The organism is uncultured Methanobrevibacter sp., assembly GCF_934746965.1.
In the GTDB taxonomy this organism is placed as follows: Archaea; Methanobacteriota; Methanobacteria; order Methanobacteriales; family Methanobacteriaceae; genus Methanocatella.
On sequence record NZ_CAKVFS010000005.1, the window covers coordinates 1 to 57,671 of the forward strand.

Below are 57,671 nucleotides of genomic sequence, written 5' to 3' on the forward strand. Positions count from 1 at the left end.
TGTGTCCCATCTTTAATCTCACAAATATCACATAATTGTTTACTTTTCCAATGTTCATCAAACCCTGGAAACCGTAATTTTTCATTCTAATCAAAATAGGTTTTTAACAAGTTTAAAAAAAATACTTTTTTATATTATTGTAGAGATACTATACTGTAATAAAAAAATTTTTTAAAATTTATGGAGGATTTGTATGTCAGATACTGTTAGAACATGGCGTCATATACAACAAAGATATAATCTTATAGGTTCCAAATGTAACACTTGTGGAGAATTATTCTTCCCATCTCGTGTAGTTTGTCCTAATTGTAGGAGGAAAGGAGATCTTGAACCTTTCCAATTCAGTGGTAAAGGAAAAATATTCACTTACTCTGTAATTAGATCTGCTCCAGATGACTTTAAAAAAGTAGCACCTTATGCTGTTGCTGTAATTGAATTAGAAGAAGGAGCAAAATTAACTGCACAACTTGTTGACTGTGATGTTGACGATCTTGAAATTGGAGATCCTGTTGAAATGGTCTTCAGGAAAATTAGAGAAGATGGTGATGATGGAGTAATCTCTTATGGTTTCAAATTTAGAGTTACAAAATAAAATTGCAATTCTATTAGTGAGCCATGGAAGTAGCTTGCCTTTTGCAGAAGCTACTTTCACAGAGATTAAAAATAAATTTAATAAGGCCACTGGATTTGCTACAGAAGTAGGTTATATGAAAGTAGCTGAACCTTCTATTGCTGGAGCTGTTGAAAATTTAAAAAGAGAAGTTCCAGAACTTGAAAAAATAATAGCTATTCCTGTATTTTTGGCACCTGGAATTCATACTAACATTGATATTCCAACTCTTTTAGGATTAAATCCATTGGAAATTGACCCTAGATGTCCTGATGGAAATTATCCAGAGGATCATTATTTGTCTATTGCTGATGATGTTGATTTTGATGGTGAAATTGAATTATTACCTGCAATTGGAGCTGATGATGATCTTTTAAAAGTTATTAATAAAAGAATTGATGAAGCTTTAGCTGAATCTGAATTAAATGATGATGCTAAAACAGGGATTTTATTAGTTTCTCATGGAAGTAGGTTGAAATATAATAAAGAGTTTATAAGTGAAGTTTATAGGAAATTTGATGAAACTACTTTGTATCCATCTAATTTCGGGTTTATGGAGCTTGTAGAACCTAATATCCCAACTTCTATTAATAAGCTTGTTAATGAAAATGAAATTGACAGATTAGTTGTTGTACCAGTATTTATAGCTCCTGGAGTTCATACAACTTCTGATATTCCAACTATTTTGGGTTTAAAAGACCCAGATTCTCATTCTCATTCACATACTCATGAACATGGTCATGAACATCATCATCACCATGATTTGGAAGTAGTTGATTTTGAAGGTGAAATTTTATATCCTGAACCTATTGGTTCTGATGATATTTTAATAAATATATTAATAAAAAATATGGAAAAGGTTTTATGAATTCCATATTTTTCTTAATTTAATTTTTTAAGTGATTATAATGACTAGTGATTTATCTAAAACTGGAATTTTACTTTTAAGTCATGGTAGTAGATTAGACCAAGGTGAAAAAGTAATTAAAGCATATACTGATATGTATAAGGAAGAATTCCCTGAAGCTATTGTTGAATATGGTTTCATGGAAATGAGAGAACCTAATATTCCTCAAACTATTAATAAATTAACTGAAGGTAATGATTTAGAAAAGATTATTGTTGTTCCTGTATTTGTTGCTCATGGACTTCATACAAAAAGGGATATTCCTAAATTGTTAGGAATTGAAAGTGATTTTGATGAATCAAAAGTATCTGGAGGTCATAGTCATGACCATGACCACGGACATCATCATCACCATCACCACCATGATCATGATGAAGAAACATTTGATTTTGATGGTGAAATAATCTTAGCTGACCCGTTAGGTATTGATACTCGTTTATATGAAATTATAAAAGAAAGAGTATCTCAAAACTTATAATTTATTAAATCATCACCATTTTTTTGGTGATGAACTCTTTTTTTCATATTAAACATTTATATATCATAAAATGTATAATTTATATTACATTATTGAAAAAATAATGATATGTTTCGTGATATTATGAAGTTTAATAAAATATTTTTATTTACTTTAATATTATTAGCAGCATTATCTGTTTCAGCAGTAAGTGCTGAATCATTTGACGGTAATAATACTGTTACAGTAAATGATGTTAATAATGTTATTGTATCTGAACAAATATCTGCAGATAATACTGCAGATGTAATAGGTGCATCTGAACCTTCTGTTTCTGATGTTAATGAAAATGAAAATACTGGAGATAACGGAACTACTCCTGATACTAATGGTTCTACTGAGAATAATTCAACATCAAATGATACTAATTCCAGTATAATCTCTGAAGATCTTTCTTTATTTTTTAGAAATGGTACTAAATTCAGTGCTATTTTCTTAGATGAAGATGGAAATCCATTAGCTAATACAAATATTACATTTATTATTAATGGAGTAAATTATACTAGGGCTACTGATGCTAAAGGTGTTGCTTCCATAGCAATTAATCTTGCTGCTGGAGAATATTCTGTAAAATCTATAAACCCAGCTACCAATGAATCTGTTATAAACAATTTAACTGTTATTTCAACTATTAGTGCGGGTAATATAATTAAATTATACAAAAACGGTACTCAGTACTATGCTACTTTTGTAGATGGTCAAGGTAATGTTTTAGTTAATAAAACTGTTAAATTTAATATTAATGGTGTTTTCTACCAACGTGACACTGACGAAAATGGTACTGCTAGATTAAATATTAATTTATATCCTGGTGAATATATTTTAACTGCTTACAATCCAATTAACAATGAAGCAATAGCTAGTAATATCACTGTAATATCTACTATTAATGGATCAGATATTAAAAAATATTATAGAAATGGTACTCAATATACTGCTACCCTTGTAGATAGTAATGGAAATATTTTAGCTAATAAAACTGTTAGATTAAATATTAATGGTGTTTTCTACAACCGTACTACTAATGAAAATGGTACTGTTACATTAAATATTAATTTAATGCCAGGTAATTACACTATTACAGTTTACAACCCAACAAATGGTGAAGAAAACTCTAATAATGTTCTTGTTTTATCTAAACTTGTTGCAAAGGATGTTAAAATGGACTACCAATCTGGTGGAAAATACTCTGTAACTGTTTTAGATGATCAAGGTAATACATTAGCTAATAAAACAGTTAAATTAAATATTCATGGTGTTTTCTACGAACGTGTTACTAATGAAAATGGTACTGCTTACTTAAATATTAATTTAATTCCGGGTGTATATACCTGTACTGCTTATTATGGAGATTCAGTTACTTCAAGTCAAGTTACAGTAAATAAATTAACTCCATCTATTAATGTTTTAACTCCTACTGTTAAAAAAGGAGATTATTATAAAGTTAAAGTCACAGAGAAAAAATCCGGAAACCCTATTGTAAATCATTTAATTATATTTGTTTACAATGGAACTGCATATGGTGCATTCTCTGATGCTGATGGTGTAGCTAAAATTAAAATAGGGTTACCTGTTGGAACATACAGATTAGTAACTGGTATTCAACAAGATCCATGGTATACTACCCTTTCAGTTTGGAATATTGTTAATGTTACTGCTTAAGTGGAAATTTTTTCCATATTTTTCTTTTTTTAACTAGTTTTAGAATTTAATGCATTGTTTTTTATTATACTTAAATAAGGATTGGATAATATATTTTTTCTTAATTTCATTAAATTTATTTTTCATTATATAATTAAATGCATATTTAATTTTTATAAAATCAAATAGAAAAAAATATATTCTAATTTTTATATAATCTATTATCATGTGATAAACATATTATAATTTTTTGATAGATTATATATTTTATCATGTATTTAATTAAAAAAATGTTGAATTGATTTACATGAATTTTAAGTATACCTTTATATTATTTATTTTAGTTTTAGTTAGTTCTGTATCTTTTGTATCAGCTACAGATTCATCAATTTCTGAAATAGATAATATTAATTTTGAAAGTAATCAGAATTTATATGAAAATTTGGAAGTATCAAACACTAATGAAATAGAAACTAGTGCTGATTTAAAAAATGTTGATTCTAGTTTTATAGAAGATACAAGTAATCCTCCTGAAAAAGAAGAGTATAATATCCACATTAAAAATATTACTATTGGTAATGAAACTAATGATACAAATATTTTTAAAACAGTAATTAAGGGAGATGACATATCTATAACAAATTCAAATCTTCCAATTACTATTAAAACACACACTACAACTGTTTATCAAACACAACAACTTAACTTGTACCTTTTAACTTCTAATGGTGGAAGAGTTATATTAAATAATCAACCAATAACTATCACTTTAAACGGTGTTTCATACACCAGATATTTTGATGAAAATGGGATTGCTTCTATAAATATAAATTTGGTAGCACGTTCAACACCTTATTCAGTTAACTGTTATTTTTCAGGTTATGGTAACTTTTTATCATCTTCATCATCATTTAATATGAAGGTTATACAGAAAAGTGTTAATTTATATTACTTAACAAATGTGGTAAATAAAGGAGTTAGTGGTGAAGGATTTAGAGCAAAGTTAATTGATCAATTTAATGTTCCAGTTATGAATAAAGCAGTTAAGATTAAAATAAATGGTGTTACTTATTCAAGAGATTCTAATAATTATGGTATTGCAAATTTAAATATTAATCTTAATCCTGGAACATACAGTGTTGATTATTGGTATGATAACGAAGAAAAAGGGTATAGTTCTTTAGCTAAGCAAACAGTGAGTTTAACTGTAAAAAGTGATGGTAATAGTTTAATTAAAACAACAATTTCACGTTTAAATTATACACTTCAAGAATCTAGTAAAATTGCAGTTAAATTATCTGATGCAAATGGAAATCCGATTTCAAATAAAAATATAAACATATGGTTAGGTATTAATAAGATAATATCTAGCACTACAAATAGTAAAGGTATAGCTTATTTTGACATGTTTAGTACTAATTTTGGTGATGCTACATTTACTTTTGTTTTTGAAGGGGATTCTGTTTATAGATCTACAGGAGTTGTTAATACATATGTATGTATTGAAAAAACTACATCTAATAAATATTCTTCTTCAGATTCAAATGGTGGATCAAATATCCCATTATCTTATTACAAAACAAGTTATAATACATATGATAATTATACTAGTTCATATATTCAAAAATTAGCTAGTACATTAACTGCATCATGTAGTGATGATTTAGAAAAAACAATTGCAATCCATCATTATGTGTATGTGATAAATTATGAAAATTATGGTAATCATAAATATGGTGGAAAGGAAAGTTTACTTAGATATGCTGGAAATTGTCTTGATAAAACTTCTGCTTTTGTAACATTATTAAGGGCTGTTAACATTCCGGTTCGTTATGTTTTAGGTGATAATTATCCTTCATCTACTGTTGGTCATGCATGGGCGCAGGTTTGTTTTGATAATACGTGGGTTGTTTCAGAAGTAACTAATACTCTTTCATTTGGGGATTGGCAACATGGTGCAACCTATTCAAATAAACAATATGGAGTAATTGTTTCTTAAAGCATATTTTTTAATTTTTTGAGTCTGTAAAATTTTACAGACTCTTTTTTTAAAAAACTTATTTAACCTATAAAACTTATATTATTATCATGACTTTAAAGGTCTCAGATATTGGGGAAAAGGAGTTAATTAATTATATTTTATCTAATTGTGAAACTATAACTCCTGATGACACAGCTATTACTTCAGTGGCTGATACTAATTTAATTTCTACTTGTGACATGCTTATTGAGTCAAAACATTTTCCTGAAAACATGTCTTATTTTCAAATGGGTTTTAAGGCTGTCACTGTCAATGTTAGTGATCTTGCTGCTATGGGTGCTAGTCCTTTGGGTTTTTTGCTGTCAATAGCTCTTCCAAAGGATTTTGAAGTTGAAAATTTTAAACAAATTTTTGATGGTGTTTTGGAAGCCTGTGAATATTATAATATTCATTTAATTGGTGGGGATACTAATGAAGCTGGTGAAATTATAATTTCTGGAACTGCATTAGGTCTTTGTAGTAATCCTTTGATGAAGAATACTTCTAGAAAAGGGGATTTAATTGTTTTAACAGGTGATGTTGGATTAGCTGCTTTAGGTTTTAATTTAGGAAATGATGATAATATTTACACTAAAAAAGCTTTAGAACCATTAGCTAAGATTAATGAGGGGCTTAATATTAAATGTGCTGGTGGAACTTCTGCTACAGATATTACTGATGGATTAGCTAGTGAACTTTATGAGATGAAAAGAAAAGATATTGGTTTTATGATTTATGAAGATAAGTTTAATGTTTCTGAAGAGTATAAGTCATTAGCTGATAAATTAAATCTTAATTATCTGGATTTACTTTTGCATGTTGGGGAGGATTTTGAATTAGTTTTTACAATAGCTGGGGAAAATTTAAGTAAGTTGGATTTTGATTATAAGGTTATTGGTGAGGTTACAGATTCTAAAAAGGTTGAAATTACTTTAAGTGATTCATCTGTTGTTGAAGTTAGTTCTAGAGGATATGATCATTATGTTAGTTAGCAATAATCTTTTTAAGAAAAGTTCCAAGTCAAGGAAAGTAAGGTGTGAGATTTGTTCTAATTATTGTAAGATAGCTGATGGTGGTTATGGTATTTGTAAACAGCATAAGAATGTAAATGGGGAGTTGTTTGATGAGAGTTTTGGTGTTGTTTCTTCTTTAAGTGCTGATCCTATTGAAAAAAAGCCGTTGTATCATTTTTTACCTGGTACATTAACATATTCTGTAGGTGGTTTTGGATGTAATATGGTCTGTTTACATTGTCAAAACTACATGATTTCACAAGAATTTGATAAAATTTCTAATAGAATTAATATATCTCCAGAAGTGATTGTGGAAAAGGCTATTGATCAAGGATGTAAGTCACTTTCATGGACCTATAATGAACCTACTATACATTTACCTTTTAACAGGAAAACTTCTTTATTGGCTAAAAGAAAAAATCTTAAAATTATCTATGTAAGTAATGGATATATGTCTAATCAATCATTAACTGAAATTTTAAATTTTGTTGATGCGTTCAATATAGACTTGAAATCCATGTCTCAAAAATTCTATAAAAAAATATGTAAAGCAGATTTAAATGTTGTTTTAGAGAATTTAAAAAGAATATATGATTCTGGAAAACATTTGGAAATTACAAACCTGCTTATAAACGATTACAATGATTCATTAGATGAAATTAATAAATTAACTAATTATATAGTTGATAATTTAGGTTGTGAAGTACCTTTACATTTTTCAAGAGCATTTCCATATTATAAATTAAATAATATTTCCCCAACTATGGAAAACAGATTATTTGAAGCTAAAAAAATAGCTCATGAAAATGGTTTAGAACATGTTTATATTGGAAATATGGATTGTGATAAAAATACATACTGTCCACAGTGTGGTGAAGTAATTTTAAAAAGAAACAATTATTCTGTGGAACTTTTAAATAAAAATAATAAATGTGAAAAATGTGGGAAAGAATTAAATATTAAATTTTAAGTGTTGGTTTCATGTATTTTATTCACCAAAACTTACTCTTTCGAATTTTTCAAGTGTTTTTAAAGATTTAGTAGCATCTAAACCTATTTTTGTTGTTGTACCATCACTTTGAGCTACTGGATCAAGAGATGAACCACGTACATTAGGGATAATCATTAAATCTCTATCTCCTTTTACACGTGTAGCTATTGCATATTCAATATCTTGCGGGTCAAAAACATCAACATCAGTATCTACAACCACTGCATGTTTAAGTGATGGATGTGCAGATAATGCTGCCATAATTGCATTTTTTCCATCTCCTTCAGTTTGTTTGTTAATGGAAATAGCTGCATGTAACCAGCAACAACCTCCTTCTGTTAAAACAACATTTTCAACAGTTGGAACTGCATTTTTAACAGATTTGAAAATTCTAGGTTCTTGAGGAAGACCTTGTAATAATTTATGTTCAAATCCTGCAGGTAAAATTCCATGATAATATGGATTATCCTTTTTAATATGCATTTTACTTAAATTAATTATTGGCTGGTCACGGATAATATCATAAGTGTCAGTTAAATCTACAAATGGGCCTTCGGCTGTAGTTTCACTTACTGATATTTTACCTTCTAAAATAATATCTGCCTGAGGAACTTCTAAATCACCACATTTAATAAGAGTTAATTCCCCATTTTTAAATGCATTAGCTACATCCATTTCATTATAATCAATTGGGATTGAAGTTGTACTTGCAAGTAAAATTGCAGGGTCCATTCCAATAGCTATTGCAATTTCCAAATCTTTTCCTAGTTTTTGAGCTTTTTGGAAGTATGTATAAAGATTTCTTGGAACTATTCTGACAGCTAGTCTTTTATCATCTAAAACCATCATTCTGTGAATTGATGCATTTTGAATACCTGTTTCTGGGTCACGGGCAAATACAACACCTGCAGTAATATATTTGCCTCCGTCACGTTTGTAATGAGTTAAAATAGGTATTTTATCTAAATTAGCTTCACTAGTATTATAATCGGAAAAGTCTGTGAATTTATCCACTTTAATAGGATTATCACTAGCTTCTATGATTTTTTGAGTAATTTCACTTACTTCACAGTTAATTGATTTAGCTATTTTTTCTCTTGTATTGCAGATTCCTGAGATAATAGGTAAATCATATCCTTTCACATTTTTAATAATAACTGTATCTTTAGGGTATTTTCTTAGCTCTTTAGCTACTTCAAATTCACTGGAAAGTTCAGCTGTTATTTCGATAATGTTATCATTTTTAATATCCATATTAATCCCTATATGTTAATTTTTTTATTTTTTAATTTTTCTAAAAGTTCTAAAAGATGAGGGTTGTTAATAGAAAGTATTTCTCCACTTAAAACTGCAGCATTACGACCATTATTAACTCCAACAGTTGCTACTGGTACTCCTGGAGGCATATTTACAGTTGAAAGTAAATAGTTGTTTCCAAGTTCATTTTCACATGGAACTCCAATAACAGGTTTTTCAGTAAGTCCTACAAGTCCTCCACTTACCTGGGAAGAGTTGGAATTAATTCCAATAAATATTTTAGCATTTTTCATCGTGTTTACATATGCTCTAAATTTCTTACCAGATCGAATTGGACAAATAACCTGCATATCATGAGATATTTTAAGTCTGTCTAATGTTACACTTACTTTTTTACCAGTAATTAAATCAGTATGTCTTCCAACAATAATAACTACTTCAGCATCTCTATTAATACAGTTTCCTTTAAATTCTTCTGTAGTTTCATTTAATTCAAGGTTTTTAATCCTTAAAAAGTCATTGGTAATATGTGGGGTGTCTATTTTCTGAACAATTTCTTCATTACTTCTAATAACTTTTTGTTTGTATTCTTCTTTTAATTTTAATACTTTTTCGCGTATCTCTTCATCGTAAAGCCCTAATATTTGTGCAGCTAAAATAGCTCCATTATCTCCTCTGTCAATTCCAACAGTTGCTACTGGAGAAGGATAAGGCATTTGCACAGAAGAATATAGTGCATCTAAACCACTAACTTTAACATCTACTGGAACTCCAATAACTGGTTTATGTGTATAAGCAGCTATTGCTCCTGGAAGGTGAGCAGCTAATCCTGCAATTCCGATAAATACTTTTATACCTGCGTTTGTTCCTTGTACAACAAGTTCTCTTACAAGATCAGGTGTTCTATGTGCTGAAGCTATTTTCAAACTGTATGGTATTTCAAGTTTTTCCAAAATGTTCATACTTTTTTCAGCGATAGCTATATCCGATCCACTTCCAAGAATTATCATTACTTTTGGTGTCATTTTAAAATACCTTCTAAAAAATCATTAATAATAAATATCTGTTTCATTATATATTAAAAGTTATTTAATTTCAACTTCATAAGCTTTAAATTTATCAAATTCTATCGGGAGCTTTTTAAGATTAAATGTATCATGATTTAAAGTTATTTCTCCATCATAATTCTTGTAACTCATAAAGTATACTTTACTGCCTTGTGATAGTTCACTTTGTATTCCAGGATCTGCTAAAACATCACTAATCTGTGCTGCTGTATTATTAAACTCTTTATCTTGAGTAATTGTTAATAAGAAATTATGATCGTTAGGTAAATAGTAAGAATTCATCTGGAAATAAGGTACAAAACCATCATAAATAATAATGTTTCCTTCACCAAAAGTATTATGCAACATGTTCATATTGTTTGTATCATTATTCTGGTCGTTAATTTGATTTTGAGTAAAATCAACACAACTTATAGCACCTACAATTAGAATAACTACAAGAATTGGGATAAATAGCTTTTTATTATCGAAATTTTTACTAAGTAGAATACTTATTCCTAACCATAAGCAACCTAATGAAGGAATCATATACCTTGGATGGAAAATCGGTCTGATAAGTAGAGATAAAATTATTCCGATAAGTGGTACACAAATAATTATTAAAATGCCGTAAATTCCATACTTGTCTTCAAACTCTTTTTTATTTTTAATTATTAGTAAAGCACATCCAATTAATAGTATTGCTCCTAAAATTGAAAATGATGCTATTTCATTACCATTAATAACTTGATTAGCTGGTGAAAATATAAATGAAATATATCCAATAATCCTATTAATTGTAATTGGTGCAATCCAATAACTACCACTTACAGTACTTACCTGTTGTTTTAAAATAAATAACCATGGCAGATAACTTAAAACAGCAATAGCTGCAGAAATAATCCATTTTTTCAATTCTGATCTGTTATTTTTAATTAGATATAATAATAAAAGTCCATATATAACAAAAGAAGCTACTGCACTAAAGTAATGGGTGTAAGCAGAAGCAATTGTTAATATTGTTAATATTGCCCAGTTTTTTAAATTGGAATTATTGTTCATAATTTCATAAACATAGATGAAACTGGCTGTTATAAAGAATAATCCCCAACTGTACATTCTTAATTCAACTGCAAAATTCATTAACTGAGGCATACTGACTATACAAAATGCAAATATTCCTGCAGTCAAATATCCGAAATTTTTCCTAATTTTTGTAGCACTTAATCCAAGTATTAAATAAAATGGAAGTAATGAAGTGAATTTACCTATAATTATAGGATTAATTCCGAATAACACCCCTATTTTATAAAATGCCTTATAAATTAAATAGTATAATGGCGGGTGAACATCAAGAATAACAATATTTGAAAATTCATTAAATGGAAGTTTAATTAAGCCTAATGAGTGGATTTCATCATTCCACATTCCTAATTTTGTAAATCCAATATATGATACATAAAGTAAAGTAATTATACTAATAGCAAACAGTAATGTCCCTATTTTATTTTCATTATTTTTTAGATTAATCATATAATCATCCTTTAAATTTTTTTACCATAAAACATAACTCTACGTGCAGAAAAGTTCCAAAACATCACTAAAATAGAAGCTATAATTTTAGACCAAATATAACTTATATGTCCATAGTCTACAAAGATAAATAATAATATTTCAGTGAATATAAGTCCAATAAAACTGATCAATATAAATAAATTAAAATCTAGAACTTTATTGTCTCTATCTGCCTGATTAAATACCCATGAGGTTGACATATAATAATTACCTAAAACTGATATAAAAAAAGCAATAGCTGCAGAAACCAGGTAATTTTGCCCTAAAAAGTTAATTAATGATAAATAAATAATAAAATCTATTAAAAATGATGCAGTTCCTACAAACAAATATCTAAACATCTGTAAGAAAATATTGTCTGTAGTTTCTTTAAATAGCTTATTAATTAATTTATCCATATTATAATCTTAATTTTAATTATTTAATAAGTTTTAGTTTTTCCAAAAAATGTGTTAAGAATTTTCTGGGGGGTCTGTTTTTTTTAAAAAGGGTTGTTCATCTTTATTTAAACTTTTTATATTTCACCGTACACTTAATAAATTAATAAAAGGTAACTGCAGTTAAAATTAAAGTGGCTGCTAAAAATCCGATAGCAAAAACAATTATTAATTTATCTATTTTGTCATCTTGATTAGCATGATTATTAATACCAAATGTAAATGGTGCTAAAGCAATTAATGGAATAAAATATCTTGCTTGAGTCCCTTGAATTTCATACAAACCTCCCACACCGGTCCAAGTTAGGAGTTGTATTATGTAAGTTCCACAAAAGATAACTGCCATTACAAAGAATCCTGAAAATCTGTATCTAAAAGAAATTTCATTATTATGGGGATATAAAAAGATAATAGCTCCTAAAAATAATGGATAGATAGTTGATATAAACTTTGAAGAATATTCAAATGGGGAAATCCATAAAAAGAAAAATGAGGCAAGCAATATTCCAAATAATTCGGTATTCTAAATAACATTACCATGGAATCAGGGATATGATTAAATATAAAATTTAGCTGACCAGATAATGAAACATTATGTTCTATGAAATATGATAATCTATAGGAATATGTTAAAGCAGGTGTTGCATAAAATTTGGACCATAACAGCCCAATAAGAATAATAATCATAAATACTAAATATTTGTAATAAAATTTATCTTTAAATTTATTTTTTGGTATAAACAACACTAAAAAAGCAAAACCAATAAATGATAATTTACAAAGTCCCAAAATTATAATTAAAAGCATGAAAATTAATAATTTTTTATTATCGATTTCTTTATCTTTAGATTTAATTAAAAACAGGAAGTATGCAATAACTAACAAAGCTAAAGAATTAATAATGGAATCTATACTCATAGATGCTCCATGCATAACTGCGAGGGGCAAGCACGCCATGAAAATAAAAGGTATTTTTAACATGGGTGTTTTTTTAACAGCATATGAAACTATAGATGCGTATAATAATAAATTAAAGAATCTTCCAAGCCATAACATCCAGATTGCATTCAAATCCAAACATTTAGCTAAAAATACTCCAATTCCCTGAGCTAAATATCCAAAAAATGGGTTTTGAGCAAAAGCAGAATGATATTCTACAACAGTATAATTAATATATGTGTTTAAGAAATTAGTAGAAAATACTGTTTGACCATAATTCTCCGAAAGATTAACAATACTGGAAATTGTTTTAAAGTTACCTCCATTGCTTTTATTAATAAAAGAAAAGTCTTCATAATTTAATGAAAAGGGGACAGGTATTAATATTCCTTGAGAAGTTAAATCTGATCTAATTAAATGCTCTTGTTCATCAGGGATTATACATATAGGTGATAAAAATGTAAAAATTAAGCCAAAACATAAAATAATAACAAAAACTACTTTATATAATTCATTATCATGTAAGCAATAATATAAAAAACAAAAAACACCTAAATAAACACTAAAATAAAAATAAGTAACTCTGTAAATGGATAAGCATAATTCTCAATAGTCATTATTGATAGAAATGAAACTAGAGTAAATATAAAATATAAAGCCAAATATTTTTTATTAATTCTGCACAACTCAAAATATTTTGAATTTTTAAGGTTTGTATTCATATAATTTATAATATGTAATTTAATTGTATATAAAATTAATTAAATATAGACTCTGTTGAAATCCTATTTTTCTATTTTGATTGATTGGAAAATATTGTAGATTGTTGTTTTGAGTCTTGTTTCTTTGTTTTGTAGTCTTGCTTTTACTTTTGTTGTTTCCATTTAATTTTCTTTTTATAATGCTGAATATGCTTTCTACGTTGTTTCTTAGTGAGTATATTTCTTTGTTGAATGTTTTTTGGCTTAAGCGCATGTACCCTCCATAAAATTAATTATGGGTTTGTTTTTTAGTTGCATATATAATAATAAACCTGTATTCTTATTTAAGACTATCTAAACATTCATTTTTTAAATCAAAAAGTTACAAACATATTAAAATAATATTTTTTGATATTATCAAGTTAATCTAATTTGACTATCTATTGTGCTTCTTTTATTAAATTAACAGCATTTTCTTTAAAATCATAATATATTTCAAAATCTTCTTTTAAAATCAATGTAAAGTAAGTAAACACCATCAAAATTATTAAAAGCATTCTATTTAAAAATAGTTCGAATATCATGAAATAAGCAAAATAAGTATAATAACAATTATATACAATAAATAAAAATACTATCAGTTAAATTTTTTACACTCTCCTGAGCAGATTTTTTAATATTTAAAGATAGGTGGGCTCCCTTTTAAAAATAAATGATAGATGATTTAAATTATTTTCTCTAAAAGAAAATAATTAAATCAAAATTTATTAACTATTTTTTCTTTTAAAATATTTACATACTACTTTAAAATCATGTTTTTGTAGAAGGTACACTAAAGTAGAAATAGCTAATACTTCAAAAAATGCGAAGAATCCTTGACAAGATACAGTATAAAATTTCATAATATTATATGCATCATAAGGTATCCATTCACTAAACCATGAAATAGCAAATATTTGACCTATAAATGTAACTAAAGTTAAAAATTGAAATCCTAGTAACATATTAAGAGTAGCATCTTTAAATTTTTCTTTAAATTGGTAAATAGTAGTGCAAATAAATATTAATCCAGATATTGGGACCAAGATATAGGATATAATTTGATAGGTAATTATATCTAAATTAGCAATTGCCTTAGGAATTTTTTCTTTAAAGTTCATTGTATTGACATTGGATTCATTAACAATAACTAAATTATCATTTAAAATCAATTCAGCATTTTCACTAATAGAATCATCAATAACATTTGTAGAACCTTGTTTAGGAGATAGATCAATTATTGTATAATTATAGAATAGGCAATTACATAAACCTGCGGTTACATAAGGTGTCAATCTTATAATTTCATCAATATTTTTACCAGGTAAAGAACTTGTTATAAAAATTTTTTCAGATTTATTTAATTTTCCATCTTCAAATGATTTATCTAATTCATCATTGACTTTAAAAAAAAATCGTTAGCTTGACTTTCATTATTAAATAAACTCACATTGGATAATGAATCTCTCAATGCCCAAGTAATAAGATCGCCCTCAATAGGATTTTTATTTAAATCACCATTTGCCCAAGTTGAATGTTTTAAATCATTTAACAATTCTGGATGGGCGTGTAATGTTGGAGAAGCATTCCATGCTTTTTCAAGTGTTGAAACAGGTATCCACACATTAGTTGTTTTATTTGCATCATCGATTTTCAATAAATTATGATAAAATTCACCTAATTCTCCACCCGTCCTAGTATTTATTTCGTCAATTCCAAAATAATGATTATTAATCTCTTTATAACTCATTGTTCCAATTCCAAAAATAAGAATAGGGATTAAACATAAAACAATAATTTTGGTTAATCCACTCAAATTATTTCTATTAATTTTTGTATGTTTAAACTCATTAAATACTTTAAAAATTAACACAATAAATATTGGGATTAAAAACATTGGAACATCCATTATTCCATCTTCTTTAATATAAAATGTAAATGTGAATAGTAAACCAAGTAATATTCCCCAAAATAAAATTTTCTTGTTATTTTGTATTTTAGAAATTACTTCTCCTATGAATATAAATAAACAACCTAAAAACATTATTGTAAATGGAGAAATAATTGCATTTCTATATACTCTCAGTGCACAATCAGAATCAAAACCTATTGGTAAAAATGATATAAATAAAAAGATTAATAATATAACTGCTTTATTTTTAGTTATAAATTTATAAACTCCTAATGAAATTACCAAAGCGGCAATAATCCAACATAATGACAGCCAAAACCTATAAGAAAATCCGGATAAATTTACAAAAAATAAAAATACAGGGTAGGATATTCCTTTTACTAATGTTGTTATATCCCAATTATGGAAATGAAAAGGTAAGTTTGCATATTTTATTAATAATAAATCGTCATGAACACCGATTGAAAAAAACCAAATTGGAAGATTGACTCCAATGTATATTCGCAACAGTGAAAACAAACAAATTAATGATAAACTTATTTTGCTATTGAATTTATGAATACTTTTTAAACAGTTTTTAAACATAATCTATAATATAGGTTCTAACATATTTATACTATGTTATTATAAAATTTCCCTGTTTTTTTAAGTTTTTATTTTTTGTATTTCAATTCAAATAAGTATTAATTCATAAATAAGTCTAATTTTTATCAATATTGGGAGTTTATTTAATAATTGATCTTACAGTTTTAAATTAATAAATAAAAAAATTCAAAACTACAAAATTTTTTGAAAGAGCTTTATTATTATAAACCATAAATAATTAATAACATAATTTACAAACATCTTTATAATGAAAACTGTAGTATTGATTCCTTGTTATAATGAAGAACTTACAATTGAAAAAGTTATCTTGGATTTTAAAAAAGTTTTACCTGATGCAGATATTTACGTTTATGATAATAACTCTACTGATAATTCATATGAAATAGCTAAAAAAACAGGAGCTATTGTAAAAAAAGAATATAGACAAGGTAAAGGTAATGTTGTAAGGGCTATGTTTAGGGATATTGATGCTGATTGTTATATTTTAGTTGATGGTGATGATACTTATCCTGCAGAATCTGCATTGGAAATTGAAGAACTAATTTTATCTAAAAAGGCAGACATGGTAATTGGAGACAGATTGTCCAGTACTTATTTTACAGAAAATAAAAGAAGATTCCATAATTCTGGAAATAAATTAGTTAGAAAACTTATTAATTCTATTTTTAACAGTAATATTTCTGATATTATGACAGGTATGAGGGGATTTAGCTATGAATTTGTTAAATCATTCCCTGTTTCATCTAAAGAATTTGAAATTGAAACTGAAATGACTATTTTTGCTTTAAATCATAATTTTCTAATTAAAGAATTACCTATAGATTATAGAGATAGAATGGAAGGTAGTGAATCTAAATTAAATACTTTCAGTGATGGATATAAAGTTATTAGTTTGCTTTTCGGACTTTTTAGAGATATAAAACCATTATTTTTCTTTTCTTTAGTAACTTTAATCCTTTTAATAATTGCTGGCGCATATTTCTTCCAGATTTTAATTGATTTTTACAAAACAGGTTTTGTAGAAAAAGTCCCTACACTTATTACAGTAGGAGTAGTAGCTATTGTTGCAACTATTATATTTTTCACTGGAGTTATTTTACATGTTGTTAGAAAACAGCATGATGAAAACTTTGAACATCACTTAACCTTAATAGCTCAAAATAAAAAGAAATAAATGGGGGTGTCTTAAAACTCTCAATTTTTTTCTTTTTTATTTTAAATCAAACTTTCATTAAACTTATTTATCTTGTCTAATTTTAATAGATTATTGTTTATTTTTTTTAAAATAATTATATTAAAAAATTTTTATTGAAAATAGGTTAAAATTAAAAAAATCATTATTAGGATGTGCCTAAAATTTAAATTACCTCATGTTTTACTTTTGATTTTGATAGGTTTATCAATTAATTCAATAAGTTCTTCTGGAGTTATTACGTTCCTTTCCCATTTAATCACCAATAATTAATTAGTAATTACTTTTTAAATATCTTTTCAAATGATGTTTTTATTATATATTATTCAAAAATATCACCATATTATATCTACTTTTTGATGATTAGAAATTTATATTAATGATAATATCAATAAATAACTTTACATATTAATATTGTATTAAAAACATATTAATTATATAGTATGAATTATATGATTTCGTATTATAAACATAGTAACATGGAAAAAGAAATAATTGAACATGTTGCATACATTAAATCTTCAAAGAATAGGTATAAAGTTTTAAAATCATTAAATAAAGGAATGAAAATCCCATCAGAGATAGCTAGTGAAACAGATATTCGTTTAAATCATATTAGTGCATTATTAAAGGATTTAAAAGAACATAATTTTGTTTTATGTCTTAATGAGGAAGATTCAAAAGGTAGAATGTATGTTTTGACCGACACTGGAAAAACAGTTCTTAATATCTTACAATAAGGTCGATATAATGAGATTTATAGGAAATAAAACAGCACTTTTAGATAATATTAAAAGCTTCATTAATGATACTATTCCATATTATGAAGACATGATTTTCTGTGATATTTTTTCTGGAACTTCATCTGTAGCAAGATATTTCAAAAAAGATTATCAAATAATCTCCAATGATTTATTATATTTTTCATATGTGCTACAAAAAGCAACTATTGATAATAATATTTTTCCTACTTTTGATAAACTTAGAAAAGAATTAAACTTAAATAATTATCATGATTTAATTAATTATTTAGAAAATAGTCCTTTAGATGCACTTCAAAGTAAGTATAATATTAAAGATGAAGAATTGTTTATATATAACAATTATACTCCCTCTTCAGATGATTGTGATAGGATGTATTTTAAACCTGAAACAGGAAAAAGGATTGATTTAATAAGAATACTATTAAATAAGTGGTTAGATGACAATATAATTTCTGAAAATGAATATTTTTATTTATTAGCACTATTAATCGAAGCAGTTCCATATTATTCTAATATTGCAGGAGTTTATGGGGCTTATTTAAAAAAATGGGATAAAAGAACTTATAATCCATTTAAATTACGAGATTTAGATGTTTTGGATAATAAAAAAGAAAATGTGTCTTATAATTTAAATGCGCATGATTTAATCAGAGAAATTAAAGGAGATATTTTATATCTTGATCCACCTTATAATACAAGACAATATCCTCCGAATTATCATGTTTTAGAAACAATCGCTAAATATGATTATCCTGAAATTAAGGGAGTTTCTGGAATGAGAGATTATAAAGATCAAATTTCCATGTTTTGCCGTAAAAGAAATGTATATGGTGCTTTAGAGGACATAATTAAAAATGCCAATTTTCAGTATATTATAATGAGTTACAGTACTGATGGAATTTTAACTATATGTGAAATTGAAGAGATATTTAAAAAGCATGGAATTTCTGAAACTTATAAATTAGCTAAACCTATTGAATATCGTAAGTTTAAAAGTCAGAAAAAACAATCAAAAAAAGAGTTACATGAACTTCTATTTTTCGTTGAAAAAAAGGTAAAAAATCCTAGAATAAATGATAAAAAATTATTTAGAAATAAAAGACCTATTCAAACAACCTTTGGGGGGTTCTAATGAAAACAGTTCAATCATCATTTGATTTAAATAACAATTCATTGAAAAAACCAAAATATAAATTAACTCCTATTGGAGGGGGAAAATATAAACAAAAAGACTTTTTAAAATGCCCATTTAATTATATTGGTGGAAAGCATAAAATATTACCTCAATTATTCACGGCTTTCCCAAAGAACAATAATATTTTTGTAGACATGTTTGGGGGAGGATTTAATGTTGGTATTAACAGTAGCGCATCAAAAATCATTTATAATGATCAATTAACTCCATTAGTTGATTTATTTAAATATCTTCAAGATAATTCTTGTAATGATATTATTAATTATATTGAGACCACAATTGAAGAGAATAATCTAAAAAAACATGAAAAAGAAGGATTCTTGAAATTTAGAAATCAGTATAATCAAAGTGATGAAAAATTTCCATTAGATTTGTATATTTTAATATCTTTTTCATTTAATTATCAATTTAGATTTAACAATAGTGGGGAATATAATAATCCTCATGGAACTAACCGTAGTTCATTTACAAAGAATATGAAAGAACGATTAATACAGTATATTAATATTATCCATGAAAAAGATATAATATTTTTAAATAAAGATTTTACACAGTTAGATTATTCTATTTTAACTGAAGATAGCTTTGTTTATTGTGACCCTCCTTATTTGATAACTACAGGTTCATATAATGATGGAAATAGAGGATTTAAAAACTGGACAATAAAAGAAGAAAAAAATCTACTGAACTTATTATCAAAGCTGGATAAAAGAGGAATTGATTTTGCATTGTCTAATGTGACAATTCATGATGGGAAACAAAATGATTTATTACTTGATTGGATTGAAACAAATGAGTTTACTGCTTTGGATATTAATTCAGATTATAGTAATTCCAATTATCATAAAAAAAATAAAAATAAAGAAAAAAATACAGAAGTGTTAGTAATTAATTACTCTTTCAAATGATTTTTTTTAATTGTGGATGGGTTTTTTCGTTTAGCAAATAAGTCCCATATTCTTAAATTACTCACAATAATATTCTATATTTTGCTTAAAATCTCTGATTTGGTAGTTCTTCTGCAAGTATGTATAAATTTACTATATTTTTCAAATGTTTATATGTAGTTATTAATTAGAAACTACAATTCTTTTGATTAAATTTGTTAACCATGTCGGTGTTTTTTCATTTAATATGAAAGTTCCATTTTTATTCAAATGGAATAATACTTGTGGGTGAACTCCAGTTAAATCATATATATCCTCACCATATGTACTTACCCACCTAGTAATTGAATAATCTGGATAATACTTTTTAATAAATTCATTTTCAATAGATTCAAAGTGTTTAATCTCTTCTAAACCTTTATTAAGTGTTGAAGATTGTTTTCCTTCAATTAATAATATCTCTTTATTCACATCATTCTTTAAAATTAAATCAGGAAGATACAAGTTAACACCATGTTTATCTTTTTTAGGTAATGTAAGAGCTTGTCCATTAGAAGTATAAAAATATCCTCTCTCACAACCTGCATGATTTTCATATATGGCTTCAGTCCTCGGAGAATCACTTATTCCAATTAAATGGAGAAGAATAGTACCATTCTTTTCTGAATTTTTTTCATAATGCCAATATTGATTTAAAGTAGGTTTTTTATTACTTATATCCACACCTTCAAGTTTAAGATTTAAAATAGAAGCAATATTGAAAAATTTATTGGATTTTGAATTATTTACATATTCTTGTTTGACTCCATGATGAGTAATGATAATGTCTTTATCCCAACCTAATTTTCTTAATGTTTTACTAATTGCAGTTAATGCACCTATATTTGGGTCATGCCCAATATTTCCTTCATTTGCTGGTTTTGACAACCGACCAGATATTTTAATTGAATCTTTTTCTTTAGTTATAATAATTGGAATATTACCTTGGGGTGGTCGACGCATACTATTTTTATATTCAATTAATTCATCAATAGTTTTAAATTTATCAAAATATTCTAATGATTTCCCAATAATTTTAACATTTTGAGTTAATAACATGTTTGTTCCAAATATACTAGTATTTGATGGTCTTTTATCATCATCTGGATTTGTAATATTGTATAACATGATTTTTGGGGTATTAGGATAAAAATAATCTGCGTAAACAAATTTACTCATTCTTTGGTAAACACCAGTGTTTCTAGATTCTTTATCACTAGTCTTTGTTTCTTCAATGAGTAATTTTAAATTATTTCCATCATTTTCATTATTGATACTACATTCTTTTGGAGCAGAACTTTGTTCAAAAACTAAAAAATCTACAAAACTAGAATTGCCTGAAGCAATTTTTAAAATTATGTTGTCTATACCACTTATTTTCGCATTTTCAATTATATATTCACTATTAAATATTTCATTAGAATTTATATCTGGAATTATTTTTAATCTATTATTTACTTTTAATTGTTTATTATATTCATTTGAATAGATTTCCAAAATCTTTTTTACAACATTAGGTTTGGCTCTTTCTTCAGTAAGTATGTACAAGTTATCCATATTATTGATTTTAATTACAATAATCAAAAAAAGAATAGTACATTTTTAATATTTTTTTAATATGTTATTATATGTTTAATTTAAAATTATTATATAAATATCAAACGATATATAAACTTAATATGAATAAGTTGATACTAAAAAAATCAATATGTAATTAATGATGAATTATATAAAGAGCTCATGATTATGCAATCAAATCTAAGTTTTACCCAAGTAATATGTAGGATTTCCATAATGTGGATTGAATAATAAAATAGAGGATGTTTGAAGGAAAGTTGGGTGAAAAAGCAATTAAAATATTTTTTGAAGATAAAATGTCATCTATGAAGAAGATTCAACAAATTTTGATGAACGTGACTATTTTGATTTCCTTTTAAAAATAATGGTTGTTCTTTAAAAATTGATGTTAAAACAAAAACAGAAGATTTCTATATTAAAACTTTAGAAATGGTAGAACAAGCAGGAGTAATCCAAAAGACATTTTTATTTCAGTCAGATTATTCCGTGAAACCAAAAACCTGTAATGCCAATTAAAAGCACATAAACATATGAGTTATCTATATGATGAATTAAAGACTAAATAACTATAATAACATAAAGTGATAGATATGTCTGAAATAACAAAATGTTTAAACGAATGGAATGCGACTATTGAAGCATTAGGTCAAGGAAAGCAAACAATATTGATTAGAAAATAGGATACAACTTTAAAAGATTTTTTATTTTTCCCAACAACCAGTTATGCCACTAAAAATGGTATTTTAGATTATTTCAAGATGATTGTAAAAGTTTTGTGAAAGATAATTTATTGCCTATTGGTGAAAATAGAACTTATGAAGTAAAATATTATGCAACTGTTGAGGGAGTTATTGATAAATCTTCAACAAGGATTGGAGCATTTAATAAGTTTCATATTTGGACTCGGGACCATGTGAAAAATTATCTTGGAGGAAAAAAAGCTAAAATATGGATTTTAAGAGTTTATAAACTTGATAAACCTCAAATATGTAAACGTTCTAATGGAATGATATTTGCGAATGTAGATAAACATGTTAACCTTAAAGGTAAACCAGTTATAGCTGATAAAGAGTTTAACAAGTTAAAAGAAGAAATTTTAAATATTAAATAGTTATATTACTATAATATAACTTTATTCTATATTTAAATGAAACTTTAAGGTAAGAATTCATGGAAAATTTGGAAAAAATTATGTTACAATGAACACGTTTTCGCAAGAATCAAGAGTTAATATTTTTAAATAGATGATTACAAATTTAAAGTAATTATCAATGAAGAGTTAATGGATTCATTTGAAAAACTTGGAGAAATTCAAGATAAAATTTTAGAAAACTGTGATGGTAAACGTTTATTAATTAAGGATACTTTAATAATCTTGAAAAAGAAAAAATTAAAAATTAATCGCTGGACAGATTCAAAAATGTTAATATTTAACAGCAGTTGTTAACATTAACATTCCAGAAATAAACCCGACAGCTATAGTTAACACTAAAAAGCTTAAAGTTTCTTTTTCTATTTTTTTATTACCTATTCCAAACACAAATGGTAGGAAAATTAAAAGTGGCATGAAATAACGACTGAACACTCCACGTGTTACATTATCTCCTCCAACTGGAGACCAGGTTAAATATTGAACAGCCATTACACCACCATAAATTAAGGCACAAATTAAAAATCCTTTAACACGTGTTTTTAATTCCATTTTTTCACAATTAGGGTAAAATACACTAAATAAGCATATGAAGACGAAATAAAGTCCTGCAAGTAAACTTGATGAGTAATCACGAACACTATTTGAGAAATAAAAGAATCTGTCAATAATAGTTGGTAGTGCAGTAGTGTAAGTTTCACCAAATCTTTGAAGGGCAATTAAAGGATTAGCTAGTAAATAATCAATCTGACCACTGGCACTTACATTATTTTGAGCAAAGAATTCTCCCCTCCAGGAATTAGCTAATTGTGTTGTTGCATAACTGCTCCAAGCTAAACCAATACCTAAAGCAACTAAAATACAAAGTTTAGATATGATATTCTGTTTTTTATCACTAAAATGATTATTTGGAACTAGGAAAAGAAGTAAACTTAACGCTAGATAAGGTGATTTAAGTAATCCACAAAGTATTACCGCTACATAAAATATTCCTAAATCTTTCCAGCTGATTTTTGGTGTTTTATAGAAATATAAAAAGTAACTAAAAGCCAGGATAGCTAATGCACTAAATAATCCGTCACAACTTGTTGATGCTGATTGATAAATAGCTAATGGTAGCATTGACACTATAAGTAATGGAAACTTCAATACTGGTGCTTTTTTAATAGCTAATGTAATTATTCCAGCATATAATAATAAATTAAAGAATCTTCCAAGCCATAACATCCAGATTGCATTTAAATCCAAACATTTAGCTAAAAATACTCCAATTCCCTGAGCTAAATATGCATAAAATGGATTTTGAGCAAATGCAGAGTTAAAATATGAGGGAGTATAATCTATCTTTTCATCATCTACTTTTGTATTAAATACATTTGAACCAGCATTATCAAAAAAAGTAGTTACACTATTGATTGTTTCATAACCATAGCTGGTAGTATTTGGAATAGGCACATAACTGGTAGACAATTCTCCAGTAGATATTATTTCTGATCTGACGAAATGTTCTGCTTCATCAGATACATCATCGATTGGTGTTAAAAATAAACTTATTATACCAAACATTATTATTAATACTAATGCAACTTTATGTAAATTCGCATTGTTTTTTGTATAATATATAATTGAATATATTCCCGCTGCTAATAATATACAAAACATAATTATTTCAAATTTCGGATTTGGAAAATCAGCTCTGTATAAAAAATACACACTAAATAAACTTAGTATTAGAGCATATATTATTAGATAATATCTTTTATTTTCAAATTTAAACATTTTTAAAACCTTTTATATTAACATTGATAAATTTATTCTATTTCTAGCTAAATCAACATCTAAAACTTTAACATCAACAATATCCCCAACACTTACAATATCCAATGGATGTTTGACAAACTTGTCGGCTAATTGTGAAATATGAACTAATCCATCCTGATGAACTCCAATATCTACAAAAGCACCGAAATCAACAATATTTCTCACAGTTCCTTGTAAAACCATACCTTCTTCTAAATCTTCTATTGTTAAAACATTTTTTCTTAAAATAGGTTTAGGCATATCTTCACGAGGGTCACGTCCTGGTTTTTTAAGTTCTTTAACAATATCCTGTAAAGTTATAACACCTACATCTAATTGTTCAGATAATTCTTCATAATTTAAATTGTCTAATTTTAAGTTATTTGAACCAATATCTTCTAAACTATAACCTAATTTATCCAGTAATTTAATTGTAGCATCATAGGACTCAGGATGTATAGTAGTATTATCTAAAGGATGTTCGGGATTATCAATTTTTACAAAACCTGCACATTGTTCAAAAGTCTTTTTACCAAGTTTTTTAACATTTAAAAGTTCTTTACGATTATCAAATTCACCGTTTTCTTCTCTATAACTAATAATATTTTTAGCAGTTGATTTAGTAATTCCAGAAACATAATTAAGTAAACTAGGTGATGCAGTATTTAAATCAACACCAACCTCATTTACAACACGCTCAACAACACCACTTAAAGATTCATTAAGCTGTTTTTGATTCATATCATGTTGATACTGACCAACACCAATAGATTTAGGATCAATTTTAACAAGTTCTGCTAAAGGATCTTGTAATCTTCTAGCTATTGAAACAGCACTACGTTCACCTTCATTAAAATCAGGAAATTCCTCGTCAGCTAATTTACTTGCAGAATAAACAGAAGCACCAGCTTCATTAACAATAATATACTCGACAGAAGTATTTCTAATAATATCTGCAACTATCTCTTCAGATTCTCTGGAAGCAGTTCCATTTCCAATAGCAATCACATCAATATCATACTTCTTAATTAAATCAAGTACAATTTTCTTAGATTCTTTAACTTTATTTTGAGGTTCTGTAGGATAAATTAAAGCAGTTTCAAGAACTTTTCCTGTTGGATCTATAATAGCTAATTTACACCCAGTTCTAAAAGCAGGATCCCAACCTAAAATAGTTTTTCCACTTAAAGGACTTTCCATAAGAAGCTGACTTAAATTTTTAGCAAAAACTTCAATAGATTTCTCTTCAGCTTTTTTAGTTAAATAACTTCTAATTTCTCTTTCAATAGCTGGTGAAATTAAACGTTTATAAGAATCTTTAATAGCTTGGGTAATGGCTGGCGTAGTATTAGGATTATATTTAATCATTTCAGGAACTTTAGAGCAGTTTTTAAGAGTATGTCTTTTAAGATACTGAATAATATCCTCTTCTTCAATATCCACTTTTCCTTTAATAATACCTTCATTTTCCGCTCTATTAATAGCTAATATTCTATGTGGAGGAATTTTAGATAGTTTTTCAGAATAATTAAAATAAATTTCATATTCTGAAGATTCCTCTTTATTTTTAGCTTTAGTTTTAATAGTTCCATTATAAAATGTATTCTGTCTGATTTTTTTTCTGAAACTGGAATTATCAGAAATAACTTCAGCTATAATATCTTGAGCACCTGCAATAGCTTCCTCTGGTGTTTCAACTTCATTTGTAACATAATTTTTAGCTATTTCAATAACAGGCTCATTAATCTCTTGAGCTAAAATAATATCAGCTAGTCCTTCTAAACCTTTTTCTTTAGCTATTGTAGCACGTGTTCTTTTTTTACTTTTATAAGGTCTGTATAAATCATCAAGTTCAACTAAAGTTTTGGCATTAAGAATCTGATTTTTTAAAGTATCATCTAACTTTCCTAAACTATCAATACGTTCGATGATTTTTAATTTTTTATCTTCTAAGTTCCTAAGATATTTTAATCTTTCATCAAATTTTCTTAAAATTTCATCATTTAATGAACCAGTAACATCTTTTCTATATCTTGCAATAAACGGAATAGTGTTACCTTCATCAATTAATTTGATTACTTTGTTTACCTGCCAAGGTTCTATATTTAATTCTTTTTCAAGTGTTTTAGCTATCATTGAAATTACAATCCTATATATTAAAAGAAATTATCTTTTTTTTAATTAATATAATTTCATCTTTTATAGCTAAATTTGAACTTATTTTAAAACTTTATTATATACTGAAAAGATAATATGATTTGATTTAAACTTTATTATATACTGAAAAGTTGTTGGTGTGATAATGGTTAAGCGAGGATTATATATTGATAAAATTAGACCTTTAATTGATAAGGATATAATTAAAGTTATAACTGGCATTAGACGGTGTGGAAAATCCTATTTTTTAAATTTAATCATTGAAGAACTTAAAAATAACGGAATTAAAGATGAAAATATAATTTTAATAAATTTGGAGTCTATGAAATATAATTCTTTAAAAACAAAAGAGGAATTGGATGATGTTGTCTTAAATTTAACTAAAAATATTTCTGGTAGGTTTTATCTTCTTTTTGATGAAATACAAAATATTGAAAGATGGGAAAAGGCTATAATGGGTTATAAAGTTGATTTTGACTGTGATATTTATATTGCTGGATCTAATTCAAAATTATTATCTAGTGAACTTGCAACATTTTTAGCTGGCAGATATATGGAAATAAAAATGTATCCTTTTTCTTTTAATGAATTTTTAAGTTATAAAATTGATGATAATGAAAGAGAATTGTTTCAGGAATATTTTAAATATGGTGGAATGCCACTTACTTTAGAATTAAATTCTCAACAAAAAATAGATTATTTAAATGATATTTATAATTCTATTGTTTTAAAGGATATTGTTGAAAAATATAAATTAAGAGATGTTAATTTATTAAATAGACTAATTCTGTACATGTTGGATAATATTGGAAATCCTTTTTCAGTTACTAGTATTTCTAAGTATTTAAAACATTTTAATATAAAATTTTCAAATAATACTTTATATAATTATTTACAATATTTGGAAAATGCATTGATAATTTCTAAATTGCCACGGGAGGATATTCAAGGTAAAAAATTATTTAAACTGTCTGAAAAGTATTATGTTACAGATCATGGTTTTGTGGCAGCATTGCTTGGTGAAAGACAGAGTAATCCAAATCAAATTCTGGAAAATATTGTTTATATTGAATTTTTAAGACATGGTTATGAGGTTACTGTTGGTAAAATTAAAAGTCATGAAATTGATTTTATTTGCAGAAAAAACAATCGGAAAGTTTATGTTCAGGTTTGTTTCCAATTAAATTCACAAGAAACTCAAGAAATAGAATTTAGGCCTCTTAAGTTAATTGATGATAATTTTGAAAAGATTGTTATAAGTATGGATGATTTTGATTTTTCACATGATGGAATTAAACATTTAAATATGATTAAGTTTTTAAAAGAATTTATCTAGAAAGGTGATGTTATGACAGATTTTGAGGAAGTTTTAAATACAAGACGTAGTATTCGTGAATATGATTTTAAAGATGTTGAAGATGAAAAAATAGAAAAAATTCTTAAAGCAGCTATGCAGGCTCCAGGCAGTAGGCTTAAAGCTGAACCTTGGGAGTTTATCGTTGTTAAAAATAAGGAAACTCTTAAGAAAATTGGAGAAATAAAACCTAGGGTAAGTGATGCTCCTGTAGCTATTGTTCTTGTAGCTAATATCAAAAGAGCATTTTATAAAACTATGTGGCAACAGGATTTAAGTGCAGCAGCTGAAAACATGTTACTTGAAGTATGTAATTTAGGTTTAGGTGGCCTTTGGAATGGTGTTGCACCTGAAGAAGAACGTATGGATAAAATAGGTAAATTAGTAGGTATTGATGATGAAAATCTGAAAGTATTTTGCATAATTACATTAGGTTATCCAAAAGATGGTTTAAAAAATGAGTTTATGGATAAATTTGATGAATCAAGAATTCATTATGAAGAATACTAACATTTATACTATTTAATTAACATAAGTATATAATGTATTAAATTATTATAGGTGAATTTATTGTCTTGGTTTATTGTGCTTCTTGTATTTTTATTAGCTGCATTTAAAACAGAAAAACCTAAAAAGTATATGAAGGTTTCTGTTATTATTCCTGCATTTAATGAAGAAGAAACCGTAGCTAATGTTATTAAAGTTATTAGGGAAGTACGTTATGTTGATGAAATTATTGTAGTTAATGATGGTTCAACAGATAATACTGAAGCAGAAGCTAAAAGTGCCGGGGCAATTGTAATTAACCATGAAGTAAATAAAGGTAAAGGGGAAGCTCTTACTACTGGTTATAAGAAATCAGACAGTGATATTATTGCATTTATTGATGCAGATATTCATAATTTAACTTCTAAAAAGGTAGATGCTATGATTAGACCTATTTTGGAAGGTAAAACTGATATTACTAAAACTAAATTTGCAAGAGAAAGTGGCAGGGTAACAGAATTAACTGCTAAACCTCTTTTAAACTTTTTTTTCCCGGAAATTTCATTTGAACAACCTTTAAGTGGTCAGTTTGCTGCTAAAAGGTCAGCTTTAAAAAAGATAGATTTTGAAAAAGATTATGGTGTTGACGTTGGTATTGTTATAGATGCTGATGTTTTAGGTATTTCTGTAGAAGAAGTGGATATTGGAGAAATTGAACATGACATGTCTCCATTATCTGATTTAAATTTAATGGCTAATGAAGTTGTAAGAACAATTATTGATCGTGCTAACAAATATGGTAGAGTTGTCATGATTGATGATATCGGTTACTTTATTCGTATGGCTATTGTAGGACTTTCTTTAATTATTTTAGGATTATTTGCAATATTCTTTGTTAAACAAGTTCCATTGGCACTTGGAGTTATTGTTTCTATTGTGGGAATCATAATAGCTATTTGTTATATTATTAAAGTAATTATAAAATCCATTGTTATTTATAGGAAAGCTCCAACTGGTAATTTAATAAAATCATTTGTTAAAGTTCATTTTCCTTTAATTATCTCTGTTATTATTTTAATTTTAATGATTTCTACATTTATTGGAGCAGCTACTTTTGAAGACGGTACTATTTCAATTGAACCTAGTTCTAGAAATCTAATTATTTTTGCAGATAATAGTAATGATACAATCTCTGTAAGAGGTCCATATACTGTAGACTCTGCAATTGAAAATGAAAGTAATATAATTCGCATGCCTGCAGATGCATTACAAACATTAGGAATGCAATATAATGATACTCTTATTGTGAATGGTGTACCTTATTTAATAAATGATACAAGAACTGGTGAAGGAGGTATATTAAGACTTCCAATCGATGCTAAAAATGCACTTAATTTAGAAGATGGAGACAGTTTACAGGATAGTCGTTTAAGTCAGGTCTTTGAAGGAACAGTAATTAACCATAATTCCAACAAAGAGAATGTTAATCTAATGGAATCATATATAATTTCTTCAAAACCTGGAAATTGTTATTCTTATGGTATTTATATAGATAATGAATCAATTGATAATTCAACAGCAATATTTGAAGATAATAACACTTATAGTGTAGCTATTAATCAGGAGAAAATTGGAACTATTGAATATCAAAATGCATCATTTACAAATAATACTCAGACATTTTATCATAATGGTCATGTAATTGAAATTAAATTTGATAAAACAAGTTCTAGTTCAGTAAAACATGTAACTAATATTGACCAAGGATTTTTCATTAATTTAAATTTTATAAAAGTAAAAAAAGAAGTTTATGATTTATCATAAACTTTTACAGCTTCTTCAACATCATTATAAAGTCCAAGAGCTGCTAGAGCACCAACTTTTCCTTGATCTCCACTAACTGCTATTAAATCAATACCTAATTCTTTTGCAGTTGCTTCAGCAGTTTCAATATCCATCATTCCAGATTTAGTAGCTATTGAATATTGCCTTAATTTTTCAGGAATTTCTAATCCTTCTAAAACTGCAATAGCTGTTTTGTCAGATAATGTATCTCTTTTAAGAATTTCAATTGTTCTTTTAACTAATTCTTCTTTTTTATCTTCAGGTACTGCAAAAGTTAATGCAATTGAAACACAGTTTTGTGTTTTATGTGGGTTATGAGGATATAATTGAACAATAATATGGTCTAAATATTCAAAACCTTCATTTTTAAGCTCAACACCTAAATTATGAGCCATAGTCCAAGTAGCTCCAGCATCTTTTACATCAGTATCATCAACACCAATAACTACTTTTTTAAGCTTAGGAGTAACTACTGTAGCTTTTCCTACTTTAGAACCTCCTCCTTGTTCAATGAGTTCAATGTATTTAACACCTTCACCCATTCCTCTACACATTCCAGCACCTACACCAGCTCCAGCAAGACCTGCATGAGTTACTTTGACTTCATCACCATCAACAACAATCTCATCAATTCCTGCTGCATTAAAACTAGCTTTTAAATCAAGTGGGGCACAACCTACATGACAGGAATAAACATGTTTGTTCCCATCTCTGTATGCAGAATCAATTAATTCACTATTATTTTCATATTGGTGAAGTAACCAGTGAGATCCTGAAATACAAGGATGATATTCTACTATTTCGACTTTATCACCATCTACCATAGTTAATACTTTTTGGTAAGGTGCAACCCAAGGGTCATTAAATTTTTCTTTTAACTGATTAGGTTTTAGAATTTCCATGTAATCATCTAAATTTCTTTTAATCTATCACACATTTTAATAGCTGCTTCAACTGCTCTTTTACCATAATCTACACGTTTGTGTGCATCTAATCTAGTCATACCAGGTCCACTAATTCCTAATGCTACTGGTTTTTCGTATTCTAAAGATAAGTCAGCTATTTTACGAGATGCATGTTGTGCTACAATTTGATCGTGGTCTGTAGCTCCTTCAATTACTGCTCCAAGAGTAATTACAGCATCAATTTCATCTTTTTCAAGTAATTTTTTAATAGCTAATGCCATATCAAATACTCCCGGAACGGTTACAACTTGTGTAATTTCACAGTCTCTAGATTTAGCTTCTTCTTTGGCTAAACCTAACATCATTTGAGTAATGTCGTAGTTAAACTCAGCTACTACTGCACCTATGTTGTATTTTGCCATTCTTAAATCCTCCTACTATAAAACCATCAACATAAAACTTGCAACCCCACTTAATACCATAATTAAGATGATAAAAAGTGCTGCTGCTCTTTTTTTATCTACATTCATATTCTTTTCCTCATTAATATAATATATTAATTTAAGATTTTCATTATTATTTAAATTTTCTTTTAATTTTTCTTAATTTTTCTGTTGCTTTCCAACTATTTGAATTTAATATTTCGGAATTTAAATTTTCCAATTCATTAATCTTTAAATTTAATTCATTGATTTTAGAAAGGTATTCTTCATCTTTTCTAAATTCTTCTTGAGTTACACTTATTAATTCGCATATTTTCTGAGTTAATTGGCTTATTCTTTGATGGTAATAAGTTTCCATGTCAATGCTATTATTTAAAACATCTTCAGTGTTTATCTGGTCTTTGATAATTTTTTCAATAGCTTTTCTACCGGAATTAATGTTATTTAATTTAGATTTATATGAAATATCTAGATTATCCATGATACTGTTTTCTTCGCAGACTCCCCAGATTGGAGTTTTACTTCCCTGATAATCAGATAATTTTGAAGGTAAATATGGATTAATTTTAAAGTTTCCTTTTATACTGTCTTCTACAAGTAAAATATCAAATTTTGTTGTAAGATTTAAAAATTCTAAAAAGTTTACAGGACCATTTAAAATACTTTGTTCATATAATTCTGGACTTAATAACTGTTCAAATAATGTTATTGACGGTGTGAAAATATGTAATTTGACTTTACTTTTTAATTCATCATTTAAACTGTCAAATGCATTGGTAAAGTCTTCAAAACTTCTATGGTCATAAATAACTCCAAAATAAGCAAAATTTATATAACTATTATCAATATTATAGTTACTTTCTTTTGTGTAATAATATTTTAAGTCGAGTGTTTTATGTGGCTCTATCTTAGCTTTTTTATTAACTAAATCTTGGATATCATAAGGATTGCTATCAATCATTACTTCTTTTTGATTTTCATTTGTAAATATAATCTCATCACAAAGTAAAATAGTTAAATATTCACAAATACAGTTTATATCATCATTTATAGAAAGATTAATATTTAATTCCCGGTTTATTTTCTGGATATACTCCTTATCATTAATAGCACTACTTAATTGTGTTTTTCCAAACTCATAAATCAAAGGATCTGAAAATTCAGCTCTCCAATAAGTATTAGGATGGGTTAATTTGTATTCAATTGCTAAAAAATGTGAATGAACAAAATTAGCTCTACTATATATTTTATCATAGACTTCTAATGTGTTTAGAGACTCTAAAGATTTATTTACAAAACTTTTAATATTTTCCCAACTTGTAGAAAATTCAGAGTCAATTACAATTTTATTTATTAAAAATTGATTAACAACATTTTCAAGTGTATAATCTTTATTTAGTTCATCTAAACTTCCACAAATAACATCTACATTTTTAGCTTCAGTTAATATTCTTTTAGCTACAGAATTACTTGTAGTAGTATTTGTTGGACTGAATGCATATGAAATAATCAATTCTCTTTTCTGATTGTCTAATTTAGATAAATCTTCATTTAAATACTTAAATGGGAAAAAATCAAAATTATAACTTGCAATATCTTTTAAAACTTTAACATAATCTTTTTTGTGTTTTTTTAGATACTGGTTTATTTTAACAACCTGACCACCAGTTAAACTTTTAATAAAACTCTTCATTACTGGTGTTTTAGCTTTTCTTAATCCTTTATTAATATCATTAATCACTTTTAAACGATCAGTTATATTAAAATCATAAGATAAAGGTTTTCTAGATATTGAATTATCTCTCCATAACCTATAATAAATAGCTTCTTCCTTTTTATCTACAATGTAGAATTCAAAATCATAATCAACATAAAATTGAGCATAATAGGAGATATCCACACCATTGTTAAGTTCCACATTAAAAGAAGAATTTTTAACATTTCTTGTTGGAATTAATTTATCTGTTGTAATAGTTAAAATTCCTTGCATTTCATCGCAGTAAGGATTTGTATTAATCCCAGAGCTTTCAAGAAGTGGTTTTGATAAGTAAGACTCTTGAATTTCACCACTATCCTGATTAACATCTAAAAATGTTCCAATAACAATTCTATTAGGTTTGGCATATTGATATAATTTTTCAAAGTAGTTATAACTAATATAATCATCATCATCTATAAAAATAGTATATTCTCTGTTTGCGATTTCAATCCCTAAATTACGGGCATTACAAACACCTACATCACTATAGGTTAAAATAATATTAATTTGAGGATTTTCCTCCTGATATTTCTTGATAATATCTGGTGTAGAATCTAACTCTCCATTAACAATAAAAATAGCTTCAAAAAGACTTGAATCAATAGTTTGGTTAATTAAAGAATCTAATAATTTAGAAATATAAGCTTCTCCTTTATATGTAGGAATAATTGCACTTATACCTTTTTCTAAATTAGATTCTTCAATCATATAATTCCTCTATAAAGCATTTTTAATAGCTTCAGATACGTCCATAGTAGTTGCATTTCCGCCTAAATCACCAGTTAAGGTTTTACCTTCAGTTAATACTTTTAAGATAGCTGAATCAAATTTATCTGCAGCTTCGTTTTCACCAAGGTATCTAAGCATCATAATAGCTGAAAGCATCATAGCTATTGGATTTGCTTTTTGCTGACCTGCAATATCTGGTGCTGAACCATGGACTGGTTCAAATAATGCACCATCAGAACCGATATTTGCAGATGGGATTAAACCAAGTCCTCCAACAAGACCTGCACCTTCATCAGATAAAATATCTCCAAATAAATTAGTAGTTACAACAACTTGGAATTCTTGAGGTTGTGTTACAAGATACATTGCTGTTGCATCAACATAGAAGTCTTCAGTGTCAATATCAGGGTAATCTTCAGCAACTTCATAAAATATTTCTTTAAATAATCCGTCAGTTTTTTTAAGAACATTTGCTTTATGAACTGCTGTAACTTTGGTTCTGTTATTATCTTTTGCATATTGGAATGCATAGTCAATAATACGTTTTTCAGCTTCTCTTGTGATAATACGTTTAGCTATTGCACCTTCTTCTGTTTCTTCTTCTTGATTTGCAATGTATAATCCTTCTGTGTTTTCTCTTACAATCATGAAGTCAACATCTTCAAATAATGCATTTATATTAGGATAAGATTTAACAGGTCTTAAATTAGCAAACATTTTCATTTCTTGACGAATTTTCACAATAACGTCAGCTGCAGTTTCACCAGCAGCTCCAAATAAACATGCATCTGCATCTCTTACTATATCAATAGTTTCTTGAGGAAGAGGTGTTCCATGTTCTTCATTACATTCGTCACCAGCTATTCCATATACATAGTCAAAATCAACATCTAATGCATCTAAAACATTAATTGTTGCTTCCATAACTTCTTTACCTATTCCATCACCAGGAATAACTGCTATTTGGTATTTATTCTCTTTGTTTGAGGTACTCAATTAAACCACCTTTTTCTAATATTTCTAACATAAATGGAGGTAATTTTTTAAAGGTAATTGTTTCTCCATTTTCGGAGGTAATAATTCCTTTATCCATATCTACTTCTATTTCTTCTCCATTTTCTACAAGTTTACTTATTCCTGGAGCTTCAAGAAGAGGAACTCCTACATTTGTAGCATTTCTGTAAAAAATTCTTGCAAATGATTCAGCTATTACTGCAGCTACACCAACACCTTTTAAAGCTATTGGGGCATGTTCTCTGGAAGATCCGCATCCAAAGTTTTTACCAGCTACAATAAAATCTCCTTTTTTACATTTTTCGTTGAAATCAGCATCTAATCCTTCCATACAGTGTTGTGATAATCTTTCTTCATCTGTATAAATTAAATATCTTCCTGGAAGGATAATATCAGTATCAATATCGTCTCCGAATTTCCAAACATTTCCTTTCATATTATCACTCCGGTGCAACAATTTTTCCTTCAATAGCTGAAGCAGCAGCTACTGCAGCAGATGATAAGTAAACTTTTCCATCTGGACTTCCTTGTCTACCTTTGAAGTTTCTGTTAGATGTAGAAAGACTTACTTCTCCAGGTCCAATGATTCCAGTATGTCCTCCAAGACATGGACCACAACATGGAGCAGATACTAAAGCTCCTGCATCAACAAATATTTTAAGTAATCCTTCATCAAGTGCTTTAGAGTATACTTCTTTAGATGCTGGAATAACTAACATTCTAGTTCCTTTAGCTATTTGTTTTCCTTTTAATATTTTAGCAGCATCTCTTAAGTCACTAAGTCTACCATTAGTACATGATCCGAGGAATACTTGGTCAATTTCTTGATCTACTTCACTTACAGGTTTAACATTGTCTACATGGTGAGGACAAGCTACTTGTGGTTCTAAATCACTTACATCAATATCAATAATATTAAGAGATGGAGCATCTAAATCAGTTTTAAATACTTTATATGGTTTGTTAGAACGACTTTCCACATAATCAATAGTTTTTTGATCAGGTTCTACTAAACCAGTTTTTCCACCCATTTCAATAGCCATATTTGTTAAAACCATCCTGTCAGAAATACTCATATTTGAAACAGTTTCACCAGCAAATTCACAAGCTTTATATGTTGAACCATCAACACCTACTTGACCGATAATATTTAAAATAACATCTTTTGCATAAACATTATCTTTTAATTCCCCAGTAATTTCAAATCTATTTGTTTCAGGCACTTTAAACCATAAATTACCTTCAGCAAATACCATAGCCATATCAGTAGAACCAATACCTGTTGAAAAAGCACCTAATGCTCCATGAGTACAAGTATGTGAATCTGCACCTACAATAACTTCTCCAGGAACAACATGTCCTAATTCTGGAAGAATTTGATGGCAAACTCCTGCGTTTACATCATAAAAGTTCTTAATTCCTTGTTCTTTAACAAATTTTCTCATTATAATATGATTGTTAGCTGAGTCGATTGAATCAGCTGGAACTTGATGATCGAATGGTATTACAATTTTTGACGGGTCCCAGACTTTAGTAGCACCAATTTTCTCAAAAGATTGTACTGAAAGAGGTCCGGTTAAATCATGAGTCATTGCAACATCAATATTAGCGATAACAATATCTCCAGCCTCAACTTCGTCTTTACCAGCTGCTCTAGCTAATATTTTTTCAGACATTGTTTTTGGCATATTTTTAAACCTCACATATTAATGATAATTATATATAATTTGCAGTATATAAAATGTTTATGATTTTTACAGATTGTCAAGACTTTGATGATATAAAATCTTTTTTTGATGATGGAGCATAATTTAATTTTTATTTTTTCCCAGTAATATTATTTAAAAAATTATTTTAAGGATATTTAGTTAATATTAATTAATACATGGTGATATCTGATATTTTATTTTATAATTAAATTATATTATTTGGTTTTATGATGATTAAATATCTTTTATTTCAGTATTCCTTAATTTTTATATATTTTTATTACAAAATAATTAAGTATCTGAGGAGAGGAAAATCATGGAAAATATTGTAGGAAAAAATTTAAAGAAATTAAGGAGAGAAAATGGATATGCTCCAGAACAAGTTTCTGACTATTTAGGAATTTCTCAAAATAACCTTTCTAAAATTGAAAATGGTGAAATAAATTTTAACATGACTTTACTTGATAAATTATGTTTATTATGCAATTGTTCTCCAGAATATTTATTAGGAAAAACGGATTTTTATGAAAAATCAAATGTGACATTTTACAGTGATGAAAAAATGGATTTAAATGTAGTTGCAAAAATGAATGAAATTACAGGATTTTTAAAATTGCTAAGAAATCTGGAGAGTAATGATTAAGTGGAATGATGTTGCATCTTGATGATCTCAAAATCAATTAGGACATATTTTAATTTAAAAGATATTATTACTTAGTTAATAAGTTGATAGTTTTTTAAAATTATATAATTGGCGTAAGTAGTTAAATCCTTTCTTAAAATGTATTTTAAGGTGATTATCTGTTTTATTGGATTAAATATAAATTACCCGTTTAGATAAATTTGACTCACTTAATTAAAACTTTAAATATTAGGTATAATATAATACTGTTCATGAGTAATTCATTCTTTGGACGATTTAAAAAAAATGATAATCAGGTTATTGAAGAACAACCTCCTGTTTGGGAGGATAGAATTTTTTGGGTAGAAACTTTACAAAAGATTGCGTTTCCAGTATTGAATAATCTTAAAAAAGGATCCCTTAAGAAAAACATGGTTGTTGAATCATTTAGCTCAGAAAGTAATAAATTTGCTCATCTCGAAGCTTTTACTAATGTTTTCAATGGAATTGCATCATGGTTAGAATTGGGGCCTGATGAATCTGAGGAAGGAAGGATTCGTGAAAAATATATTATATTAACTTTAAAAGCTATTAGTAATGCAATAAATCCAAATAGTAATGATTATATTCTTTTTACAGAACCTAAACAATCTTTAATGAGTATGGCGTTATTTGCTCAAGGTTTACTTAGATCCAAAACCCAAATCTGGAATAACTTGCCGATGGATGTCCAAGCTAGAGTTATTTATGAACTTAAAAACACAAGAATAGTTGCACCATTTGAAAATCACTGGTTATTATTTACTTCTATAATTGAAGCAGCTCTTTTAGAATTCACTGGAGAATGTGATAAAGAACGTTTAACTTATGGTGTTCGTAAATTTAGAGATGAATGGTATCTTGGTGATGCTATATATGCAGATGGTCCTGAATTCGATGTAAATTACTGCAATAGTATTTTCATTCATCCGATGCTTAATGATATTTTAAAAGTAATGAGAAAATATGGAATTGAAGAAGGAGAATTATTAGATATTCAATTAATGAGATCCAGTAGATATGCATCTCAATTAGAAAGAGTTATTTCTCCAGAGGGTTCTTATCCTCTTTTAGGAAAATCAATGTCTTATCGTTGTGGTATTTTCCATTTATTGGCTCAAGCATCATTATTTAAAATATTGCCTAAAAATATAGAAGCATCACAAGTTAGATCTGCTTTAACTAAAATATTAAGAACTCAATTTGGAGATTATCAGAACTTTGATGATAAAGGCTGGTTAACTATTGGATTAAATGGTCATCAAATGGAGATTGCTGAAAAAGAAATTAATACTGGTAGTCTTTATGCATGCTGTGCAATATTTTTACCTTTAGGTTTATCTTTTAATGATTCATTTTGGGTAGGTCCTTTTGAAGAATGGTCTACTTTAAAAGCTTGGAATGGCAATCATATAGAATCTGATCAATCAATAGACTTCTAAATTATTCCTTTTTTATCTTATTTTTTTCTTATAAAACTATTTATAAAATCAATAACATTATTATTACATGATGAAACTCTTTTCTAAAAATAATCCACCTTCAAATAAAAGTGACAGACAAATTTGGGTTAATACTCTTTCTAAAATAGCTAATCCTGTATTAACAAACATGGCTAATGAAACATTAAAAAAAAACATGCCTGTAGAGTATGTTAAAAAAGAAAGAGCGAAATTTGCTCATTTAGAGGCAGTGGGTCGTTTAATATGTGGTATTTCATCATGGTTGGAATTAGGTTCAGATAACACTGAAGAAGGAAAACTAAGAGGAAAATACATAGATTTAGCAACTAAAGGTTTGGTTAATATATGTAATCCTGAATCAAGAGACTATTTAATTTTCAATGAACCGTACCAGCCATTAGTTGACGCAGCACATTTAGCTGAAGGATTATTCAGATCTAAAACTCAAATTTGGAATAGAATAGAGTCTGATGGTCAACATATGATTTTAGATGCTTTAAAAAAGACTCGAAGTATTGAGCCATGGATTAATAATTGGATTTTATTTCCATCAATGATTGAGGCATTTATTTTAGATATTACTGGTGAATGTGATTTTGATAGGCTTACAAGAGGAATTTACACTTATCGTGACCAGTGGTACTGTGGAGATGGTCAATATGGAGATGGACCAAATTTTCACATGGATTATTATAATAGTTTTGTAATTCATCCGATGTTAACAGATACATTAATGATTATGAGAAAACACAGTATTGAAGGTCATGAATTTTTAGATACTCATTTAAACAGGTTAACCAGATATGCTACTCAGTTGGAGAGATTAATTTCACCAGAAGGAACATATCCTGTCATCGGCAGGTCAATGTTATATAGAACTGCAGTTTTTCAGGCATTAGGTCAAGCTTGTTTACTTGAAAGATTGCCTGAAAATGTAAGTCCTGAACAGGTTAGATGTGGATTAACTGCAGTTATTAAAAGACAGTTTGCAGATAACTCTAATTTTGATAAAAAAGGATGGTTGAGATTCGGTTTTAATGGAAAACAAACAGGTGTTGCTGAAGAGTATAGTAACACTGGTAGTTTATATCTATGTACTACAGGATTTTTACCATTAGGTTTACCACAAAATCATAGGTTCTGGGCAGGTCCTGCTAAAGAATGGACTAATTTAAAAGCATGGAATGGAAAAGATATTGACTCTGATATGTATATTAGAGAGTAAATAAATTTCCATAATTATAAAGCTTAATTTCTTCGGGAACTTCTTTTATTATATTTTTAGTATCAAATATAACTGGATTTTTCATATTTTCTTTAATTAAATTATAATCTAGATTTTTGAATTCATCATGATCACATAAAATTAAAAGTAGAGATGCATCTTGTGTAGCTTCATTTAAACTCACATTATTCTTATTATCTACATGTGGGTCATAAACATTTATTTCATAATTGTCTGATTCTAATTTAGCTATTATTTTATAAGCTGGACTTTCCCTATCATCATCAGTATTTCCTTTGTAAGCAACTCCTAAAACAGCTATTTTACCTTTTGGAATTATTTTTTTAACATTCTCATAAACAAATTCCGGCATGGAATTATTGGTATCTCTAGCTAATTTTATTATTTTTGCTTCTTGAGGTGCTTTTGAGTAAATAAAATAAGGGTCAATAGCAAGACAATGTCCTCCAACACCAGGTCCTGGAGAATGTAAGTTGACTCTTGGATGTTTATTAGCCATTTCAATAACATCTAAAGCATTTACTCCTATTTTAGTACAGATTTTTGTAAGTTCATTAGCTAATGCAATGTTAACGTCTCTAAAAGTATTTTCCATACATTTGGATAATTCAGCAGTTTTTGCTTCTGTTTTTATTAATGCACCTTTAACAAATTGCCCATAAACTTCACTAGCTTTGATTGAACATTCTGGAGTTATTCCTCCTACAATACGATCATTATGAACAAGTTCGTACATTATTTTTCCAGGGAGAACTCTTTCAGGGCAGTGGGCAAGGTATAAATCTTTTCCTATTGTAAATCCTGCTTTTTCAAAAATAGGTTTGACATAATCATCCATAGACATTGGAGCTATTGTGGATTCAACAATAACAGTATTTCCTTTTTCCAAATAAGGAACTATAGATTCACATGCACTAATAACATAGCTTAAATCACAGGTATAATTTTCAGCAATATATGGTGTAGGGACGGTTATTATAAATGCATCAGCTTTAGTGGGTGTTGTTGAAGCATGATAAACTCCTTTTTCAACAGCTTCTTTAATTATTTCTTTAATTCCAGGTTCCTCAATATGGATTTTTCCCTGATTTAATGTTTCAACAACTTTTTTGTTTACATCTACTCCAACAACTTCACAGTGATTTTTCGTAAAAAGTGCTGCTGTTGGCAACCCGATATATCCTTGTCCAATAATACAAATTTTCATAATTAAAAAGCCCCTTTTATTTTTAGAATAATTACATATATTATGTTTATTAATATAAATAATACTTAGTTTTTATTAAATAGGAATGAGGATAAATATGAAAGTTTTAATTACAGGATCTAATGGAATGTTAGGACATGATTTAACAGATGTTTTAAATGATGAACATGAATTGATACTTACAACATCTAAAACATTAGATATTACCAATAAGGATGCTACAATTGAATTTATAAAAGAAACTAAACCGGATATAGTTATAAACTCTGCAGCTTACACTAATGTAGATGGATGTGAAGAAAATCAGGAATTGGCATTTGGTGTAAATGGTGAAGGAGTAAGAAATCTGGCTATAGGATGTAAGGAAATTAATTGCCCATTACTTCATGTTAGTACAGACTATGTATTTAATGGTAAAAATGACACTCCATGGGTTGAAGATGATGAAATTGGTCCAATAAGTGTTTATGGAAAAAGTAAACTTGAAGGAGAACAGGCTATCCAGGAAATACTTGATAAATTTTTCATTGTTCGTACTGCATGGTTGTATGGTGTTAACGGTGGAAATTTCCCAAAAACAATGTTGGAACTAGCTAAGACTCATGATGAATTAACTGTAGTTTACGATGAAGTAGGAAGCCCAACATATACTTTAGATTTAGCTGAAGCTATCGGACAATTAATAAAAACAGATTATTATGGAATTTACCATATTACTAATTCTGATAGCTGTTCATGGTGTGAATTTGCAAAATATATATTTGAAATAGCAGATGTAGATGTAAAAGTAACTCCAGTTACAGCTAGTGAATTTGCAAGACCTGCTCCAAGACCAAGCTACTCAGTTTTAAATAATAAACAATGGGTGGATAATGGTTTTAAACCTTTAAGAAGTTATAAACAAGCTATTAAAGATTATATTAAAAAAATAAAAGAGAATTAGTTTAATTCTCTTTATTCTATTTTTATTGTGTTTCCTGTTTGGAAGTTGTTCCAGATTGATGTGATAATATATTCACCGGACATTAAATTAATGTTTAATTTAGCTATTTCTTCTTCGTTGGTTGTTCTTGTGTAAAATACTCCGTTGACGTTGAGGTTACTTTTTTATTTATAATTAGGTACTTTTTTCTTTTTTTTATACTTCTTTTATTTATAATCTCAATTTTATTTTTAATAGGTATTTTAATTAATTAGAAAAAATATAATTTAATTCATTATAAAATTTATTAAAGGGATTTTTATGAAAGGAATTGTACTTGCTGGGGGATCTGGAACTCGTTTGTATCCAATCACAAAAGCAATATCTAAACAGTTAGTACCTTTGTATGATAAACCAATGATTTATTATCCTATTTCAGTCTTAATGCTTGCAGGAATCAAAGATATTCTAATAATATCCACTCCTAGAGATTTACCTATGTTTAAGGAACTTTTAGGTGATGGTAGTAGTTTAGGAATTAATTTTAGTTATGAAGTTCAGGAAAAACCTAACGGACTTGCAGAAGCATTTATTGTTGGTGAGGAGTTTATTGGTGATGATGATGTTGCTTTAATTTTAGGAGATAATATTTTCCATGGTCACAGGTTTACTGAAATTTTAGAAAGAGCTACTAAATTAGAGGAAGGAGCTGTAATATTTGGATATTATACAAATAATCCAGAAGCTTTTGGAGTAGTTGAATTTGATGAAAATTGGAATGTACTTTCAGTTGAAGAAAAACCTGAAAAACCTAAATCTAATTATGTGGTGCCTGGACTTTATTTCTATGATAATGAGGTAGTTGAAATAGCTAAGAATGTTGAACCTTCTCAAAGAGGTGAACTTGAAATTACTTCAGTTAATGAAGAATATCTTAATCGTGGAAAACTTAAAGTTGAACTTCTTGGAAGAGGAATGGCTTGGTTAGATACTGGAACTCACGATGGTCTTTTAGAAGCTTCTAATTTCATTGAAACAATACAAAAAAGACAAGGTCTTTATATTGCATGTCTTGAAGAGATAGCTTATAATAAAGGTTACATTACTAAAGAAGAACTTTTAAAAACAGCTGATGAACTTAAAAAAACAGATTATGGTAAATATTTATTTAATTTAGTTAAAGATGATTAATATGGGAAATTTTAAATTTACAAAAACTGATATTGAAGGAATGTTTGTAGTTGAACCTGCAGTTTATGGAGATAATCGTGGGTATTTCATGGAAACATATAATGAAAATGATTTTAAAAAAGCAGGTTATGATTTAACTTTTGTACAGGATAATCAGTCACAATCATTTAAAGGAGTTCTTAGGGGACTTCATTTACAATTAAAATATCCTCAGGGAAAATTAGTTAGAGTTATTAAAGGAGAAGTATTCGATGTTGGGGTGGATCTTAGAGCAGATTCTCCTACTTATGGAAAATGGCATGGTGAGATATTATCTGCCGAAAATAAAAAACAATTATATATTCCTCCTAAATTTGCACATGGTTTTGTAGTATTATCTGATGAAGCTGAATTTGTATATAAATGCACAGAATTCTATCATGGGGAAGATGAAGGTGGAATCATGTGGAATGATCCTGATATAGTTATTGAATGGCCATTAGATGGAATTGATGAAATTACTTTATCTGATAAGGATAAACAATGGAAAACATTAAGGGAATCACAAATTAAGTATTAGGTGTGTATTATGACAAAAATATTAATTACTGGTGGAGCAGGGTTTATTGGAAGTAATTTTGTAAAGTATATGATTGATAAATATCCTGATTATGAATTCACTAATTTAGATGCTTTAACATACTGTGGAAATCTTGAAAATTTAAAAGACATTGAAGATAAAGATAATTACACTTTTGTTAAAGGAGATATCAGAGATAAAGATATTGTCGATGATTTAGTTAAAAAATCAGACTATGTTATTAATTTTGCAGCTGAAAGTCATGTAGATAGAAGTATTAGTGATCCGGAGATATTTATTAAGTCCAATGTTTTAGGAACACAGGTATTACTTAATGCAGTTAAAGAATATGGTGTAGAAAAGTATGTTCAAATATCCACTGATGAAGTTTATGGTACACTTGGTGAAACAGGTTATTTCACAGAAACTACTCCATTACAACCTAATAGTCCTTATTCTGCTTCAAAAGCTAGTGCTGATTTAGTTGTAAGAGCATATTATGAAACTTTTGATTTGCCAGTTAATATAACTCGTTGTTCTAATAATTATGGTCCTTATCAATTTCCAGAAAAATTAATTCCTTTAATGATTTCCAATGCATTGGAAGATAAAAAATTACCAATATATGGTGATGGTAAAAATATACGTGACTGGTTACATGTATATGATCATTGTAGTGCAATAGATTTAGTTTTACATGATGGAAAACTTGGTGAAGTTTATAATATTGGTGGTCATAATGAAAGACAAAATATCCAGATTGTAAAATTAATATTGGAAGCTTTAGGTAAAGATGAATCATTAATTGAATTTGTTGATGATAGGTTAGGGCATGATAGGCGTTATGCTATTGATTCAACTAAAATAAGAGAAAATCTTGGATGGGAACCAAAATACACTTTTGAAACTGGTATTAAAGAGACAATTCAATGGTATTTGGATAATCTTGATTGGATGGATCAAGTTAAAAGTGGAGAATATCAGGAATATTATAAAAAAATGTATCTTAAATAAAAGGTGTAATTTTGCCTCAAATTTCAGTAGTTCTACCAGTTTATAATGTGGAAAAATACCTTAAACAGTGTTTGGATAGCTTAATCAATCAAACATTTGATGATTTTGAAGTAATTTGTGTAAATGATGGTTCTACTGATTCTTCACTTAATATTTTAGAAGAATATGCAAGTAAGGATGATAGATTTAGAATAATTTCTCAACAAAATAAAGGATTAAGTGGAGCAAGAAACACAGGAATGAATTATATTAAAGGTAACTATTTATTATTCTTAGATTCTGATGATTGGATAGAAGAAAATGCATTGGAATTATTATATAATCAAGTAAGTAATCTGGATTCTGAAATGATAATTTTCCCATATAGATATTACAATCAAGAAACTGGAAAATATAATGAAAATGACTTTACAAAATTAAACATGTTTGATTCATCAATAGATAATAAGAATTTTAATTATAAAAATATCCCGGAAATAGTATTTAGAATTCCCCATGAATCTATTAAATTATACAAAGTTGAAACACTAAAAAAACTGGCTGTTAAATTTCCAGAAGGACTTAATTATGAAGATGCTTATTTCTTTTATAAAATCTTTTTTAAACTAAACAAGGTTTCAATTATAAGAACTCCAATTTATAATTATAGAATAAGAAGTGATTCAATTTGTACGACGGGTAGTGAAAAATCATTTGATATATTTAAAATTTTAACTTCCATTGAAAACTTTCTGAAAGAAGATAAAATCTATGATGAACTTAAGGATGAATTCATACTTTTCATTGTTATAAATCTGAAATTTGTTTATTTAAGACTAAATGAAAGCTTTAGAAACCAATATCTTAGAGAAATAAAAGAAAACTATGAATTTTTTGCTTTAAACCAGATTAATAAAGACCATTTAGCTACATGGCATTTTGATGATAGAGTATTTTATAATGCAATAGATGTTTCAAATAATGGTGTTGAATTTGAATTAAACTATAAAAAAGGATATTATGAATTTTTAGCTAATCATTATGAAGGAGTAATTAATCACTTACAACAGCAAAACCAAGTTTTAACACAGGAAAACGACAGTTTGAAAGAACAATTAGCTAATACTTCTATTAAAAATAAATTTAAGAAAATTGTGAAATTATGAGTTATAAATTAAGTGTTATTGTCCCTGTCTTCAATGCTGAGAAATATATTAGGGAATCTCTAGATTCATTAGTTAATCAAACTTTGGGAATAAACAATATTGAAGTTATAATTGTTAATGATAATTCATCAGATAATACTTTAGATATAATCAAGGAATACACGGAAAAATATACTTCTTTTAAAGTAATAAATAATGAAACTAATTTGGGGCCTGGAGAAAGTAGAAATCTAGCTTTAAGTGAAGTTACTTCAGATTATGTGACATATTTGGATGCAGATGATTTTATATCTGAAAATGCATATGCAGATGGTTTAGCTAAAATAGATGAATTTGATGTGGATTTACTGATTTATAATTGGGAAACATACACTGGAAGTGATTATGTTGAACCTATTAATATTCATCAACAAAATACTGAGGAAAATAAGTTAATAGAAAATATTAAAGATTATCCGAAGCTATTTTTATCAACTGCACCATGGAATAAAATTTATCATAAAAGTTTATTTAAGTATCTGAAATTCTCAAAAGGATTTTATGAAGATAATATTGTAGCTGTTTTATCTTTAATCAATGCTAAACGGATATTTTTATCAAAAGATTCTATTTATTATTATAGAAAAAATTTTGATTCTACTACTGAAAACATTAGTGTTGATAGTTCTATTCATCTTTCAAATTCAATAAAAGAAATTTTTGATTTAAAAGAGGAATATCCTGATTTTTTAGATTATATTAAGTTACTAAATATTAACTTTATTTATGATATTCTATTTTGGATATATTATTATGACTGGACAATTCCGCAGGAAGTTAAAATGGTGGATAAACTTAAATCATCAATTATTCCATTTACATCAGATGATATTAACAGATTTAAAAAGCTGTTTCCAGATAAACTTAGTTATGAAGAAGATATTTTAGAGTTAACAAATTATGATTCCAATACTTTTTTAGCTAAATATAAATATTTCAATAGGCTAAATAAGGTTAATTCAAAGGCTAGTTTGTATGTTGATGTTGGAAGAGGATTTAATGAAGAAGACAAGGTAGAAATTACTTACACTCCATTAAGAAAAAATAAATTAACATTTAACTTAGAAAACTTTAATAATATCTGTCAGTTACGTTTTGACCCATTGGAAGGTAGTTTTATTAAATGTAGTGTAACTAACAATCTGCCTATTGTCAGTTCCAACTGTGATAATTCAATTGAGGAAGATTATCAATTATTTACTAATCTTGATCCCTGTTATGTTCTAGATGCTGATTTTAGTAATATTTCAAGTATTCAAATTAATTTTGATTTGGAAATTTTAAATAATAATGATATCGCTAATTTATTTAGACAAAAAGATAATATTATAAATAACTTACAAGTAAAACCTAAGAAAAGGAAATTTGGCTTTTTTAGATAGAAGGAGTATTTTTAATGTCTGATATTTCATATTCAAAATTTTTAATTAAATCTAAATTTAATCCAGTTAAAGCAAAAAAATATTTGGAAAGCTATGATAAGATAATGAAGTCTGGATTATTTGATAAAAATTATTATCTTAAAGCTTATCCGCATATTGCTAAATCTGGAATGGATCCTTTAGTTCACTATTTATTTTATGGATATAAAGAAGATAAAAATCCAAGTGCTCAATTTAATTTAAAAAGATATCTTGAAGAATATCCTGAAATTAAACAAAATAATTTAAATCCATTGATTCATTATATTGATAATGGTCATGAAGGTTTTACTTTAGAAGAAAATCCTTTTATCGCACGTAAGAAAAAAATAATAGATACTAATTCATTATTTTTAGCTAATTATAACTTTAATGAAGAACCATTAGTTTCTATTATAATTTTAAACAGAAATGGATTAGGGCATTTACAAAGGTTGTTTACAGATTTTGACAAAAAAACAAATTATTCTAACTATGAAATTATTGTAGTTGATAATGCTTCATGTGATAAATCTGTTGAATATTTATACTCTCTGGATTTACCAATTACTGTTATTGAAAATAAGGAAAATGTAAGCTTTTCAAAAGGAAATAATGATGCTGCTAAAATAGCTAATGGACGTTATCTTCTTTTGTTAAATAATGATATAGAACCTACTCATGGTTGGCTTAATGAAATGGTTGGAATCATGTTAAATAATGATAATGTAGGTTCTGTTGGAGCTAAATTAATTTTCCCATACTATGAAGACATGGTTAATCAGGGAAAATCATTTTCAATTCAACATGCAGGAGTAAAATTTAGAGAAGAAATGACTCCTTATATTTATGGTCCTTATCATGAAAATATGTATTCAACAATGCTTTTTTCTAATGAGTTAAATCATCAAAAAGAAGTAATTTCCAATACTGCAGCCTGTTTACTGATTCCAAAAGAAGTTTATTTCCAATTAGATGGATTGGATGAAAATTATATTTATGGTTATGAGGATATTGACTTTGCATTTAAATTATATAAAGCAGGTTATAGGACAATTTATGCTCCAGCAGCATTATTATTCCATCATGAGTCTGCAACTAGAAAAGAAAATGATGATGAGAAAAATCAACTTAATTATCAAAATATAATGTATTTTGTTGAAAAATGGGGCGATTTTATTTTTAAAGAGATTTTAAAAGATAAACTTGAATCAAATAACTTCTTTACAAATAAAAAATTAGATGTCAGTATTATAAGTGAAAACAATGAATTAGTAAAAAATGTTGTTTCCAAATTAAATAATGAAGGATATAATGTTAAATTAATTTCAAACATAAATAATTTAGATATTGGTGAAGACTGTGATATTTTAATATCTACTAAAAAAGAATATGATATTGAAAAAATAAGCTCAAGACTTAATTTAATAAAGGTATTGGTAGCTAATGAAGAAAATAATAATTATGATATAGTTTTAAATGAAGAAGACTTTGAATTTAATCTTTTAGATAAAATTAAGGAAAAGTATTTGTGATATTATGGGTTATGAGGAAATTTATGAAACATATCAGGAAGTTGCAAAAGACCATATTAACAGGGATTTATTTAATCATTCAACAAAAGATGCAACTGAAACAATTGAAGATATTAAAAACAATAAAATAGCTATTTATACAGCTTTCACTGGGGATTATGATACTTTAAAGGAACCAGAATTCATTGATGAAAACTGTGATTACATCTGTTTTACAGATAATCCTAATCTGGAATCTGACATATGGGATATTATTCAGATGGATGAAACTACATTGGATAATAATAGAAAAGCTAAACAATACAAATTACTTCCTCATAAATATTTAAAAGATTATAAGTACAGTTTTTGGTTAGATGGAACATTTAAGATAAAAGGAAGTATTAGAGAATACATTTATAAAAATATTAAAGCATCATCTCCAATGCTCTGTGTAGTTCACACTGAAAGAGATTGTGTTTATGAAGAATATGAGGCTTCTAAAATAATTCCAAGATATCCTCGTGCTGTAATGGAAGAGCAGATTAATTATTATAAAAGTCAGGGTTTTCCAAAAAAATATGGATTAGGAGTTATGGGAGCTATTTTTAGAAAACATAATGATTCAGATGTTATCAAAGTTATGGAAGACTGGTGGGAAGAAAATATCCGTTTTACAAATCAGGATCAACTTAGTTTTGCATATGTTGCCTGGAAAAATGATTTCCATCCTTCTGTTAGTTTAATTTATTACTGGGATAATGAATACTGGGCTAAACAAGGAGGAAACTATCATCATAAAGTAGTATTGTCTATGCCTATAACCAGTGATAATTTAAGAGCTAAAATAGGTGCTCAAGTTGAAAATATGGATCTTGGAGATACAATTGAACTTTCAAAAGAAGAAATGTATCTTTTAATCAATGATGTAAAAGGAATGGCAGGTTATAGAATAGATACTGCAGGTAGAGTTGGATATTTACATAATGAATACAATACTTTTTTAAATTCCAATTCTTTAAAACTCACAAAACCATTAAGAATCGCAGGTAATGTAGCTAGAAAAGTTAAAAATAATCCGTTAATTGAATTTGCTAAACATAAACATGCTGAAGACAATATACATATTTATGATACAATTAAACATTTTGGTATTTTTGATGAATCTGCATATATAAAACTTCATCCTAATGCTAGGGATGCAATTTTACATTTTATAGAAGAAGGTTCAAAAACAGACATTATTGATGATAAAATAAAATATATTGGCCCAATATTTGATTTATATTATTATATCAGTTCAAATAATCTTTCTTCAGATATAGATCCTCTTATTCATTATATAACTCAAGGTTTTGATAATAAATTAGATATTAATAGAAATTATCCTCATTTCGTGGAATTTTTACATGGAAACTTACATGAACAATTGGATACTTTTGTTACAAACAGAATAAAGGAAAAATTAGCTAATGAAAGATATATCTCAGATTCCAAAACTTTAATTGATTATATTCATACAAATCATGAATTTAAAACAGATACAATTAAAGTAGGGGTATTTTTAGAGGATAATTTTGATAATATGAATGCATGTCCATTTATAAGGATTCATTCATTATTTAAACAGTTAAGTGAAAGTGAGGATTATCATTTCTTTATTTATGGTCAGGAAATATTACCTTTAATTGATGTAAATCAAATAATCAAATCAAAAATCTTTGATGTTATTGTAATTCAAAGAGTAAATCCATATTCTACAGATATAGCTAAAAAAGCTAAACAGCGTGGAATTAAATTGATATATGAAACTGATGATGATTTTTTAGATATCAATCCATCTAATCCTTCATTTAATTATATATTAGGTAATTTGTCAAAAATTAAGAAATTGGTGGGGGCTGCTGATAAAATAGTTGTAAGTACTCCTGAACTTAAAAACCGTTTTGATAAATTAGATGTTTGTGATGTGGAAATTATTAGAAATTATTACTTGGATAATGTATTGCCATTAAAACCATTTTCATACAATGACAATAATCATGTTAAAATTGGTTATTTTGGAACAATGACTCATAATGATGATTTGGAACTAATTCATAATGTTATTCTAAGATTAAAAGATATTTTCTCTAAAAAAGGTATTCAAGTTAATCTGGAAGTTATAGGAGCATCTTTTGATGAAAATATAGATTGGTTTAATGTTAAAAAAATGCCTTATTATCCAATGTCAATGGCTACATTTATGAAATGGATATATTCTAAAGCAGATTGGGATATTGGAATAATACCTTTAGTCAACACAGAATTTAATAAATGTAAAAGTGAATTAAAGTATATTGAATTTACAGCTTTAGGAGTTCCTGTTATAGCTAGTGATGTTGACATATATAAGGATGTTATTGAAGATGGAGTAACTGGATTTTTAGCTAATAATGAAGATGAATGGGTTGATAAGTTATCTATATTGATTAATGATCCAAAACTTAGAAATGGTATGTTAAATAATGCACGAAATGATATTTTAGAAAATTATAATCTAAAATCCCGTGCAAAACAGTGGGATGAGATTTTTAAAAATTTATAATTTTTTAAAAAAACTCAAATCTCTTTTTTTAATCTTTGTTTTATATTTTTAGTTTTATATTTAAACCAGCCTTTAGTAGTTTGCAATCTAGCTACTTGTTGAGTTTTATTAGATAATTCAATTTCTAATTGATGAATTCTATTTCTAAATAGTTGATAATCTCCCATAAGACTGTATGCTTCTTCTAAATTTCTTTCTTTTATCTGTTTTATTATACTTTTAATTGCATTATTCTGTGGTGTTGGATTAACATCCTTCATGTTATCAAATAACTTTAAAGATTTGTTTACTAACTCTTTTTTATCTTCAAATTCAATTGTTTCACTTAAAGCCACATCACTAATCCAGCAACTTAAATGCTGGTTAAAAATAGTGTCATAATATTTGCATCCATTATTCTTCTTAAGTACGTCTACAGTATTATTATATCCTTCAATCAATCCATTTAAATAATGCATTCCTTTAGATAAACTAGTTGAACTATCATCACCAGTTCTTAATCTGAAATTATAAACAATATCATTTATAAAAACTATTTTTGAAGCATTTATAAAAGCATCAATCATAAATGTTAAATCTTCAGCAAAAACTCCTTCTGGAAATGTTATATCATGTTTACTAAGGAATTCTTTTGGAAATATCATTCTCCAAATATTATTTATTGAAAAAAAGCGTAAATTTTCATCTATTGAATTTAAGGTAACATCTTGTGTAATCCAATCTTCTGGAACTATTCTTTGTTCTCCAAATGTTTGGAATTTACCAATAGCCACATCACATGAATTTTTAGTAATTGCATTATATAATTTTTCAACACTTTCCGGTAAATAATTGTCATCATGATCAATAAACATTATATATTCTGCTGTAGAATTAGCTATTCCAATATTTCTAGCTCTTCCAGGAGTCCCTGTTTTTTTACCAGATTCATATGTTTTTATATTATCATATTTTTCACAATAGCTATCTATTAGCTCTGGAGTATTGTCAGTAGAGTAATCATCAACAATAATCAGCTCTATATTTTCAAATCCAATACTTTGATTCATAATAGATGCTATTGTTGAATCCAAGAATTCTGTACTGTTGTAAGTTGGAATAATAACTGTGACTTTATAAGACATAAATTTATTTTTATGTTAATGTATTATATAATATATTATGAATTTATCTAGATTAATTAAAAAGAATCCTTTAGCTTATATAGCTATGAAATCAAAAACAAGCCCAAATAAGATTTCATTATATAAAAAAATTTATTTAAGGATTAAAAAATTAGATTTAATTGATAAAGATAAGTATTTAGCTGTTCATGAGGACTGTAAAACTCAGGATATGGATGTTAATTTACATTATTTATATTATGGTGTTAAAGATGAATTAAATATTCAACAATCATATATAACTGAAGTATTTAATTTAGATTTCTATAAAAGGCAATATAATGTTGATAATCCTGTTTTTGATTATGTGTTAAATGGATTTTTTAAAAATAATCAAATTAATGTTTTTGATAATAATTATATAAATACACTTGAAATGCCTCTCTTTAAACAATATTATCAAGGTCAAAATAACAAATTAATTGAAGAAGTTAAAGATAATTCATATATAACTGATAAAAGAACGTTAATTCCATATATTCAACTAGAAAATCCTATTAAAACAGATAAAATTAGGGTTGGAGTTTTTACAAATGATTCTTTTGAAAATTTAGCTCCTTGTCCATATATCAGACTTCATGCTCCATTTAACCAATTAAGTAAATCTGATAAATACACATTTTTCATGTATGGTATGGATAGTTACGTTATGATGAATATAGATAATATCTTAAGATCCAGATTATTTGATATAGTTGTTGTTCAAAGGATTTTACCATTTTTGGATTTATTACTTGCTAGATGCAAAAAACACGGTATTAAAATCATATATGAAACTGATGATGATTTATTGGGTGTTGAAAAGAATAGTCCTTCTTTTGAATATGTAGATAGGGTTAGAAACCAAATAACTAATTTTATTGATGGTGCAGATGTTATAACTGTTACAACACCTAATTTAGCTTCTAAATTTGATTCAAATAAAACTGAAATAATTCATAATTATTATGTAAACACGGTATTCGATGTTAAAAAAGATATTAAACATGAAGGTAAATTAAAATTAGGTTATTATGGGACATTAACTCATTCTAAAGATTTATTTTTAATTAAAGATGTTATTTTAAATCTTAAAGAAAAATATGACTTTGATTTTGAAGTAATTGGTGGATTTAATGCAGAAGATAATGTGTCTGAAGATTGGTATGAATCTATTGAGCTTCCTCCAAATAATATGAGCTTTGAAGTATTTATGCCATGGCTTTCAAAAGTAGCTAATTGGGATATTGCATTAGTTCCTTTAGAAAATTCAAAATTTAATTTAGGGAAAAGTGAATTGAAATACATTGAATTATCTGTTCTGGGAATTCCTGGAGTGTATAGTGACATGCCAGTTTATAATTCAGTTATTAAAAATGGAGTAAATGGTTTATTAGCTAAAGATGAGACTCAATGGATTTTAAATATTGAAAAACTAATTTCAGATGTGAATTTAAGGCAATTTATCTGTAAAAATGCATTGGATGATGTATTGGAAAATTATTCTCTCGATGATGTTGTAAATAAATGGAATGAATTATTTTCGAAATTAATTTAGATTTTGTTTAGTTTTTATTTAATTTTACTTTATATAATTGAATAATGTTATAATTTTGAACATTTTTGTTTATTTTCAATTATATTTATACTATTAGCTTAGTTTCACGGTTTAAATTTGTTAAATTATATATGTGCGTTATATTTTTATTAATTTGCTCTTTTAAACATTAAAATTGCTTTTAAATCATGTAAAAAGGTCTTTTAGCTATATTTTTAGTTTTCACATTTTCTCATATTTTTTATAGTTAACTGATTATGTAATTGTTAATATTATCAGTATTTGATTAGAATTATTGATTATTAGTTAACAAAATCTAAAACATTCTATTTTATTTTTAAAGCTTTTTTAGTTTTCTAGATTATTTTTAAATATATTAAAAAAATCAATTTTCATGTTATACCATAATTATATATACAATTAGGTTTAAAGTTCTTTAGTGTATATTTTTTTTATCATGAATGTTATTCAAATGAAAAAAATATACATGGAATATAGGGTGATTTGAATGTTGGAAGAATTTGTACCTTTTATAGGTTTATTGATTTTCGGTAATATTGAAAACTTAGTATTGTCTTCACAAGGGGTAGTTGCTGGAGCAAATATTTTAAAATTAAGTATTTTAAGTATTATTTGTGTAATTATTTGGTTAATTGTTGGAACTGTAGGTGCTACAGTTGCTTCTCAATATGCTGATTTCATTGATTTTATCGGAGGACTTGCTATATTTATATTAGGTCTTCAAGCAATGTATGAATCTATTGTAAATAAATAAAAGGAGATTGAAATATGGCAAATGAATTTAAAAATTTTATGGGATTATTAATTTTTGGTAATATTGAAAATTTAATATTATCTGCACAAGGTGCAACTGCACATGTGAATCCATTTATATTAGGTGGATTAAGTTTAATTTGTGTAATAATATGGCTTTTAATAGGTACTTTTGGAACTAAATATGCTATTAAATATGCTAGACATATTAACTTTATTGGTGGCCTTGCTATCTTTATTTTAGGTATTCAATCTATGCTTGGATCTATTCCGGGTATGTTAGAATTTTTCTAATTCTTTTTTTAATTTAGTTTAGAAAAGTTTTTAATCATTCGTGTCTTAAAAACTTTTTTAAGCTGATACTTTTTTTAGATATATTTAATTATTATTAAAATGAAAATTATTATCAGTTATTTTAATAAATTGTTTGCTGATTTTTATGACTGAAAATAATGTTGACCCTTACGAAGTAGTTAAGCAAAGATTCGAATCAACAGTAGATTCATTTATTTTAAGTGATTTATTTCAACCTACTTTAGAATCTAATCAGGAATTGATTGATGATGTTAAAGATAATAAATTAGTTATTTACACTGCATTTACTGGAAATTATGATGAACTAAAAGAACCTGAGTTTATTGATGAAAATTGTGATTATGTATGTTTTACAGAAAATCCTGATTTGGAATCTGACACATGGGAAATAGTTCAAATGGAAAAATCAACATTAGATGATAATAGAAAAGCAAAACAATATAGGTTATTTACAGACAAATATTTTCCAGATTATAAATACAGTTTTTGGTTAGATGGAACTTTTAAAATTGTTGGAAGTATTCGAGAGTATATTTATAAATATGCAAAATCTAAAATGCTTGTTGTTGTTCACCCGGAAAGAGATTGTATTTATGATGAAGCTGTAATGTCCATGCCTTTTCCAAGATATTCAAATTATACAATGACAAAACAAGTTGAAAAATATAGATCTGAAGGAATGCCTGAGCATTATGGTCTTCCAGTTACTGGAGCATTATTCAGGGCTCACAATGATCCTGAAGTAATTTCTATAATGAGACAGTGGTGGAAAGAAGTTATAAATTACACTAATCAGGATCAATTAAGTTTGCCTTATGTTATGTGGAAAAATAATTTTCACCCATCTGTTTCTAATGTTTATTATTGGGTTAATGAATACTGGTCTAAAGAAGGAAGTTATCAACATAATTTTGAAATTGAAGATTATATAACTAGTAGAAATTTAATTGAATATTTAGAGGGTAATATTAAAGATAAAAACACTTTAACTAAAGAAGAAATTAATTTATTATTCAATGATATTGATGCTTTAAGAGATGAGGCTAATGCATTAAATATTGCTCGTGATCATTGGGATAGGCAGATTAATGGTATTAGGGATTCTACATCATGGAAATTAACTAAAAAATTACGTAATGTAAAAAACAGGGGAAATAATGACTAAAAGTTTGATTAATTTTTTATTTAAATCTAATTTTGATTTTAAAAAAGCCATGAAAAATTACAAATATTACAGTTCTATTAAAGAATCAGGGCTTTTTGATGATGTTTTTTATGCTGAAACATATGATGATGTTAAGGGAGATAGTTTAACTCATTACTTATTAAAAGGTCATAAGGAAGGAAAACTTCCAAGTCTGGATTTTGACCCTGATTTTTATAATAATAATTATCCTGATGTTCAAAGAGCTAATTTAAACCCATTGCTTCATTATATTGTTCATGGAAAAAATGAAGGTAAAATTTTCCAATATGCATATCCGATTAGACGTATGGAGGAAATTTGTGAGACTAATTTAGCTTTTTTAACTAACTATGAATTTGAAGAGGAACCATTAGTATCTATTATTATATTAACTAGAAATGGTTTAAATCACTTAAAAAGGTTATTTGCAGATTTTGATAAAAAAACTAATTATTCAAATTATGAGATTATAGTTGTAGATAATGCATCTAGTGATGAATCTGTTGGCTATTTAAAAAGTTTAGATTTGCC

Annotated in this window: 51 protein-coding genes and 1 pseudogene (1 of these 52 running past the window's edge); 32 read left to right on the forward strand and 20 right to left on the reverse strand. The window is 27.1% G+C overall.

Annotation, left to right across the window (positions count from 1 at the left end):
• The first annotated feature begins 193 nt into the window (after nucleotides 1-193).
• From Q0984_RS04845 to amrS, 7 genes are all read left to right on the forward strand, one after another.
• Entirely contained in the window at nucleotides 194-592 is a 399-nt protein-coding gene (locus Q0984_RS04845; protein WP_299524407.1) for a Zn-ribbon domain-containing OB-fold protein, read from the forward strand.
• Complete coding sequence (cfbA, locus tag Q0984_RS04850) at nucleotides 564-1,478, forward strand: sirohydrochlorin nickelochelatase (RefSeq protein WP_299524410.1); 915 nt, start codon at nucleotides 564-566, stop codon at nucleotides 1,476-1,478. The genes Q0984_RS04845 and cfbA (Q0984_RS04850) overlap by 29 nt, the downstream gene beginning before the upstream one ends.
• Before the next feature lie 40 nt (nucleotides 1,479-1,518).
• Nucleotides 1,519-1,995, forward strand: coding sequence for a sirohydrochlorin nickelochelatase (gene cfbA / locus Q0984_RS04855; protein WP_299524413.1), 477 nt, complete (start codon nucleotides 1,519-1,521; stop codon nucleotides 1,993-1,995).
• Nucleotides 1,996-2,118: 123 nt separating this feature from the next.
• The gene (locus Q0984_RS04860; RefSeq protein ID WP_365907109.1) at nucleotides 2,119-3,696 is read left to right on the forward strand and encodes an adhesin; all 1,578 of its coding nucleotides are present in this window, start codon (nucleotides 2,119-2,121) and stop codon (nucleotides 3,694-3,696) included.
• 286 nt (nucleotides 3,697-3,982) lie between these two features.
• Complete coding sequence (locus Q0984_RS04865) at nucleotides 3,983-5,674, forward strand: transglutaminase-like domain-containing protein (RefSeq protein ID WP_299524418.1); 1,692 nt, start codon at nucleotides 3,983-3,985, stop codon at nucleotides 5,672-5,674.
• Nucleotides 5,675-5,763: 89 nt separating this feature from the next.
• On the forward strand, nucleotides 5,764-6,687 hold the full coding sequence (thiL, locus tag Q0984_RS04870; protein ID WP_299524421.1) for a thiamine-phosphate kinase: 924 nt from the start codon (nucleotides 5,764-5,766) through the stop codon (nucleotides 6,685-6,687).
• Entirely contained in the window at nucleotides 6,677-7,678 is a 1,002-nt protein-coding gene (gene amrS / locus Q0984_RS04875; protein ID WP_299524424.1) for an AmmeMemoRadiSam system radical SAM enzyme, read from the forward strand. The genes thiL and amrS overlap by 11 nt, the downstream gene beginning before the upstream one ends.
• An 18-nt stretch (nucleotides 7,679-7,696) precedes the next feature.
• Here the strand turns inward: amrS and Q0984_RS04880 are convergent, their stop codons facing one another.
• The 9 genes from Q0984_RS04880 to Q0984_RS04920 form a co-directional block, all read right to left on the reverse strand.
• Nucleotides 7,697-8,953, reverse strand: a complete 1,257-nt coding sequence (locus Q0984_RS04880) for a UbiD family decarboxylase (protein ID WP_299524427.1) — start codon at nucleotides 8,951-8,953, stop codon at nucleotides 7,697-7,699.
• A gap of 8 nt (nucleotides 8,954-8,961) precedes the next feature.
• Nucleotides 8,962-9,981: a 5-(carboxyamino)imidazole ribonucleotide mutase gene (purE, locus tag Q0984_RS04885; RefSeq protein ID WP_299524430.1), complete on the reverse strand. Its 1,020-nt coding sequence runs from the start codon at nucleotides 9,979-9,981 to the stop codon at nucleotides 8,962-8,964.
• 60 nt (nucleotides 9,982-10,041) lie between these two features.
• The gene (locus tag Q0984_RS04890) at nucleotides 10,042-11,535 is read right to left on the reverse strand and encodes a hypothetical protein (protein WP_299524433.1); all 1,494 of its coding nucleotides are present in this window, start codon (nucleotides 11,533-11,535) and stop codon (nucleotides 10,042-10,044) included.
• A gap of 11 nt (nucleotides 11,536-11,546) precedes the next feature.
• Entirely contained in the window at nucleotides 11,547-11,975 is a 429-nt protein-coding gene (locus Q0984_RS04895; RefSeq protein WP_299524436.1) for a GtrA family protein, read from the reverse strand.
• Between the two features lie 142 nt (nucleotides 11,976-12,117).
• Entirely contained in the window at nucleotides 12,118-12,516 is a 399-nt protein-coding gene (locus tag Q0984_RS04900) for a hypothetical protein (protein ID WP_299524439.1), read from the reverse strand.
• Nucleotides 12,432-13,544, reverse strand: a complete 1,113-nt coding sequence (locus tag Q0984_RS08875) for a DUF2142 domain-containing protein (protein ID WP_365907111.1) — start codon at nucleotides 13,542-13,544, stop codon at nucleotides 12,432-12,434. Before Q0984_RS08875 ends, Q0984_RS04900 begins: the two co-directional genes overlap by 85 nt.
• A 550-nt stretch (nucleotides 13,545-14,094) precedes the next feature.
• On the reverse strand, nucleotides 14,095-14,238 hold the full coding sequence (locus Q0984_RS04910; protein WP_299524446.1) for a hypothetical protein: 144 nt from the start codon (nucleotides 14,236-14,238) through the stop codon (nucleotides 14,095-14,097).
• A gap of 183 nt (nucleotides 14,239-14,421) precedes the next feature.
• The gene (locus Q0984_RS04915; protein ID WP_299524449.1) at nucleotides 14,422-14,988 is read right to left on the reverse strand and encodes a hypothetical protein; all 567 of its coding nucleotides are present in this window, start codon (nucleotides 14,986-14,988) and stop codon (nucleotides 14,422-14,424) included.
• A gap of 92 nt (nucleotides 14,989-15,080) precedes the next feature.
• A complete protein-coding gene (locus Q0984_RS04920) occupies nucleotides 15,081-16,190 on the reverse strand; it encodes a hypothetical protein (RefSeq protein WP_299524452.1) in 1,110 nt (369 codons plus the stop codon).
• 268 nt (nucleotides 16,191-16,458) lie between these two features.
• Here Q0984_RS04920 and Q0984_RS04925 point away from each other — a divergent pair, with 268 nt between their 5' ends.
• From Q0984_RS04925 to Q0984_RS04940, 4 genes are all read left to right on the forward strand, one after another.
• The gene (locus Q0984_RS04925; protein WP_299524455.1) at nucleotides 16,459-17,385 is read left to right on the forward strand and encodes a glycosyltransferase family 2 protein; all 927 of its coding nucleotides are present in this window, start codon (nucleotides 16,459-16,461) and stop codon (nucleotides 17,383-17,385) included.
• 497 nt (nucleotides 17,386-17,882) lie between these two features.
• Nucleotides 17,883-18,143, forward strand: a complete 261-nt coding sequence (locus tag Q0984_RS04930) for a MarR family transcriptional regulator (protein WP_299524458.1) — start codon at nucleotides 17,883-17,885, stop codon at nucleotides 18,141-18,143.
• Between the two features lie 10 nt (nucleotides 18,144-18,153).
• Nucleotides 18,154-19,299, forward strand: coding sequence for a DNA adenine methylase (locus Q0984_RS04935; protein WP_299524461.1), 1,146 nt, complete (start codon nucleotides 18,154-18,156; stop codon nucleotides 19,297-19,299).
• Nucleotides 19,299-20,270 (forward strand): Dam family site-specific DNA-(adenine-N6)-methyltransferase, encoded by a 972-nt coding sequence (locus Q0984_RS04940; RefSeq protein WP_299524464.1) that lies wholly within the window; start codon nucleotides 19,299-19,301, stop codon nucleotides 20,268-20,270. Before Q0984_RS04935 ends, Q0984_RS04940 begins: the two co-directional genes overlap by 1 nt.
• 162 nt (nucleotides 20,271-20,432) lie before the next feature.
• Here the strand turns inward: Q0984_RS04940 and Q0984_RS04945 are convergent, their stop codons facing one another.
• Nucleotides 20,433-21,845: a hypothetical protein gene (locus Q0984_RS04945; RefSeq protein WP_299524466.1), complete on the reverse strand. Its 1,413-nt coding sequence runs from the start codon at nucleotides 21,843-21,845 to the stop codon at nucleotides 20,433-20,435.
• Between the two features lie 611 nt (nucleotides 21,846-22,456).
• On the opposite strand from Q0984_RS04945, the pseudogene Q0984_RS04950 reads away from it, so the two are divergent.
• Together Q0984_RS04950 and Q0984_RS04955 are read left to right on the forward strand one after the other, a co-directional pair.
• Nucleotides 22,457-22,977, forward strand: a pseudogene (locus tag Q0984_RS04950) (DUF1802 family protein).
• A gap of 171 nt (nucleotides 22,978-23,148) precedes the next feature.
• The gene (locus Q0984_RS04955; protein WP_299524469.1) at nucleotides 23,149-23,313 is read left to right on the forward strand and encodes a hypothetical protein; all 165 of its coding nucleotides are present in this window, start codon (nucleotides 23,149-23,151) and stop codon (nucleotides 23,311-23,313) included.
• Here Q0984_RS04955 and Q0984_RS04960 read toward each other — a convergent pair.
• Together Q0984_RS04960 and Q0984_RS04965 are read right to left on the reverse strand one after the other, a co-directional pair.
• Nucleotides 23,290-24,795 (reverse strand): DUF2142 domain-containing protein, encoded by a 1,506-nt coding sequence (locus Q0984_RS04960; protein WP_365907053.1) that lies wholly within the window; start codon nucleotides 24,793-24,795, stop codon nucleotides 23,290-23,292. The genes Q0984_RS04955 and Q0984_RS04960 overlap by 24 nt on opposite strands.
• Nucleotides 24,796-24,807: 12 nt before the next feature.
• The gene (locus Q0984_RS04965; RefSeq protein WP_299524474.1) at nucleotides 24,808-26,952 is read right to left on the reverse strand and encodes a Tex family protein; all 2,145 of its coding nucleotides are present in this window, start codon (nucleotides 26,950-26,952) and stop codon (nucleotides 24,808-24,810) included.
• 166 nt (nucleotides 26,953-27,118) lie between these two features.
• On the opposite strand from Q0984_RS04965, the gene Q0984_RS04970 reads away from it, so the two are divergent.
• From Q0984_RS04970 to Q0984_RS04980, 3 genes are read left to right on the forward strand one after another with little or no spacing between them, the layout of a single operon-like run.
• Nucleotides 27,119-28,309, forward strand: a complete 1,191-nt coding sequence (locus tag Q0984_RS04970) for an ATP-binding protein (protein WP_299524477.1) — start codon at nucleotides 27,119-27,121, stop codon at nucleotides 28,307-28,309.
• Nucleotides 28,310-28,321: 12 nt separating this feature from the next.
• A complete protein-coding gene (locus Q0984_RS04975; protein WP_299524480.1) occupies nucleotides 28,322-28,837 on the forward strand; it encodes a nitroreductase family protein in 516 nt (171 codons plus the stop codon).
• A gap of 60 nt (nucleotides 28,838-28,897) precedes the next feature.
• Nucleotides 28,898-30,637, forward strand: a complete 1,740-nt coding sequence (locus tag Q0984_RS04980; protein ID WP_299524482.1) for a glycosyltransferase — start codon at nucleotides 28,898-28,900, stop codon at nucleotides 30,635-30,637.
• On the opposite strand, the gene mmp11 is transcribed toward Q0984_RS04980, so the two are convergent.
• From mmp11 to hacA, 6 genes are all read right to left on the reverse strand, one after another.
• A complete protein-coding gene (gene mmp11 / locus Q0984_RS04985; RefSeq protein ID WP_299524485.1) occupies nucleotides 30,622-31,560 on the reverse strand; it encodes a methanogenesis marker protein 11 in 939 nt (312 codons plus the stop codon). The genes Q0984_RS04980 and mmp11 overlap by 16 nt on opposite strands.
• 8 nt (nucleotides 31,561-31,568) lie before the next feature.
• Nucleotides 31,569-31,985, reverse strand: coding sequence for a 6,7-dimethyl-8-ribityllumazine synthase (gene ribH, locus Q0984_RS04990; protein ID WP_299524488.1), 417 nt, complete (start codon nucleotides 31,983-31,985; stop codon nucleotides 31,569-31,571).
• Between the two features lie 154 nt (nucleotides 31,986-32,139).
• Nucleotides 32,140-34,473: a glycosyltransferase family 2 protein gene (locus Q0984_RS04995; RefSeq protein WP_299524491.1), complete on the reverse strand. Its 2,334-nt coding sequence runs from the start codon at nucleotides 34,471-34,473 to the stop codon at nucleotides 32,140-32,142.
• A gap of 9 nt (nucleotides 34,474-34,482) precedes the next feature.
• Nucleotides 34,483-35,490, reverse strand: a complete 1,008-nt coding sequence (locus tag Q0984_RS05000) for an isocitrate/isopropylmalate family dehydrogenase (RefSeq protein ID WP_299524494.1) — start codon at nucleotides 35,488-35,490, stop codon at nucleotides 34,483-34,485.
• Nucleotides 35,465-35,944, reverse strand: a complete 480-nt coding sequence (locus Q0984_RS05005) for a 3-isopropylmalate dehydratase small subunit (protein WP_299524497.1) — start codon at nucleotides 35,942-35,944, stop codon at nucleotides 35,465-35,467. The genes Q0984_RS05000 and Q0984_RS05005 overlap by 26 nt, the downstream gene beginning before the upstream one ends.
• Nucleotides 35,945-35,948: 4 nt before the next feature.
• Nucleotides 35,949-37,196: a homoaconitase large subunit gene (hacA, locus tag Q0984_RS05010; protein WP_299524500.1), complete on the reverse strand. Its 1,248-nt coding sequence runs from the start codon at nucleotides 37,194-37,196 to the stop codon at nucleotides 35,949-35,951.
• A 337-nt stretch (nucleotides 37,197-37,533) separates the two neighbouring features.
• Here hacA and Q0984_RS05015 point away from each other — a divergent pair, with 337 nt between their 5' ends.
• The 3 genes from Q0984_RS05015 to Q0984_RS05025 all read left to right on the forward strand — a co-directional run bounded on the left by Q0984_RS05015 (nucleotide 37,534) and on the right by Q0984_RS05025 (nucleotide 40,566).
• On the forward strand, nucleotides 37,534-37,860 hold the full coding sequence (locus tag Q0984_RS05015; RefSeq protein WP_299524503.1) for a helix-turn-helix domain-containing protein: 327 nt from the start codon (nucleotides 37,534-37,536) through the stop codon (nucleotides 37,858-37,860).
• Between the two features lie 251 nt (nucleotides 37,861-38,111).
• The gene (locus tag Q0984_RS05020; protein ID WP_299524506.1) at nucleotides 38,112-39,320 is read left to right on the forward strand and encodes a DUF2264 domain-containing protein; all 1,209 of its coding nucleotides are present in this window, start codon (nucleotides 38,112-38,114) and stop codon (nucleotides 39,318-39,320) included.
• Between the two features lie 70 nt (nucleotides 39,321-39,390).
• A complete protein-coding gene (locus Q0984_RS05025; protein WP_299524509.1) occupies nucleotides 39,391-40,566 on the forward strand; it encodes a DUF2264 domain-containing protein in 1,176 nt (391 codons plus the stop codon).
• Here the strand turns inward: Q0984_RS05025 and Q0984_RS05030 are convergent.
• Entirely contained in the window at nucleotides 40,556-41,794 is a 1,239-nt protein-coding gene (locus Q0984_RS05030) for a nucleotide sugar dehydrogenase (RefSeq protein WP_299524512.1), read from the reverse strand. The two genes, Q0984_RS05025 and Q0984_RS05030, sit on opposite strands and share 11 nt — an antisense overlap.
• Before the next feature lie 97 nt (nucleotides 41,795-41,891).
• Between Q0984_RS05030 and rfbD the strand changes: the two genes are divergently transcribed.
• The 8 genes from rfbD (at nucleotide 41,892) to Q0984_RS05070 (ending at nucleotide 52,165) form a co-directional block, all read left to right on the forward strand.
• Nucleotides 41,892-42,737: a dTDP-4-dehydrorhamnose reductase gene (gene rfbD / locus Q0984_RS05035; RefSeq protein WP_299524515.1), complete on the forward strand. Its 846-nt coding sequence runs from the start codon at nucleotides 41,892-41,894 to the stop codon at nucleotides 42,735-42,737.
• Nucleotides 42,738-43,037: 300 nt separating this feature from the next.
• Complete coding sequence (rfbA, locus tag Q0984_RS05040; RefSeq protein WP_299524518.1) at nucleotides 43,038-43,907, forward strand: glucose-1-phosphate thymidylyltransferase RfbA; 870 nt, start codon at nucleotides 43,038-43,040, stop codon at nucleotides 43,905-43,907.
• A 1-nt stretch (nucleotide 43,908) separates the two neighbouring features.
• Entirely contained in the window at nucleotides 43,909-44,466 is a 558-nt protein-coding gene (gene rfbC, locus Q0984_RS05045) for a dTDP-4-dehydrorhamnose 3,5-epimerase (protein WP_299524520.1), read from the forward strand.
• Between the two features lie 9 nt (nucleotides 44,467-44,475).
• On the forward strand, nucleotides 44,476-45,480 hold the full coding sequence (gene rfbB, locus Q0984_RS05050; RefSeq protein WP_299524523.1) for a dTDP-glucose 4,6-dehydratase: 1,005 nt from the start codon (nucleotides 44,476-44,478) through the stop codon (nucleotides 45,478-45,480).
• A gap of 11 nt (nucleotides 45,481-45,491) precedes the next feature.
• Nucleotides 45,492-46,625 (forward strand): glycosyltransferase family 2 protein, encoded by a 1,134-nt coding sequence (locus Q0984_RS05055; protein WP_299524526.1) that lies wholly within the window; start codon nucleotides 45,492-45,494, stop codon nucleotides 46,623-46,625.
• Nucleotides 46,622-48,046, forward strand: a complete 1,425-nt coding sequence (locus Q0984_RS05060; RefSeq protein ID WP_299524530.1) for a glycosyltransferase family 2 protein — start codon at nucleotides 46,622-46,624, stop codon at nucleotides 48,044-48,046. Before Q0984_RS05055 ends, Q0984_RS05060 begins: the two co-directional genes overlap by 4 nt.
• Nucleotides 48,047-48,060: 14 nt before the next feature.
• The gene (locus Q0984_RS05065) at nucleotides 48,061-49,599 is read left to right on the forward strand and encodes a glycosyltransferase family 2 protein (RefSeq protein ID WP_299524533.1); all 1,539 of its coding nucleotides are present in this window, start codon (nucleotides 48,061-48,063) and stop codon (nucleotides 49,597-49,599) included.
• A 4-nt stretch (nucleotides 49,600-49,603) separates the two neighbouring features.
• A complete protein-coding gene (locus Q0984_RS05070) occupies nucleotides 49,604-52,165 on the forward strand; it encodes a glycosyltransferase domain-containing protein (RefSeq protein WP_299524536.1) in 2,562 nt (853 codons plus the stop codon).
• A 14-nt stretch (nucleotides 52,166-52,179) separates the two neighbouring features.
• Here the strand turns inward: Q0984_RS05070 and Q0984_RS05075 are convergent, their stop codons facing one another.
• Entirely contained in the window at nucleotides 52,180-53,289 is a 1,110-nt protein-coding gene (locus tag Q0984_RS05075; RefSeq protein ID WP_299524539.1) for a glycosyltransferase, read from the reverse strand.
• Nucleotides 53,290-53,326: 37 nt separating this feature from the next.
• Here Q0984_RS05075 and Q0984_RS05080 point away from each other — a divergent pair, with 37 nt between their 5' ends.
• From Q0984_RS05080 to Q0984_RS05100, 5 genes are all read left to right on the forward strand, one after another.
• The gene (locus Q0984_RS05080) at nucleotides 53,327-54,865 is read left to right on the forward strand and encodes a glycosyltransferase (protein WP_299524542.1); all 1,539 of its coding nucleotides are present in this window, start codon (nucleotides 53,327-53,329) and stop codon (nucleotides 54,863-54,865) included.
• Nucleotides 54,866-55,373: 508 nt separating this feature from the next.
• Nucleotides 55,374-55,640, forward strand: a complete 267-nt coding sequence (locus Q0984_RS05085; protein WP_299524544.1) for a hypothetical protein — start codon at nucleotides 55,374-55,376, stop codon at nucleotides 55,638-55,640.
• 14 nt (nucleotides 55,641-55,654) lie between these two features.
• Nucleotides 55,655-55,933 (forward strand): hypothetical protein, encoded by a 279-nt coding sequence (locus tag Q0984_RS05090; protein WP_299524547.1) that lies wholly within the window; start codon nucleotides 55,655-55,657, stop codon nucleotides 55,931-55,933.
• A 145-nt stretch (nucleotides 55,934-56,078) separates the two neighbouring features.
• Nucleotides 56,079-57,119 carry a glycosyltransferase domain-containing protein gene (locus Q0984_RS05095; RefSeq protein ID WP_299524550.1) on the forward strand — a complete coding sequence of 347 codons (1,041 nt, stop codon included), beginning with the start codon at nucleotides 56,079-56,081 and terminating at the stop codon, nucleotides 57,117-57,119.
• A protein-coding gene (locus Q0984_RS05100) for a glycosyltransferase family 2 protein (RefSeq protein WP_299524553.1) crosses the window boundary here: on the forward strand, nucleotides 57,112-57,671 show its beginning. 1,045 nt of this gene lie beyond the right edge of the window; only the first 560 of its 1,605 coding nucleotides appear in the window; its start codon is at nucleotides 57,112-57,114; its stop codon lies beyond the right edge, outside the window. Before Q0984_RS05095 ends, Q0984_RS05100 begins: the two co-directional genes overlap by 8 nt.

Coding starts and splice junctions, on each gene's coding strand:
- rfbC (WP_299524520.1), top strand. CDS start 43,909: ATGGGAAATTTTAAATTTACAAAAACTGATATTGAAGGAATGTTTGTA.
- Q0984_RS04935 (WP_299524461.1), top strand. CDS start 18,154: ATGAGATTTATAGGAAATAAAACAGCACTTTTAGATAATATTAAAAGC.
- Q0984_RS04925 (WP_299524455.1), top strand. CDS start 16,459: ATGAAAACTGTAGTATTGATTCCTTGTTATAATGAAGAACTTACAATT.
- Q0984_RS04845 (WP_299524407.1), top strand. CDS start 194: ATGTCAGATACTGTTAGAACATGGCGTCATATACAACAAAGATATAAT.
- Q0984_RS05030 (WP_299524512.1), bottom strand. CDS start 41,794: ATGAAAATTTGTATTATTGGACAAGGATATATCGGGTTGCCAACAGCA.
- Q0984_RS04910 (WP_299524446.1), bottom strand. CDS start 14,238: ATGATATTCGAACTATTTTTAAATAGAATGCTTTTAATAATTTTGATG.
- Q0984_RS04890 (WP_299524433.1), bottom strand. CDS start 11,535: ATGATTAATCTAAAAAATAATGAAAATAAAATAGGGACATTACTGTTT.
- Q0984_RS05080 (WP_299524542.1), top strand. CDS start 53,327: ATGAATTTATCTAGATTAATTAAAAAGAATCCTTTAGCTTATATAGCT.
- Q0984_RS04880 (WP_299524427.1), bottom strand. CDS start 8,953: ATGGATATTAAAAATGATAACATTATCGAAATAACAGCTGAACTTTCC.
- hacA (WP_299524500.1), bottom strand. CDS start 37,196: ATGCCAAAAACAATGTCTGAAAAAATATTAGCTAGAGCAGCTGGTAAA.
- Q0984_RS05015 (WP_299524503.1), top strand. CDS start 37,534: ATGGAAAATATTGTAGGAAAAAATTTAAAGAAATTAAGGAGAGAAAAT.
- Q0984_RS04955 (WP_299524469.1), top strand. CDS start 23,149: ATGGATTCATTTGAAAAACTTGGAGAAATTCAAGATAAAATTTTAGAA.
- Q0984_RS05085 (WP_299524544.1), top strand. CDS start 55,374: ATGTTGGAAGAATTTGTACCTTTTATAGGTTTATTGATTTTCGGTAAT.
- thiL (WP_299524421.1), top strand. CDS start 5,764: ATGACTTTAAAGGTCTCAGATATTGGGGAAAAGGAGTTAATTAATTAT.
- Q0984_RS04895 (WP_299524436.1), bottom strand. CDS start 11,975: ATGGATAAATTAATTAATAAGCTATTTAAAGAAACTACAGACAATATT.
- purE (WP_299524430.1), bottom strand. CDS start 9,981: ATGACACCAAAAGTAATGATAATTCTTGGAAGTGGATCGGATATAGCT.
- Q0984_RS04920 (WP_299524452.1), bottom strand. CDS start 16,190: ATGTTTAAAAACTGTTTAAAAAGTATTCATAAATTCAATAGCAAAATA.
- ribH (WP_299524488.1), bottom strand. CDS start 31,985: ATGGCAAAATACAACATAGGTGCAGTAGTAGCTGAGTTTAACTACGAC.
- cfbA (WP_299524410.1), top strand. CDS start 564: ATGGTTTCAAATTTAGAGTTACAAAATAAAATTGCAATTCTATTAGTG.
- Q0984_RS04945 (WP_299524466.1), bottom strand. CDS start 21,845: ATGGATAACTTGTACATACTTACTGAAGAAAGAGCCAAACCTAATGTT.
- Q0984_RS05070 (WP_299524536.1), top strand. CDS start 49,604: ATGGGTTATGAGGAAATTTATGAAACATATCAGGAAGTTGCAAAAGAC.
- mmp11 (WP_299524485.1), bottom strand. CDS start 31,560: ATGGAAATTCTAAAACCTAATCAGTTAAAAGAAAAATTTAATGACCCT.
- Q0984_RS05025 (WP_299524509.1), top strand. CDS start 39,391: ATGAAACTCTTTTCTAAAAATAATCCACCTTCAAATAAAAGTGACAGA.
- Q0984_RS04965 (WP_299524474.1), bottom strand. CDS start 26,952: ATGATAGCTAAAACACTTGAAAAAGAATTAAATATAGAACCTTGGCAG.
- Q0984_RS05005 (WP_299524497.1), bottom strand. CDS start 35,944: ATGAAAGGAAATGTTTGGAAATTCGGAGACGATATTGATACTGATATT.
- Q0984_RS04940 (WP_299524464.1), top strand. CDS start 19,299: ATGAAAACAGTTCAATCATCATTTGATTTAAATAACAATTCATTGAAA.
- Q0984_RS05090 (WP_299524547.1), top strand. CDS start 55,655: ATGGCAAATGAATTTAAAAATTTTATGGGATTATTAATTTTTGGTAAT.
- rfbD (WP_299524515.1), top strand. CDS start 41,892: ATGAAAGTTTTAATTACAGGATCTAATGGAATGTTAGGACATGATTTA.
- Q0984_RS05095 (WP_299524550.1), top strand. CDS start 56,079: ATGACTGAAAATAATGTTGACCCTTACGAAGTAGTTAAGCAAAGATTC.
- rfbB (WP_299524523.1), top strand. CDS start 44,476: ATGACAAAAATATTAATTACTGGTGGAGCAGGGTTTATTGGAAGTAAT.
- cfbA (WP_299524413.1), top strand. CDS start 1,519: ATGACTAGTGATTTATCTAAAACTGGAATTTTACTTTTAAGTCATGGT.
- Q0984_RS05065 (WP_299524533.1), top strand. CDS start 48,061: ATGTCTGATATTTCATATTCAAAATTTTTAATTAAATCTAAATTTAAT.
- Q0984_RS04860 (WP_365907109.1), top strand. CDS start 2,119: ATGAAGTTTAATAAAATATTTTTATTTACTTTAATATTATTAGCAGCA.
- Q0984_RS04995 (WP_299524491.1), bottom strand. CDS start 34,473: ATGATTGAAGAATCTAATTTAGAAAAAGGTATAAGTGCAATTATTCCT.
- Q0984_RS04970 (WP_299524477.1), top strand. CDS start 27,119: ATGGTTAAGCGAGGATTATATATTGATAAAATTAGACCTTTAATTGAT.
- rfbA (WP_299524518.1), top strand. CDS start 43,038: ATGAAAGGAATTGTACTTGCTGGGGGATCTGGAACTCGTTTGTATCCA.
- Q0984_RS05075 (WP_299524539.1), bottom strand. CDS start 53,289: ATGTCTTATAAAGTCACAGTTATTATTCCAACTTACAACAGTACAGAA.
- Q0984_RS04865 (WP_299524418.1), top strand. CDS start 3,983: ATGAATTTTAAGTATACCTTTATATTATTTATTTTAGTTTTAGTTAGT.
- Q0984_RS04975 (WP_299524480.1), top strand. CDS start 28,322: ATGACAGATTTTGAGGAAGTTTTAAATACAAGACGTAGTATTCGTGAA.
- Q0984_RS05060 (WP_299524530.1), top strand. CDS start 46,622: ATGAGTTATAAATTAAGTGTTATTGTCCCTGTCTTCAATGCTGAGAAA.
- Q0984_RS04960 (WP_365907053.1), bottom strand. CDS start 24,795: ATGTTTAAATTTGAAAATAAAAGATATTATCTAATAATATATGCTCTA.
- amrS (WP_299524424.1), top strand. CDS start 6,677: ATGTTAGTTAGCAATAATCTTTTTAAGAAAAGTTCCAAGTCAAGGAAA.
- Q0984_RS05020 (WP_299524506.1), top strand. CDS start 38,112: ATGAGTAATTCATTCTTTGGACGATTTAAAAAAAATGATAATCAGGTT.
- Q0984_RS04930 (WP_299524458.1), top strand. CDS start 17,883: ATGGAAAAAGAAATAATTGAACATGTTGCATACATTAAATCTTCAAAG.